Consider the following 57,671-nt stretch of genomic DNA (forward strand, 5'->3'; position numbering starts at 1 on the left):
CAATTTCGCATACATATGCGGAAAATGTGGCCTCTGCGCCTTCTAAATTCTTGGTTTCCTGATGAATGTCCAAGTGAGGTAAATGCTGGCGGATATAATCTTCAAACCGTACACCACGACCGTCTTTAAGCACAGTTTCTAAGTCCAGATGATGCATCTGACACCAAGGTGCAATGGCTTTCGCTATGGCTTTATCAGAATCAACTAACGTTCCATCCATATCAAAGATAATGCCTCGATAGTTAGATAAGTCACAAAACAACTCCATACCTCCTCCTTAAAAAATGCAAAAACATGCAAAGAAAATAAAAAAAACGTAAAAACATGCAACAACAAGCAAATAATACGCTTGCGATCCCAATTAGATCAAGTAAAATTCGGCAAAAAAACGCAGGAACATGCAAAATGCTACTCGCTGAACGGCATCAATTGATCTTAGACCAACTCACCCTGCATGGCAGGATCACTTCGGTAGAACTGGCCAAAACACTGGCCGTAAGTGAAGATACGATCAGGCGCGATCTTAACAAGTTGGGTGAACTCAAGCTGCTGCGCCGTGTTCATGGTGGCGCCTTGGTTTTACAGGAAGACACGCCGGATTATTTCGATAGGTTAAGTACACCAGATCCATCAAAAAAGCGTTTTTTAAAACCCGCACTCGATATGCTTGAAGCGGGCCAAACTATTGTGATTGATTCGGGAGAAACCTGTCGTTATTTGGCGCAAAATTTACCCGCAAACCTACCTTTAACTGTCGTCACAGGCTGCCCTTTAATTGTTCAAGATCTCATGCAACATCCCCAAGTACAAGTAATACAAATTGGTGGAAGAATGTTTAAACCAGCAATGCGTACAGTCGGAAATTCAGCCATCGAGATGATCAAGCAAATTCGTTTTGATTTAGTCTTTATGGGGATCTGCGCGTTTCATGTAAAACACGGTTTCTGTGTGAGTTATTTGGAAGAGGCGGAAGTACTCAGAGCAACGATCGAGCAAGCTGATCGCACCATACTTATGGGCCCCCATGATAAATTAGATAAAACCATGACTTTTCAAATCGTGCCTGCACAGAAGATCCATCATGTTATTACTGATGTCGGTGTGCGCCCAGATGTTCAAGCCAATATCAAAGCACTTGGTATAGAAGTAACCATTGTGCCAAGTAGCTAGTCCCCTTACTTGGCCTTTTGAGCATAGGCAGTTAGAATATGCCCGTTTTGATCTCTTTTGGAATTTTGCTGTGCTTTTAAATTACAATCCGCCTACCGATCCCTACCTTGAAATTTTATATCAAGATGAACATATGTTGGTGATCAATAAACCAAGCGGCTTGTTAACCGTCCCCGGCAAAGATCCAAAGCATGCGGACAGCGTAATTAATCGCGTTAATCGCGTTTTTCCAAACGCAAAAATTGTGCACCGCTTGGATATGGCAACCTCTGGTGTACTGTGTTTAGCAATGCACAAAGAAGCCCATCGTTTTTTAAGTATCCAGTTTCAAGACAGGCTCACTAAAAAGCGTTACGTCGCACGTGTATTTGGTAAATTAGAGACCAAGCATGGCTCTGTCGATTTGCCCTTAACCTGTGACTGGCCCAACCGCCCCAAACAAATGGTTTGCCACGAGTCGGGCAAGCCCTCACTGACGCACTTTGAAGTACTTGAATATGAACCACTGGCGACACGCGTTTCTCTTACACCTATCACGGGGCGCTCCCATCAGCTACGCGTGCATATGCAATCTCTTGGACATGTGATTCTAGGCGATAGACTTTATGCCCGAGGAGATGCGCTGAAAGCGGCAAATAGGCTACAATTACATGCACAAATGCTTGAGATCTGCCATCCTGTCAGCGGCGAAATGATGCAGTTTAATGCACCGGATCCGTTTTAGGATCCGGTCGGCATTTATAGTTATTGATTAAATAGATCTAGCGCACTGGCAGTCATTGCACGCACGCCCGTTTTTAAAGCCAGCGGGTAGTCTGGTGCAAATTTGCTTGAGTGTAGTGACGGCAAAACGGTGCCATTTTTTTGCGCCGCTGCATAATCCTGCGGGTTTACACCGCCTAGCCAAAAGATAGTGATCGGCACATTTTCTGCGGTGCGCCCAAACAAACCAAAGTCTTCACCCGCCATAACAGGATCCGCTTTGACAACATTCTCTTCACCTAACTCGTTTTTGATACTGGCTGTTACAGCATTGGCAAGCGCAGGATCATTGTATGTGGATGGAATGCTTTCAGATTCATGCACATACACTACAGGCGCTTTATCTGCGGGTAATCCAGCACTGATGGCCACCCCTTGTGTTAACCGTTTTAGCGCGGCTATTTGCTGATCTCTCACTTCTCTGTCGTAAGATCGTAAAGTTAATTGCAGCTTTACTTCATTAGAAATAATATTGTGCTTAGATCCGCCATGTATTGATCCTACCGTGATCACTGAAGGTTTCAGCGGCGAGATCTCTCGACTTGTGATGGTCTGGATCCCAAGCACAATACGAGAAGCAAGTACCACAGGATCAATTGTTGTGTGTGGGTAAGCTCCATGACCACCTTGCCCTTTTACAGTAATATCCACTGAGTCGACATTGGCAAGCGCATAACCAGGAGAGATAGCTACTTTACCAGCAGGTAATGATGCACTGACATGCAAGCCTAACACATGATCTGGTTTGGCAAACTTGCTAAATAGCCCTTCTTTTAACATTGCCTTGGCACCTGCGCCAACTTCTTCTGCTGGCTGAGCCACCATCATCAAGGTGCCCTTCCACTGGTGTTTATTCTTTATCAACTGCTCAGCTGCACCAATAAAGCTAGTCATATGGATATCATGACCACACCCATGCATCACGCCTACCGTATTGTTGTTTGCATCCTGCACCCTGATTTTAGAGGCATATGACTTGCCTGTTTGTTCTATGATTGGTAAACCATCGGTGTCTGCACGGATCATCACGGTCGGCCCCTGTCCATTTTTGAACAGACCAACTACACCATATCCGCCAACGCGATCTGTTACATCAAACCCGAGCTGTCTGAGCTCCTGCGCCAAGCGCGCTCCGGTGTTTTTCTCTTGCAACGATAATTCAGGGTTTTGGTGGAGATGGAGATAAAGTTGTTCTAATTTTGGCAGCGATAAACTAACCGCAGATTCTAAATCACTGGCGATAACCTGATTGGCGCAACACAATAACGCCATTGATGTGAGCAATGTTTTCATAAGGTTATTATTATTAAGTTGAAAAAGTCATACCAGCTTGCAAACAAATGCTGGTAAATGCAACTACTTTATAAGCGATCACTTGCCGTTATCATATTAAGATCTGAACACTTTTCTCCCTTTCATTTTTACATCCATTTGCTAAGCTTAAATTCTCTACAGGGGGATTTTTATACTGTGAAAACAATAAATATCAAAGATTTACAACCTGGTATGTTTGTTGTTGGCGTGATCAAACAAGCCGGACATGTTCGTGTAAAAAATCAGGGTTGGGTCAGAAATGAAAAAGGGATCAATAACCTGATCAACTCAGGTGTATTAGAAGTTGAAATAGATCCCGATAAAACACTGGATCAATCTCAACCTGAAACAGAAACGGTCGAAGAGATCACCGAAGCGCCTAAACAGGATCCATGGCATAAATCAGTGCCTGTTGAAGCTGAGCTTGGTCATGCAGTGCAGATGTATGAACAGGCGAAACAGCTCCAAGAGAAAACCTTTTTAGATATCAAAGAAGGGCGCAAAATCGATGTTGCGGACTTTAAAGCAACGGCTTCAGGATTTATTGATTCGGTCTTTAGAAACCAAGATGCTCTAGCCTGTATTGCGCGGATCCGTGAAAAAGATGGCTATTTGTTAGAACACTCCCTGAATGTCTCTATTTTAATGAGCATCTTCGCGAAACACCTAGGCTTTGAGCGTACACTCATTGAAGAGTTGGCCACTGGTGCGCTGTTGCATGATATTGGCAAAATCAAAATACCTGACGAAATACTCCAAAAGCCAGACAAACTCAGTGAAAACGAATTCGCCATTATGCGCGAGCATGCCAAATTCAGCCACGATATTGTTAAAGACAGTGGGCTCGGTGACATCGCCTCAGAAATCGCCGGCTTTCATCATGAACGATTAAATGGCACAGGTTACCCTTATGCAAAACAAGGCGAGGAGTTATCTCAATACGTTCGCATGATCTCAATAGTCGATGTTTACGATGCACTTACCGCTGACAGAGTCTACAAAGTTGGTATGGCGCCGATAAAAGCGTTTAGAAAACTCAAAGATGGCTGTCCACATGAATTTGATGAGAATCTACTCAATCAGTTTATTCACTGTATTGGCATGTACCCTGTCGGCACACTCGTCAAACTTAAAAGCCACCGAGTCGGCATTGTCGCAGCCAGCAACCCGGACTCTCCTTTACAGCCTGTAGTTAAAGTATTTTATAACGCGAAAAACATGTTCCATGTTGAAGTGAGAGATATCGACTTGAGCGATAAACGTGTTGATGATGAGTTAGAAGCCGCAGTTAAGCCTGAAGAGTTTGGACTTGATTTAATTAAGTTTTTCCGTCACTCGATGTTACCTTAGCGACCGACTTGCGGCGCTAAGGTGCCCACACAGTGACTGAGTTATGGGATCCAGTCCTGCATTGCGTTCAAGGTAAACTCAATCCCGTCAAAATCAAAAAGAGCTTGCTCTGGCGTGATCTCAACAATCGTCAATGCCCCAAGATTATCCCCTTCGTATAACTCTCGGTTGTTTAATTTTATCCAGCGCTTCTCTGGCTCGGTCGCATAAATATGAGCTTGATAGCGCAAAGAAGGAATGCTGTTTTGTAATTTTGGTGGTAACAGCTCAACAGGCGTGGCATGTGCAGTATCTCTACTGCTAGATACCACATCTTCCTCGTCACCAGAGTTCACAGTAAATGCTGGTCGTGTTTCTTCTACAGCCGCTGCAAATGCTTGTTTTAGTTCATCTGACACACCAGCCAACTCATCTTCTTGAACGTTTTGCGTCCCATTAAACTGGTTAACTTGTGGGTTATTTGTATACTGCTGAGCCATGTTTGGATTGTACGTTTGGCCGTTATTTGCTGCCACCATCGACTGCTGTGGGTAAGTCATATTAGGCTGCACAAACTGCCCGGCCGTCGCATATTGTTGTACTTGTGGTACTTGACTTTGCACTGGTACGTTTACAATTTGCCCTTGGCTATTAACTGGTACCAATTGCTGTGAGTACACAGCTCTCCCACTGGCGTCAAAGCCAACCTGTACCGACATCCACTGATAATGGATCTGGTTGTTCACCACGCCTTGAACCACAGGTTGCTGCATAAGCACAGGCTGCTGAACTTGGCTGGCCACTGGTATAGCAGGCACAACAGCAGGTGTAACGGCAGAGGCCACTGTAGTATCAGGGGTAGCCTCTGTGTTCTCGACATTGTCCGCAGTTTTCGTTGCTGGTTGCTCTGTGGCGGTGGATTTATCATCTTCAGCCACTTGTGTAACCACGGCTTGCTGCGCTTCTTCAGGTGCTTGTACCGCTTGTCCTAAAAAGTAGCCAGCACTTAATGCGCAAACACTAATAAGCCCACCACCAAGACCGAGACTTAAACGTTTATAAAAAGCCACCTGTGCTGATTGACGTGCTTGTACATAGTCTTGCTCAGATTTTGACTGTTGTTGTGATTGTTTTAATGCATTAACAAGATAAGACATGACACACCATTAAAATAAATATGAAAGACCAAAACCGCATGCAAACATGGCGGCCACCCAACCTGAAATTAATACAGGTACATTGAGCTTTTTGGTTTGTTGTTCTGGGATCAAATTCAGTGGCAAGGCTTCTTTTGCCGCCTGCTGTGCAATTTCTTTGCTGATCTCTTGCTGCTGGGCAGAATACGCACCTAGCAGACAGCGATCAGCCAGTAAGTTAATAAGCCTAGGGATCCCAGCTGTAACTTGGTGGATATAAGCTATCGACTCATTACTAAATAAATGGTTTTGACATCCCGCTTTATTCAGCCTGTGTTTGATATATGAAAATACTTGCGATTCCGTCAATGGTAATAAGTGATACCGTGCGGTGATGCGCTGTGCCAGCTGGCGCAACTCATTGCGCTGCAATAGTTGTTGCAGCTCAGGCTGCCCGACAAGCACTATTTGGAGTAATTTTTTATGATCCGTTTCTAAGTTGGTGAGCAAGCGAAGCTGCTCTAGCACTTCTGCCGCAAGATGCTGTGCTTCATCTATGATCAGCATGGTGTGGCCACCTTGCTCATGATTATCCAGCAACCTTTTTTTAATCACGTCAGTTAACGATTTAAGTGTTGCGTCTTTTGCATCATATTCTATATGTAGCTCGTCACAAATGCTCGCTAACAATTCCATTTCTGATAATGCTGGATTTAAGACAAACGCGACCTGAGTGGATTCGGGTAATTGCGCTAACATGCTGCGGGTCACCGTGGTTTTTCCAGTGCCCACTTCCCCTGTTAGTAATACAAAGCCACCGGCATCGCCAAGTCCATAGGTTAAATGTGCCAACGCTTCTTTGTGGCGATCACTTAAAAATAGAAACTCAGGATTCGGCGCAATTGAAAACGGTTTCTCCGTTAAACCAAAATAGCGTAAATACACGATCTGTCTCTTTATTGTTAGAATGCTGCCTATAATGGCAAAAAATCACTTTAAGTTAAAACATTGTTTGCTTAATCGTCCCTGAATTTTTCACAAATTTAGGAACAAACATTTTAAACTCAAGGTGATAGTGCCATAGTAAAGAATGAATTAATGAAGTATTAGGATGACTATGAAGGTGTATTTGGTCGGTGGTGCCGTCAGAGATAAATTACTCGGCAGGCCTATATTAGAGCGAGACTACGTCGTGGTAGGTGCAACAATCCGGGATATGCTAAAACTTGGCTACCAACAAGTTGGCAAAGATTTCCCGGTATTTTTACACCCAGACAGTAAAGATGAACACGCCTTGGCACGCACCGAGCGCAAACAAGGTCAGGGTTATACCGGTTTTATTTGCGACTTTGCACCGACCATTACATTAGAAGATGATCTGATCCGCCGCGACCTCACAGTGAATGCCATTGCACAAGATGATCAAGGCAACTTGATCGATCCCTACCATGGCAAAGTCGATCTCGACAAAAAGATCCTGCGTCATGTCAGTGATGCCTTTAGTGAAGATCCTCTTAGGATTTTGCGCGTGGCAAGATTTGCTGCACGTTATCACTATTTAGATTTTACCATTGCCGATGAAACCATGACATTGATGAGTAATATGGTTCAAGCGGGTGAGCTTAAAACCCTCACCAAAGAACGCGTATGGATGGAAATTGAAAAGTCACTCAAAGATGGCGCAATCCACATATTCGCCAATGTTCTCAAGGATCTAGGTGCGCTACCGTTTGTCACACCTTGGCAAACTAAATGGGATCAAAATACCGCAAGTATATTGTCGGATCAGCTTAAACGCTTAGATCCAAGTAATGACACCTATTTAAGATCTGCGTTTAGCCTTTGGCAATATCAAGCAGATCTGAGCGAATACAATCTCGAGCAAGTTCATAAGATACCAAAAATCTATGCCGACAGCTTGCGTGACTTGCAAGCGAATTTACCATTGCTGCAATCAAGTGATTGGCAAGCAGATACGGTCATGACCATTCTAAATCAACTAGACGCATGGCGTCGTCCAGAGCGCTTAAGTGTATTTATCAGCACTGCACGCGTCATTGATGATAACTGCGCAGCCAAAACCATTGAACTCAACAAAGCGTATAAAGCGGCCAGCAATGTCAAAGCACAGGAAGTCATCGAATTAGGTGCCAAAGGGCCTGCGATAAAAGCGGAAATGGATAAGTTAAAGTTGAAACAAATTGAAGCTATTTTGACAATATAAATACCTAGCAGCCTAGACTGGTTTCCATGAAACCAGTCCTAATTAACTGCCTTCTCTATAAATCATGGTCCAAGCAACATAAAATATGTCTATTTAGAACTCTTATCAATCTTTATGAAAATAACAACTAGTCCTGAACTTGAAAAATAAATATAGTAGTGAAAATTAAAACTAAAAAAATAAAACACTTTTTTATAAAAACAGTAACCGATTATATCTATCTAGAATATATAGCAGAATTTTCTTGGCTGAGACACTTTATTCAATTATCGATTAAGCTAGTTAAGACAACACTCTCCATTTAAACTGAACAAACCTACACTTAAGATTACTCCCAACCAATCAATAATATTACGCCAGATGCACTTCACTTAAGGTTTTTTAACTGAAAAAGTTAAATAGGAAAGAAAGCACATTACGGTTGAAGGAAAAATACAAAGTGTTCTTAGAGTCATCCTAATAGGCTCTCAACTACCTTCATAATAATCCCATTTATATCAAAAGTCAGTTCGGCTATGAGGCAATGAAAAATATAAAAAAGTCGAGTGATACTACGGCTACATCGGGCCTATTGGAAATAATCGACTTTAGAGTCCACTTAGTGACATTAGATGCTATCGCGTGCCAGACAAATGTAGCCGATAAAAACACTCCTCATCTATCGGTCAAAAAATTGTTATTTCAAAAACAGCCATAACCGAGACTCTGAACATACGTATACGAAGTAACCACATAGAATACAGAATGACGATATATGTGAGACCACTCCAAAGAAACTCTGGGAAAAAGAATAGTTGGTTATTTTCGATCTAGCAGTTAATTATCACATAGAAAATACTAAATAACTGATAGATACACGCTACGACACAAGCTCAGTTTATATATCTGCAAGAGACTAAGTAGAACATGTAAGAAGTCAATGGGCAGTGGAATATCTGTTACATTGAACACTTGATACTACATTTCGTGAAGACAACAGCTCCATAAAAAGAGTTCACAGAAAGCTCCTATATTTTCAGATAGGCATAGGTAAATCCATGAAAGCGGCTTATGGCAGCGATAGGTGCAATTTATATTAATCAAGTAAACACAATAAACAACCACGACTTCATTTTAAATATTTTACCCTTAAAACAGTTATATACCGCACACAAGGGGTTGTTTTTTTACAACCCAAGATTACAACTGATAGCGCAATTATTCTACCACTTTTTATAAACATGAATGGTTCACTTATTACCCTCACCGACTAAAATAAAACCTTAAAACCAGCATAAAATAAAAAAATTCATAACCAAATAAAACCATTGACACAACAAACAAAAAAAACTATCTTCAAAACGACCACAAACTTGGTTTAATTAACATTAAAAGGACAATTAAAATGAAATTAAAATTAACTAAAAATAAAATCAAAGAGCTTTCTAATAATAAGAACTTAAGTAAAGAGCAAACTCATGCAGTTGCAGGTGCCAGTGGCACAATTGGCGAAACCAATCTTGAAACGCCTTGCAGACGCTATTAATAATAAAGATATAATTCTATATTATTAATTATTTAGTGGCTAACAACAAATTAGCCACTAACAATTTAACTTATAAAAGTTCAAAAACAAAAACATCAATAACAATTATAGAAATCGCAATAGATAAATATAAAAATTATATATTCTATTCATAAGAATCCTCAAATATTGATACTTCTTATTCCTATCTTGAACATATCTTTACTATTTATAATTTCTTATTTTTCAAATAATTAATCCCTCTAAGATCGCCTTCTTCACCAACAATAACTGTCGTCCTCAATGAACAGGTCATCGCAAGCACATCAACACAAACAGTTACGTATCTGGCTTAATCGAAACTGTATGTGAACCCGTATAGCAATGGAGGTGTGGGATAAAAATTAAGAGTTCGTGTACGGCCCATACTCAAGTGAAAAACCATGGTGCTAAGATCCCACCGAAAAACTCAACACGATAGTCTAGCTGCCTGAACAACCGTAGATGTCTAATACATTAACTCGCTGAACTGCTGTCGGTTGATGGCTATTTAGACTTCTGAACAACACGTTTAAACTGCTGGATTGTAAACTCCAAAGCTCAGGAAGAAGAGATTATTTATCTACAATAAAAGAGATAAAGGTTTTTATGTCAACCTAATGCCGTAAAGAACAATGCTCGCGGCTGTGCTGGAGTGAGCTGAATAAATGTATAACATCGATACACACATATTAAAAAACCCGGCAATAGCCGGGTTTTTAGTAGCAATACTGCTAAATCAGTGAGAAGCTCAATTACTTCTTCTTAACTGCTTTTTTGTTTGGAAGGTCAGTGATTGAACCTTCGAAGATTTCAGCAGCTAGACCGATTGACTCGTTCAGTGTTGGGTGAGCGTGGATAGTTAGTGCTACGTCTTCTGCATCTGCACCCATCTCTACCGCTAGGCCGATCTCACCAAGCATTTCGCCTGCATTGATACCAACCATTGCACCACCGATAACACGGCCTGACTCTTTATCAAAGATAAGCTTAGTTTGACCTTCAGTACGTGCTGAAGCGATTGCACGACCAGAAGCTGCCCATGGGAATACCGCAGTTTCGATCTTAAGACCTTGCTCTTTCGCTTCTTTCTCAGTAACACCAACCCATGCAATTTCTGGATCTGTGTAAGCGATTGAAGGGATACACTTAGGATCGAAGTAGTGCTTCTTACCAGAGATAACTTCTGCAGCAACGTGTGCTTCGTGTACTGCTTTGTGCGCAAGCATAGGCTGACCAACGATGTCACCAATCGCGAAGATGTGGTCAACGTTTGTTTTCATTTGCTTGTCAGTGTTGATGAAGCCACGCTCGTCAACAGCAACGCCAGCTTTGTCAGCGTCAAGTAGTTTACCGTTTGGTGTACGACCAACAGCAACCAATACTTTGTCGTAACGTACTTGACCTTCAGGTGCTTGCTTACCTTCGAATGAAACGTAGATGCCGTCTTCTTTCGCTTCAACAGCAACCACTTTCGTAGAAAGCATCACGTTGAACTTGTTCTTAACGTATTTCTGGTAAACCTTGATGATGTCTTTGTCAGCTGCTGGTACTAACTGATCAGCAAATTCAACAACATCGATGTCTGAACCTAGTGCACGGTAAACAGTACCCATCTCAAGACCGATGATACCACCACCTAGTACAAGTAGTTTGCCTGGGACGTCTTTAAGTTCAAGTGCACCCGTTGAATCAATGATACGCTCATCTTGTGGGATGAACGGAAGGCTTACTGGCTGTGAACCTGCTGCGATGATTGCATTGTCAAACGTCACAGTCTTAGTGCCGTCAGCACCTTCAACAGCGATGGTGTTAGAGCCTGTGAATTTACCGTAACCGTTAACTACGTTAACTTTACGCATTTTAGACATACCAGCTAGACCGCCAGTAAGTTGACCGATTACAGACTCTTTCCAAGTACGGATTTTGTCTAAATCGATTTGTGGAGCACCGAAAGTTACACCGTGAGAAGCCATTTCAGCTGCATCGTCGATAACCTTAGCGACGTGAAGAAGTGCTTTTGAAGGAATACAACCTACGTTCAAGCAAACACCACCTAGGGTATCGCGAGATTCAATCAATGTAACATCTAAACCTAGGTCTGCTGCACGGAATGCTGCAGAGTAACCACCAGGACCACCGCCTAGTACAACAACTTGAGTTTTGATTTCGTTGCTCATGTTATTACCTTAACTATTATTCGAACGGGACTCTACTCAACTGAGTATCCGCACCCAATTTGCCTGCCGGTCGCCAAATTAGGGCAAATCCAACAGAGAGAGTTTTTTGTGCGCGAAAGTGTATCATTCGCACTCGCTAATGTCCCGTCCAATTATCAGACAGGACACTAAAAATACAACAAAACCGCACAACCTTAGTTGGGCGGTTTTGGTTCACCTTACATTACTAGCTGACGAATATCGCTCAGGTAGTTTGCAAGAGTCACAGTAAAGCGTGCTGCAAGCGCCCCGTCAATTACACGGTGGTCGTATGAACAGCTTAGCGGCACCATTAGGCGCGGCTCAAATTCTTTACCATTCCATTTTGGCTTCATCTCAGACTTAGATACACCTAAGATAGCGACTTCTGGTGCATTCACAATTGGCGTGAATGACGTACCACCGATGCCACCAAGGCTTGAGATTGTGAAACAACCGCCTTGCATGTCAGCCGCGGTGAGCTTGCCTTCACGTGCTTTCTTAGATACTTCCATCAGTTCACGAGACAGCTCGATGATGCCTTTTTTGTTCACGTCTTTGAATACAGGAACAACCAAGCCGTTTGGCGTATCAACCGCTACACCGATGTTCACGTATTTCTTCAGAATTAGGCTCTCACCGTCTTCTGATAGTGAAGAGTTAAACGTTGGGAACTCTTCAAGTGCTTTTGCAGCTGCTTTCATTACGAAGACCAATGGTGTGATCTTCACACCCATTTTCTTCTTCTCAGCTAGCACATTTTGCTCTTTACGGAACGCTTCTAGCGTCGTAATGTCTGCTTCGTCAAACTGTGTAACGTGTGGGATTTGTACCCAGTTACGATGTAGGTTTGCACCAGAGATCTTTTGAATACGAGATAGTTTCTTCTCTTCAACTTCACCAAACTTGCTGAAGTCTACTTTCGGCCAAGGAATTAGACCAAGCTCGCCACCACCTGTGTTGCCACCTTTAGACAGCTGACCAGATTCAACTTGCTTAACTAGCTCTTTCACATAGTTTTGAACGTCTTCTTTAACAACACGGTTCTTACGGCCGGTCGCTTTAACGCGCGCTAGGTTCACACCAAACTCACGTGCTAGACGGCGTACAACAGGTGATGCGTGTGCGTACTGATCGTTCGCAACAAATTCATCTTTTTGCGCTGAGGCAGGTGCGGCTGCCGGAGCAGGTTTTGCAGCAGGAGCTGCTGGTGCCGTCGCTGGCGCAGCTGGTGTTGAAACTGGCGCCGCAGCAGGTGCGCTGCCCGCAGTTTCAAATACGAAGATTAAAGAGCCTGTCGATACTTTATCGCCAGCATTTACTTTGATCTCTTTCACAGTGCCTGCAAACGGTGCCGGTACTTCCATAGAAGCCTTATCGCCTTCTACAGTGATAAGAGATTGCTCTTCTTCGATTGAATCACCTACTGATACCATGATTTCAGTCACTTCAACTTCATCACCGCCGATATCAGGTACGTGTACTTCTTTCGCTTCTGCTACCGCAGCAGGTGCCGCTGCCGGCGCTGGTGCTGCTTCAACAGGCGCTGCTGCTGGCGCGCTGCCTGCAACTTCAAATACGAATACCAAAGAACCTGTTGACACTTTACCGCCAACTTCCACTTTGATTTCTTTCACAGTACCAGCAAATGGTGCCGGTACTTCCATAGAAGCCTTATCGCCTTCTACGTTTAAGATTGATTGGTCAGCTTCAACGGCTTCGCCCACTGCAACCATGATCTCAGTGACTTCAACTTCGTCGCCACCGATATCAGGCACGTGCACTTCTTTAAGCTCTGCAGCCGCAGGTGCCGGCACTGCAGCAGGAGCCGCAGGCGCTTGTGCCGCAGCTGGTGCTTCTGCACCGGCTGCGTCAAAAATCATAATCAAAGAGCCTGTTGAAACTTTATCGCCTTCAACAACTTTGATTTCTTTTACAGTACCAGCAGCAGCTGCCGGTACTTCCATTGAAGCCTTATCGCCTTCAACTGTGATCAATGACTGATCCACTTCAACCGTGTCACCGACGCTTACTAGGAGCTCGGTTACTTCAACCTCATCGGCACCAATATCTGGAACATGAATTTCAATTGACATGTTTTTGCCTCTTATGCGTAAAGTGGGTTAGCTTTTGTTGTGTCGATATCAAATTTCTTGATAGCGTCAGCAACAACTGATTTTTCAACCTTGCCCTGTTGAGCAAGTTCGTTAAGTGCAGCAACAACCACATAACCTGCGTTCACTTCGAAGTGACGACGTAGGTTTTCACGGCTGTCTGAACGACCGTAACCGTCAGTACCTAGTACTTTATATGAACTACTTGGCATGAATGCACGTACTTGATCTGCATAGTTCTTCATGTAGTCAGTCGCGGCAATTGCTGGAGATTCGCCCAGTACAGTTGCAATGTAAGGTACTTTTGCATCGGCTTCTGGGTTAAGCATGTTGAAACGCTCAGCGTCTTGGCCGTCACGAGCAAGCTCATTGAATGACGTTACAGAGAATACATCTGAACCAATGCCGTATTCTTCGCTTAGGATTGCACCCGCTTTACGTACTTCGTTCAAGATTGTGCCTGAACCCATAAGTTGTACGTGTGCTTTCTCACCTGCGTTTGACTCAAGCTTGTAGATACCTTTACGGATACCTTCTTCAGCGCCTTCAGGCATTGCTGGCTGGTGATAGTTTTCGTTCATCAGCGTTAGGTAGTAGAACACGTTTTCTTGCTCTGGACCGTACATACGACGGATACCATCTTGCAAGATAACCGCAACTTCAAATACGAACGTTGGGTCGTAAGAAATACAGTTAGGAATAGTACCCGCTTGAATGTGCGAGTGACCATCTTCGTGCTGTAGACCTTCACCGTTTAGCGTTGTACGACCTGCTGTAGCACCTAATAGGAAACCACGTGCTTGTTGGTCACCCGCCATCCACGCCATGTCGCCAACACGTTGGAAACCGAACATAGAGTAGTAGATGTAGAATGGGATCATCGGTAAGTCATTGGTGCTGTATGAAGTTGCAGCAGCAACCCATGAAGACATTGCACCAAGCTCGTTGATACCTTCTTGCAGTACCTGACCAGACGTTGCTTCTTTATAGTAAGAAACGATGTCGCGATCCTGAGGCGTGTAGTTCTGACCGTGTGGGTTATAAATACCAATTTGACGGAATAGACCTTCCATACCGAAAGTACGCGCTTCATCAGCAATGATAGGTACGATGTTTTTACCAACACCCTTGTCTTTCAACAAGATATTTAGTGCACGTACGTAACCCATTGTGGTTGAGATATCACGCTTTTGTTCTTCAAGTAGCGGTTTGAACTGCTCAAGTTTAGGTAGCTCAAGTGCTTGTGTGAAGTTAGGTAGACGCTGTGGCGTGTAACCGTGTAGCGCTTTACGACGTGAGTGCAGGTATTCGAACTCTGCCGACCCTTCTTTAAGCGTTAGGTACGGTAAGTTTGCAATTTCTTCGTCAGAAACCAGATCTTCTAGACCTAGACGTGAGCGTAGGTGCTCAACACTAGACATATCCATTTTCTTAACTTGGTGTGCAATATTCTTACCTTCAGCCGCTTCACCCATGCCGTAACCTTTAACAGTCTTAGCTAGGATTACCGTTGGACGACCTTTTTCATCTTGCGCCGCTTTAAATGCAGCGAAAAGTTTTGAAGGCTCATGACCACCACGTTTAAGTGCGAAGATCTCTTCGTCAGTCATGTCTGCAACCAATGCTGCAGTCTCAGGGTAGCGACCGAAGAAGTGCTCACGTACATACGCGCCATCTTTGGCTTTATATGTCTGGTAATCACCGTCGATTGTTTCGTTCATCAGCTGAAGAAGCTTGCCCGTTGTGTCTTTGGCAAGTAGCGTATCCCAACCAGAGCCCCAAACCACTTTGATCACGTTCCAACCAGCACCTTTGAATAGGCCTTCAAGTTCTTGAATGATCTTACCGTTACCCATTACTGGGCCGTCAAGACGCTGTAGGTTACAGTTGATCAGGTAACATAGGTTATCTAGCTTCTCACGCGCAGCGAAAGAAATTGCACCGCGTGATTCTGGCTCATCCATCTCACCATCACCTAGGAACGCATAAACGCGCTGATCGTTGGTCTCTTTCAGACCTCGACCTTCTAGGTACTTAAGGAAACGAGCTTGATAGATTGATGCGATTGGACCCAGACCCATAGATACTGTTGGGAACTGCCAGAACTCAGGCATCAATTTAGGGTGTGGGTATGAAGAAATACCTTTACCGTCTACTTCTTGACGGAAGTTGTCTAACTGCTCTTCAGTTAAACGACCTTCTAAGAATGCACGCGCGTAGATGCCAGGTGAAATATGACCTTGGTAATAAACTAAATCACCACCATCCTTCTCGTTTGGTGCACGGAAGAAGTGGTTGAAACACATTTCATAAAATGCTGCTGAAGACTGGTAAGACGCCATGTGGCCGCCTAACTCTAGGTCTTTTTTAGACGCACGAAGTACGATCATGATCGCATTCCAACGTACGATAGAGCGGATACGGCGTTCAATCGTGGTATCACCTGGGTAAGCTGGTTCTTGGTCAGCCGGAATGGTATTCACATAGTTTGTAGTGATACCAGTTGGCATATCCACACCATCTAGGCGGGCTTGCTCTAGCACTTGCTCAAGTAAGAATTGCGCGCGTTCTACGCCTTCTTCTTTTACAACTGACTCAAGCGCTTGTAACCACTCTTGGGTTTCTAACGCGTCAACGTCAAACTTATTGACTTCAGACATATGGAGTGTTCCTTATGTTTTAAATGCAAATTTATTCAATGCGTCAATGACGCAATCGAGCATAATTGCCCGATTTTGCTTAAAAAGACCGAATTTACCTAACTATTGCTGCTTGGTACGGCGCAGACTTCGCTCAATACGAGAGCGCTCTCTGCCCGCTTCTAGTAATGCTTCTTCGATGAAAGCAAGGTGTGCGTTACTCGCAAGCCTTGCCTTTTCTGGATCCCCTTGGATCACAGCGTCCATCAATACCGCACGGTGCTGCGCAAGCTGCTCGCTTACGTCTGACTTTTGCACCAATACAGTTAAGTTTTGCAATACATTTTGCTCAAGTAATGACTGCATCCCACGCACCAAATGCAGTAACACCACATTATGTGACGCTTCTGCTACAGTGAAATGAAATGCATTGATTGCTTTGGCTTTCAGGGCTAAATCATCCCCGACCTCTGCAATGTTGTCATAACTTTGTTTGACTTTATCCATATCATTGTCGGTGCCTCGAAGTGCCGCGTAATACGCTGCAATTCCTTCAAGAGCATGACGGAATTCAAGTAAGTCAAACTGAGACTCAGGGTGTTTACTGATCAAGTCAAAAAGCGGATCAGTTAAGCCTTCTTCTAGCTGATTTTTGACGTACGTGCCACCACCTTGGCGACGTGTCACTAACCCTTTGGCTTCGAGTTTTTGAATCGCCTCTCGTAACGACGGGCGGGATACTTCAAACTGCTTAGCAAGCTCTCGTTCCGGTGGAAGCTTTTCTCCTGGAAGCAATGATCCTTCTAAAATCATGTTTTCCAGTTGCTCTAAAATCACATCCGAGAGTTTCGCAGCTTTAATTTTCAAAGACATTGATAACACGCCAATTTGGGTTTTATATCCACCAGCTAAAAATAAAGCCCCTACGTTAAACCGTAAGTCTTTAAAACTTAGCAATATTTACTTAATTATTTAGTATATTGAGACCAGTCAGGTAAATTGGTCATACCAAATTTGGACATTAAGTTACCAAAATCAAGCTCGGCTGTCAAAAATACACCTTTTCATCACTTTTAATGTCCTTTTTTTGACATCCATTCAGATTAAACTTTATACAATTAAAATTGATTGCAAAGAAAAATAAAAATGGTCAGACCAGAGTGTCATAGTAGCAAAAGGTGAATAAAAGTGAGTTGGAAAAATAAACAAGAGATAAAGTTGTAAGGATGTGATGAGTTAGACCGAATGGTCGCTGGAAGCAAGGTCTATTTCATAACGAAACACACCGCTTCCAGCTTAAGACTAGCTTACTTAATGACGACGTCGCATGCTTCGATACCACTGCAAACAAAGTCACTTACTCCACCACCAACAGCCTTGGTTTTGTGTGATGCAAGCACTTTATCATCGTTAAGTGCTTTGAGGTTTTTTTTGATAAGTTTAATTTTCATCGTTACTATCCTTTTGTTGTTTTGTTGTTTTGTTGTTTTGTTGTTATTTTTTCAACCCAAGTATGTGAGTCGCTACCAATTCTATCGATACAAACCCATATTTGGTGTGTACATTATGATTTAATTCCATCAGGCATAGGCACTGTTAGAAAGTACAGTAACTGCAGTAAAGACCCATCACAAATTGCAGCATCCGCTTGCTCCACAACCTTCGGCTTACCATGTACAGCCACCCCTAAATCGGCCGCCGCCATCATTACTAAATCATTGGCACCATCACCAATGGCTAAGGTTTGCCCCGCACCAATATCGTAACGGCTGCGCAAACTCTCTAGTACTTGCGCCTTTTTATCAGCATCAACTACCTCACCAATAACTCGACCAGTTAACTTTTGATCTTCAATTTCTAGAGTATTGGCAAACACATGATCTAACCCCAATCGAACCTGCAATGCCTCTGCAAACCAAGTAAACCCGCCGGAAGCAATTGCCAATCGCCAATCGTGCGACTTTAGTATTTCACATAAAGGTTTAATCCCCGCCATCAAAGGCAGATCTTCTTTAAGTGGCGAAATCAAGCTCAGCTCAATACCCTTTAATTTCGCTACGCGTTTATACAAACTGTCGCTAAATGCCAATTTGCCTGCCATTGCTTCTGCGGTTACCGAGGCCACTTCGTCATATACATCTGCAAGACGGGCTATTTCATCAATACACTCTATTTCAATCGCTGTTGAGTCCATATCCATCACCAACAGCCCAGGTTTAAGTAGTTGAGGCAAACTAGGTAATATTGCCCCTTGACACCCCACTGTCTGAGCCGCTTGCCGGACAGCCGTTTTGGATAATTCATCAAGGTGTTGCAAGCAAACTTCTATTGCGATGCCAATTGGCAGATCATCGTGGGCTTTAAAAGCACACAGACTGATAAACGTTAAGTGCTCTGATGAAAGCATGTCGATAAATTGCACCAACGAGGTACCCGTGACACTAGCGCCAAATAAAACGATGTATTGCGACTTGGCCTCTGTTAACCCACTCTCTTTAGCAGATTGGGCATTTCCAAATTCGTACCACTTTGATAAGGTAAGTTGATTTTCAACAGGGCGGACATCGAATTGGTCGACATCAATGATATTTTGCATTGGCATTGAGCACTCCTAATAACGGTATAGGCTCTTTTTAACATCTAATGAAAATAATGTCAGCCAACAACCTGTAACTATGAAAAATACACAAGCACATGCTTTTTTAAAATCTTCACAAAGTAAACGTTTACTGAGACTCACGATTGCAGCAGGCTGCTTGCTCGCGCTACTGTGGATAGCAACCAATACCAGTTTTCGCTCTCACCAGTTGCTGCATACCAATGCTAATCACACAGGGCAAAGCTTGGTCCAACAATTTGCACTCAATGCCGCTGAGCCACTGTCGCGTATGGACACACCAAGGCTCAGAGCCATGAGCAACCACTTGGCCAGCGATCAGTACGTGCTCTCTGTTGCTGTGTATAACCAAACTGGTCTATTTCTGATAGGCAACGACGGCATGACCGAGGCACCTGAATTTAAAGGTTTGCCTGACGGGTTAGCTGGCATCAATCCAAGCAAAGATGCCATCGTTGGAAAGATTGTAGACAACCAACAAACTATCGGCTTTGTCAGCATAGAATATCTTACCGACGCAGCCATGAGTGAAAGTCATAAACACTTCCATCAACTGGGCCGAATCGTACTATTAATGTTGCTTATTGTCGGCGTATTTACTTGGCAAATAGGCCGAGCGCTAACTCGCCGTGATGTCAAAAAGCAAATAAAAAAAGGCGCGCAAGAAGCCAGTTTGATGGAAGATGAGGAAGACAACGAATCATGACTTCCTGTCTGTCATTTTGCACTTATCATATCGAGCTTACCGATTAAAACGAATATCAAATTGAAAAAAGCTCACATGACGACGCGTAAAGTGACAACGCAATTTCTTCTTTAGGTTCACTGCGTAATTGGCATACATGCTTAAAAACATCCATCAACCGCGCTGGCGTATTGATCTGCCCCTGATAGCCAAAAACGGGCATTGATGGCGCATCAGTTTCAATTACAAAGCTAGACAATGGCAATGCACTCACCACATCTCGGGTCTTTTTCGCCCGCGGATAGGTGATAGTACCACCCAGACCAAGTTTAAACCCTAAATTGACATAATATTGAGCTTGTTGCCGAGAACCCGAAAAGGCATGGATCACACCACCAAACTTAGGTTTTGTTTGCTTGAATGATTGCGCAATTAGATGATGGCTTTGGCGATGGTGCACAATCAAGGGCAACTCTAACGTATTAGCCAGTTGGATGTGATCAGTAAAAATTGCCTGTTGTAGGGGCAGATCTGCACATTGACTATCAATACCGCACTCGCCAATGGCCACCAACCTCTCTCTATGGCGTGTTGCCAAATCAGCCAACTGCGCCATTTCTTGGCGGCTATCTGGTGTCAAAAAATATGGGTGTAGACCAAACGCAATATGGCAGCACGAATACACTTGTTGAAAATCTATTAAACGTTTGCACTGTGCCAGAGAAACTCCTGGCACAATCAGCTTTTCGATGCCAAAAGACGCAGCGTCTGCAATTTGCAGAGTGATGTTGTCGGCAAACTCTGCAAAATCTAAATGGCAATGGCTATCGATAAATCGCATTTACGGATTTAGACGTTCAATCGACCAGCTGTCATCTGGTTGTTTTACGTACATGAAACGGTCGTGAAGTCGATGCTCTCCACCTTGCCAGAACTCTATTTTATGAGGCACAACACAATACCCGCCCCAAAAGTCCGGTAGTGGAATATCACCCTTAGCAAACTTACTTTTCATATTTTGGAATGTTTGCATCAAAGCTTGTCGAGACGAAACTGGACGGGATTGTTGAGATGCCCACGCCGCCAGCTGACTCTCTTTAGGGCGAGACAAAAAGTATTTCGCCACAGCAGCGGTACTTAACGGCTGAGCTTCTCCGTATACAATCACTTGTCGCTCAATTGCATGCCATGGAAAGTGCAGAGATATCTTGTTATTGATAGCTAAATCTTGTGCCTTTTTTGAACCCGTGTTGGTAAAAAATACAAAGCCATTTTGATCCAGGTTTTTCAACAACACAATACGCTGTGACGGCTGGCCTTGTGCATCCACCGTTGCCACAACCATGGCAGTTGGATCCGCTGTAAACTTTGCATCAACGGCTTGTTGTAGCCAAATTTCAAACTGTTCAATTGGATTATCTTTAAGCGCTTCTCGACGCAACCCATCCTGCACATACTCTCTGCGGATATCATCTAATTTCATCTTGGCGATTCCTTAGCATATTAAAAAGGTGCTTACTCTCATCAGTAAACAAAAAGCCGCCTAAAGTGGCGGCTTTTACAACATTAACCAATCAATGGAGCTTACATTTGCTCCATTACTTCAATGCCTAATAGGTCTAAGCCTGTGTGTAGTGTTTTTGCCACTAAGTTACATAGTAGCAAACGACTCTCTCTCGTTTGCTCTGCCACATCATCTTTCAAAATCGGGCATGCTTCGTAGAACGACATATATAAACTGGCAAGTTCATATAGGTATCCACACAATACGTGTGGCGTCGCTTCATTGATCATTAGATCAAGGACTTCTTCAAGTTGCAATAACTTAAGAGCCAAAGCCTTTTCTTGTGGCTGTGCAATTATGATCTGACCGTTCAATGAATCGCTATTGACCGCAGCTTTACGGAAAATACTTTTAACACGAGTATATGCATACTGAAGATATGGGGCTGTTGCACCTTCAAAGCTCAGCATGGTGTCCCAATTGAAGATGTAGTCGCTTGTACGATGCTTTGACAGATCAGCATATTTAACTGCGCCAATACCTACTTTGCGGGCAATTTCTGCGCGCGCTTCTTCAGAGAGTTCAGAGGCGCGCTCCGCCAGTTTGTCTGATGCACGACTCACGGCTTCATCTAGCAAATCAGCAAGCTTAATCGTACCACCTGTACGTGTCTTGAACGGCTTACCATCGTCACCCATCATAGTACCAAAAAGACTTGGTTCGTAGCTGGTTTTGTCTTTCAAAAACCCGGCTTTACGCGCTGTGATCTCAACTTGATTGAAGTGAAGACCCTGACGTGCATCAACAAAAATCAAGATACGGTCAACGTCAAGCTCATTTGAACGGTAATCGCACGCAGCTAAATCTGTTGTAGAGTATAAGAAGCCACCACCTGATTTTTGTACGATGAATACCGATGGCTCACCATCTTTATTCGCTAATTCATCAAGGAATACTACTTGCGCACCTTGGTCTTCTACCGCAATGTCTTTTTCTTTGAGTAACTCAATAACACCGTTCAAACGATCGTTATAAGCACTTTCCGCTTTGATGTCTTCGCGTCCCAATGTCACATTGAGTTTTTTGTACACTTCTTCAGAGTGCTTCACCGAGGTGTCGATGAATAACTGCCACAATTTTTCACAGTGCGCATTACCACCTTGTAATTTCACAACATAGTCACGGGCTTTATCAGCAAAACCTTCTTCATCATCAAAGCGTTTTTTCGCATCACGATAAAAGCTTTCTAAATCAGCCAGTGCCACCGCCTCAAGATCAATACCTTGCTCAAGTAAATCTTCAAGGTGTGCGATCAACATACCAAACTGAGTACCCCAGTCACCCATGTGATTTTGACGGATAACTTTATCACCACGGAACTCAAGGGCGCGCACAACGGCATCACCAATGATGGTAGAACGCAGGTGACCAACGTGCATTTCTTTAGCCAGATTTGGCGATGAGTAATCCACAACGACTTTATGTGGGGTCGCGTGTTCTGCTACACCAAGCTTTGCATCTTGGTTGGCTGATTCTAAGCTTGATGCTAAGAACTCTGGTTTTAGATGAATATTAATAAAACCAGGGCCTGCAATTTCAGTTTTTGCAGCAACATCGTCGATATCTAAGTTATCAATGATCTTTTGTGCAACTTCACGCGGATTCGTTTTGAGCGCTTTTGCGGCGCCCATTGCACCATTGATTTGGTAATCACCAAATTGCGGGCGAGTAGATTGTGTAACCGCAGGGTTTGTGCCTTCAGGAATGCCCGCAGCTTGCATCGCGGTATTGGCTTTTTCTATTAATAGAGTTTTGATATTCATTTGTTATCCTGTGATCCTTGCCAGCCATCAAGCCAGCAAGGTTAAATTCAATTTAAGCGCTTATTAGTGTTCACGTGTATGATGGAACTTAACATCAGGATAGCGTTCCATTGATAAGTTTAAATTTACACGGCTAGGTGCAATGTAAGTTAAGTTATCACCACCATCAAGGGCCAAATTTGCTTCGCACTTGCGTTTAAACTCAGCCATCTTCTTATCGTCGTCACACGTCACCCAACGGGCTGTTTGTACTGCCACGCTTTCGTAAATTGCATCTACGTTATATTCAGCTTTTAGGCGCGCTACAACCACATCAAACTGAAGCACACCGACCGCACCTACGATTAAACTGTTATTTTGTAGAGGTCTAAATACCTGTACCGCACCTTCTTCTGACAGCTGCACTAAGCCTTTTAATAACTGCTTTTGCTTAAGCGGATCTTTTAAACGAATGCTACGGAATAATTCTGGCGCGAAATTTGGTATACCACTGAATTTCAGCTTCTCACCTTGCGTGAAGGTATCACCGATTTGGATTGTACCGTGGTTATGCAAGCCAATGATGTCACCAGCATATGCCTCTTGAGCACGCTCACGATCACCCGCCATAAAGGTTACCGCGTCGGAGATGCTGACTTTTTTGCCAATACGTACATGGTCCATCTTCATACCTTGAGTATATTTACCCGATACGATACGCATAAAAGCAATACGGTCACGGTGTTTGGGGTCCATATTCGCTTGAATTTTGAATACAAAGCCTGAGAACTTTTCTTCTTCAGCTTTTACTTCACGCTCTTCAGTTTGACGTGGCATTGGCGTTGGCGCCCATTCTGTTAAACCGTCAAGCATATGGTCAACACCAAAGTTACCTAATGCTGTACCAAAGTAAACTGGTGTTAGCTCACCCGATAAAAATAACTCATGATCAAACTCATTTGATGCTCCGATCACCAGCTCTAGCTCTTCACGGAGCTGCTCGGCTAACTCATCACCGATTTCGACATCTAGATCTGGATTGTCTAAGCCCTTAATGATGCGTTTTTCTTGGATAGTATGGCCTTGACCCGTTGCGTATAAAATCGTTTCATCACGATGAATGTGGTACACGCCTTTAAATTCTTTACCGCAGCCGATTGGCCAAGTGATAGGTGCACACATGATATTCAGTTCTGTTTCGACTTCGTCCATCACTTCCATTGGGTCACGGATGTCACGGTCAAGCTTGTTCATGAAAGTCACGATTGGCGTGTCACGTAAGCGAGTAACTTCCATTAATTTACGAGTTCTATCCTCAACACCTTTTGCCGCATCGATTACCATTAGACATGAGTCAACAGCAGTCAGTGTACGGTAAGTATCTTCAGAGAAATCTTCGTGTCCCGGGGTATCTAGTAGGTTTACCAATGCATCATTATACGGGAACTGCATCACCGAGGTTGTTACCGAGATACCACGCTCTTTTTCCATTTCCATCCAGTCAGATTTTGCGTGCTGGTTTGAACCACGACCTTTTACCGTACCGGCTTTTTGTAACGCCTTTCCGAATAAAAGTACTTTCTCTGTTATGGTGGTTTTACCCGCATCCGGGTGAGAAATAATGGCAAAAGTACGGCGAAGCGATACTTCTTGCTGGATACTGTTGTTTGACATTGAAAACTCTACTTTTGGCTTATCTGAGTGTGACTATTAACTGATAACACTCAGCTGTGAACACATATCCGCATATTGTCTCTGATCCTGACTATTTTAACAACTTATCGGCACATAAATTGACGAAAAACTGCGGTATTTCTAACCTTGACCAATCTCATGTTACGTTCCACATATGCCGCCATCAACATTCATTAAGCGATTTTCTGGATATAAAAACTTGGCCTCTTTGATATACCCGCTTGAACGCTGCGGCCCCTATACAATTTTATTTAAATTGTTAGGATAGATATCCATAACCAATAATAAAAAATATTCAATGACTACAAAACTATTTACAACGCCAAAGCCTAACCCTCAGGCAACCACTCGACTTTTCTGCTTTCCTTACGCAGGCGGTGCTCCAAGCATTTTTATACCTTGGTTAGATAAATTACCCGCTCATATTGAAATAGTCCTTGTCCAGTTACCCGGACGCGGTGCCCGGCTCATGGAGCCCCCCCATGACAAAATGCACTTAATTATTGAAGAGCTAATGCAACAAAGCGACTTTATTACTCAAAAGCCATGTGTGTTTTTTGGTCATAGTCTCGGTAGCCGTGTCGCCTATGAACTTGCTTACTCCTTGCAAAAAGCAAACAAAACGCTGCCAGTTAAAATGATAGCCTCAGCTAGTCGAGCACCACATTTAGCCGGCCAGAAACAACCTATTTACCATTTACCTAAGCAAGAGTTCATCAAAAAACTTCGTGAACTCAATGGTACACCACAAGAAATTCTGGCAAATGCCGAACTAATGGATCTGTTTTTACCACTGCTACGCGCTGATTTCGAAATCGCAGATTGTTATCGGGCTGAGCCACACCCTCTCCCACTGCCTATCGATGTCTTTTTTGGTCACGATGACGTTGATATATCACAAGCTCAACTTGATGCGTGGCAGTCGCTGTCAAGCTTGCCAATTCAGCAACACGCTTTTAATGGCGATCACTTTTTTATCAACACACTCAGCGACCAAGTGGTAGCAAAAGTATCTGACATACTAGCCACCATATAGATAAAGCACTTGAATGGGTCATTGCGAGACCCATTCCCCCAGCCAAAACTGTACAATTATCACCCTCCTTTGTAAACTAAAGTTAACCCGCAGTCCTAGACATAGGTACACAATACCAATTACTATAAAACGCTAAATAGTTTGTATTCTCACAATGAAGAAACTCGCTCACTTTGTATTAAAATGATTGCTAGAAGCGTGCGCGAATGACAGCCATGACTTTAAGCCAACTCATTGATATTAAAAGGATGATAATAAAATGAGAAAAATATTCGTGTTGTCAGTGCTGACATTGGCACTGTGTGGTTGTAAAAGCCTTGTTGAAAAAGGACATAACTTATTTGAAGCAGGAATGTATTCACAATCAGCTGAATATTATGAGCAAGCATTGGTTGAAGATCCGCACAATATTGATGCACAAAAAGGACTACTACAGGCCCGTAATAAAATATTAGATAAAGGTTTGATCGACGTTCGAATGTTGCGCTTAGGAGGCAACCCGACTGGCGCAGCAATGAAATTAGAGTCATTATTACGCAATCAAATTGAATGGCAAGTAGAGCCACTTGGGCCCATCGCCAATACTCAGAATGAAGAAATTGAATATGCTACATTGTGGTTGAAGCAACGTGCCGAACAATTGGGCCAATCCCGCTTTCCAGATCAATTCCGCTTTTTTGAACATCGCTATTCATTTTTAATCGGCAACGCGCAGCTGCACAATCAATTTTCGGCATATCGTGTTCCGTTGCAAAATAAGGCACATGCCCTGTGTACTCGTATGTTCACACAGGCAAATAACACGCGTTTTTATTTACGCCAATTTACTGAAAAATACTGCATGGCATGGGATCTACCACAAAACTTCACTCCAATGACCCAAGATCCAAGCCGCTATTCAAGTATCGCACTGACACCGCGATTCAACGTCAATTTGCACCGTACTAGCCGACAGGCGAACTCGTTACAGACAGCGTCTTCTGAATTAAAGCAAATATTCAGAGAAAGCCTATGGTATAGCCCAGTCGGACAACAGACTTTTAGACTCAAATTTGATGCGAGGTTGGAGCATATCAGAGACGCTAAACTGGTCAATCGCCAGAAGCACTTTACCATTGTTGAAGAACGTCACAATCCAAACGATCCATCGGATAAACTCGATGTCGAAGTAAAAAAAGCCTACAACTACCCAGTCACCGAATTTACCGAGCAATTTAGTGTCGATGCAAAATATGAAGGCACCATTGCAGCTCAGCCAATAGAGTTTCGAGTGGACGACAGCCAAACTCACTATACGCAAAGCCACCAAGCGGATTTTCCACAACTCAAAATCAAACCTGTTAAAGCTACCTTTCTAGATGTTGACTCTAAATTAAGTACACAACTGGACGCGCTACAGCAAGATTTTAAGTCACAACTAGATCGTATCTGGGTCGAAACTCATTGCAATGGCTTAATCGGTGCGCACTATGGTGAATACATTCTGCGCTGTGGCAAAATTTCTCCACAGCATGAATTTGTAAACAGCTGGTTCAAAAAACAATTCGGTTTAACCTACTACGAAATGGCATCACTGTATGCGCTTTAGCGTTGTTTTTCATCATCAGCAAGGCAATACGGTTGTGCGATCGGCTTGCCTTGTTGATAAAACTCGCTAGGCTTGCCTTTTCCAAGTAAACGCCAGAGCGCTATTTTAAATGCTAAATGCACAACAACACGCTTGTGAGACCATTGCCCCTTAATTTCAGCTGGAATTTCAGCATTGGCAAACTTGCAGAAAACGCTGCCAATAGGTGGCCCAACTGTCTCGTTTAGATCCTCTTCAATACAACCTTGCAACAGTCCTACTAAAGGCCAACGTGCATTCACGGTATTTCCCAACGGTGTATTGCAACATGCAGCAAACCAGCGGTGAACACCGCCTTTTGTCACCGTAAGGCAAGCTATTTGCTGTTTTCCCTGGTGCACCTCAAGTTGCGATGAGCTAACCTGAAAAACGTCTGAGCCGCCATACTCATTGAGCATTTGATTTTGCCCAAGGTGCCTTACAAATTTCTGGCAATCATCACAATAACAAACCACACGATTATGAAATAGCCGATTTCCATAAGATACGGTGCCACGCACTTTGGAGCAGCGACAACTAAAATTCAAACATTTATCCATACAGTGTCCTTATCGCAACAGTCATAGTCACGATAAGATGAATATCATGACCTTCACTCCTATCCTATCACCCCTTTAAAACACAATAAAATACCTACGGGGCTTGGCGTTGGCAGAGCTTCATGCTAGTTTTCTGCAAAACAAAATAAATTGGGAATTACTATGCCAAAGGCCAGTGAAATAAAAAAACATGCGGCGATTGAATACAATGGTCGAGTTATGATTGTGCGTGATATCGAGCGCTCGGTACCGCAAGGTCGTGCAGGTGGTAGTCTTTACCGCATGCGTATGTACGATGTCGTAAATAACGGCAAAGTAGATGAAACATTCAAAGCTGAAGAAATGCTGAAACTGGCAGATCTAACCCGTCGCCCTGCTATGTTTTCATACGTAGATGGCGAAGAGTATGTATTTATGGATGAAGAGGACTACACGCCTTATCACCTAAATAAAGAAGCTATTTCTGAGCAGGTATTATTCATTAACGAAGATACAAAAGGCCTATCAGTCGTTGTTGTTGAAGGCAGTCCAGTATCAATTGATTTACCGTCAAGTGTAGAACTTGTGATTGAAGAAACATCACCTTCTATCAAGGGGGCTTCAGCCAGTGCTCGCACTAAACCAGCAACACTGACCACGGGGCTAATCGTACAAGTTCCGGAGCACATCTCAACGGGTGATAAAATCAAAATCAATACCACCGAAGTTAAATTCATGGGTCGTGCAGACAGCTAATACCGTTTGAAAGCGATACCTAAAGCCGGATAGCCCGGCTTTTTTATTACCTCCTCAATCTCACCTGTTACTAAGTTCTTAGCTAAAGTTTAGAAGTTAAAATAAAACTTTGAATTGCTGCAATTTTGTGCCAATAATAAATGGAACGTTCCAAATAAAAACAATCAAGATAATGGGAGTTAGTCATGAGAAGATTTGCACTGTGTGCTCTAGCACTTGCTATTCAATCGACATCAATACACGCACATTCAGGACATACACATCAACATACTCAACAAACTGAACTCAATGAGTGGCAAGATAAAATAAGTTACAAAAAAGGCCAGCGAGTTACCTACCAAGGTGCTGTATATAAGGCTAAATGGTGGTCAGAAGGAGATTTACCAGCAACCAACACGTCGGGCGCTTGGCAGTTTGTGCAATTTATTAATGACGAAGGTGAGGTATCTAACCCTTGGCTGCATGCACAAGTTTATACAAAGGGACAAGTGGTAGCGTACAAGGGAGAAGTTTTTAAAGCTAAGTGGTGGACATTAAACGAAGTGCCGGGTGCAAGCCAAGTATGGGAGAAAATAGCACACGATAAAAAGAACGATCCAATTTCACAAATGAGTTTAATTGGCCACAACATTATTCTGAATGAGCAAAAAGCAGAATCACCAGCCGGTGAATCCCTAAACAATGCATTTGATGGCGATCCTCGTACCAAATACGTGACGCTTAAACCACAAGGCTGGATCCAAGTATCGCTAGCGCAGCCACAAAGCCTCACCCAATATCAGTTTACCTCAGCGAATGACGCACCGGGTCGAGATCCTCACAACTGGACACTAAAAGGCTCTAACGACGGTGAAAACTGGCAAACAATAGATCAGCGTAACGAGCAAGTGTTCAGTAAACGCTTCGAGCAAAAAAGCTATCAATTGTCAGAAGAACAGCCATACCAACACTACCGTTTTGAATTAACACATAAAGGCACCGATGACTGGGGTTATGATCTCTTGCAAATAGCCGAACTAGACTTGTTTACCAACACTCAATTGCCAATTGCTGGAATAACAAGTGACTCCAATACCGTATTTGTTGGTGAAACCATTGAATTTAAAGATGCTAGCCTCAACAAACCAAATAGTTTTGAATGGCAGTTTGAACAGGGTATCCCCGCCGCTAGTTTAGCAAAAAACCCGCTAGTCTCATTCAAGACTCCTGGCGTCAAAAATATTGAACTGACGACGTACAATTGGCATGGTCAAAGTGAAACAGTGACTCAAAAGGTGAAGGTCGTCGACCCAGCAAACCCTTGGCAGGGGTTCGCTTATCCGGAAATTAAATTTGCCCACGAAGATACTCAGAGCGAAGGATATAAGCGTATTCATAGACTCTTTCCTGATTTGGAAAAAACCATCAACGATGTAACGCTACAGGTCAATCAGTATTTATATAAACACTATGGTGAGTCACCAGAGTTTGATTCAGTCACATTTAGCCTGAAGTGGATGGATACCTTAGCTTATCGCGCGGGCTCTGGCCGCAATATGGAAATCGCATTCAGTACAAAATACATCACAGAATCACTGGCCAATGCCAGCGATGACGAAGTGATCTATGAGTTGCTCGGCGTTTTCTGGCATGAACTTGTACATGGCTACCAACACTTCCCAACAGGGGCAATGGCTGATGGCAATGAAGCACATGCCATCATTGAGGGCATCGCGGATCTAGTGAGGATCCGAGCAGGCTTCCATGCGACACGCAGCCCTTCACCTTCGAAAAACTGGCTCGGCGGTTATACCAATACAGGCTTCTTTTTATCTTGGATACAAGATAACTACGACGAAGACTTCACCTACAAAATAAACCAAATGGTACTGACTAGCCAAAAAGAAGGCTGGGAATGGACACTTGAAGAGGCGCTCAAACGCATTTTAAATCAAGATATCAATACTTTATGGCAGAAATATCAAGCTACTTTAGGCGCTGCCCCCGAAGCCCCAGCCATTCCTGATGAGCAACTCAGTTTGATAACATTGGGCGGGGAAGCAAGTGCTACCGCGGTGCCTGCTGATCCAATCTATGACGTTACAAATGCCTTTGATGGCGATCGCTATACTAAATATCTCACTTTAAATGCACATTCTGAAATCACCTTTTCTACTTTTGGTGCTGGACAACTGGGTGCGTATCGCTTAACCGTTGGCGACAACCAACCTAGCAGAGACCCTAGCAGTTGGACTTTATATGGATCCTCTGATGGTACTAATTGGCACCAAATAGACACGCAGTCACATCAGGTATTTGAACAGAGATTGGAAACTCGGGAATTTAGCGTTGCACCAACTCAAAGTTTCAAGCATTTTAAATTTAACTTCACTAACAGTGGTAGCCAAAGTAATGGCCAGTCCTTATTTCAAATCGCAGAGATCGATTTGTTAGCCGATAAAACAACCGCCACGTTACCAGTCACACTTGAAAACTTTGTTTTACTCGGTGGGGAAGCCAGTGCTGAACACGAAGGGTTTAGTCAATGGGGAGAGGGCTACCAAAGTGCCTTTGACGGTGATCACAGCAACAAGTATGTCGCGCTGACCAAACAAGGTTGGTTGCAATTCAATACAACACAGCCACGCACTTTAAAGGCATACAGTATCACCAGTGGCAATGACGCTCCGGAACGAGATCCTGCACAGTGGATTGTGTCAGGTTCTAATGACGGCGTTCAATGGCACACACTGGATTCTCGTCAATCACAACAATTTGAATCACGTAATCAAACAAAAACCTTCCGCATTGAAAACGATGTTGCATACTCTCAATTTCGCATTGAGCTAACGCATACCGCCACCGATGCAAATGGTAACGACTTATTACAACTATCTGAAATTGAACTGTTTAACGCTAAATAAATTACATCTCTGGGACAGGGTACTCATGTACCTTGTCCTATCTGTATACAAAGCCCTTCCTTGTTAGCCATCGACAACACTCGCTCCGACGCTACACTTTTTCAGTTTTGGCTATACGCGACACGGCGTAAAAACTTGAGAAATTATGCAAGCCATCATATGATCCTTATTTGCACAATGAATGGATAGTTTGACGGACTGTAACAGGTATATATGGATATCAGGATAGATGAAAACCAGTAAGCTCAGTATCAGGTTGCTTTGGTACATCACACCGCTTGTGATTTTGCCTTTGTTATTTCTCGGTGGCTTTACACTGACCAATGTAACTAGCTCAACGCAAAAGCAAGCAAAGCTCATTGTCAGCCGCTTTGTCGAGCAACAGCAGCAGAAAATGTTCAACTACATGGAAATCTATCAGTCAACGACCAAACTGCTGTCCACCTCACCTGTACTAAGTGACTTTTTACTGACTCCCCCTGACGAAAAGCAAGTAAAAACAAAACGCCTAGGTGCGTTGATGGATGTATTTGCAAGCTACAGTGAAGCCTATCCAGATATTCTCAGCATTAATTTAGTTGATGCAGAAGGCAATAGTCACGCCTTTTATTCCAGCAATCTGAGCTTCGCACCTGACGACTACCCTTTTTTTGACCAAGTGCTCAAAAGTAACTTGCGCCAACAACAATATATGCTGCCTGCAAAAGATGACGGTACTCAGCTCTATTTTGTACAACAAATTTACAGCGTCAACTTTCACCTCAAAAGGCCTCAGCGCCAAGGCTATATCATAGTTCGAGTAGCCCCTTCTATTATCAGCAGTAGCATATTAGAAGCGCCTTATGACAACACATTGAACCTGCTGGTATCTGCACAAGGTGAAGTACTTTTCTCTTCAGATGGGCAGTTTTCTTCTAGTTATTTAAGCGATGAGGAAATGGCGCAAATAAGCTCATTGGCTGATAGAGGTAAGCTTGATTCTATTGTTTTACCTTCTGTGGATGGGCTTAAACGCATGACCTACAGTGCGCAGCTAAGTGGTGGGTATTACTATATATCGACAATACCAAAGAGCATTCTATATCAGTCGGGCAAAGCTATTAGCCTTATCACTGCCCTCATAGTGATCCTCTCTGTGGTAACACTACCTGTGCTCATCTTCATTGTGGTACGTAACCTCTTACTTACCCCTATAGAACTGCTTGGTGAAGCCAGCCACCGTGTTGGAGATGGTGATTTATCTGTCTTTCTACCTGCTCATGATGATGATGAAGTTGGCACTTTATTTGATGATTTCAATCACATGGTTAAACAGATCAGAGACTTCCAAGGTGAGTTAGAAGACTACAAACTCCACCTTGAGGAAAAGGTAGAGAACAGAACACGTGCTTTGGAAGAAATGAACCAGCAGCTTGAAGTTGCAATTAAAGAAGCCGAGCAAGCCAACCAACTAAAAAGCCGATTTTTAGCCAATATGAGTCATGAGATCCGCACGCCTTTAACCGCGATTATGGGATTCACAGAACAGCTATTGCATAACCCAAATGCTAAAAATGCAGATTTGCACTTAGACACCATTTTGAGAAACTCTAAGCACCTATTGGAGCTAATTAATAATATTCTCGATTTATCCAAAATCGAGGCCGAAAAGCTCGCTGTTGAACAAAATGAAATTGAGTTTTTGCCACTGCTAAAAGACATTGAGTCGATTATTCAGCCCCTCGCTGAAGAAAAGCAATTAGAATTAACACTTGATTACGCGTTTCCACTGCCCAAAGTCCTCAACAGTGATGAAACCCGCCTCAAGCAAATCCTGCTCAATATCGCCAGCAATGCCGTCAAGTTTACGGAGCACGGCTTTATCTCTATCGGGATTGATTTTAACACCCAAAATGACCAGTTTGTATTTGTTGTCAAAGATACGGGTATTGGTATGTCTCAAAGTGAGATGGAGCGTGTGTTTAAGCCTTTTGAACAGGCCGACACCACCACCACTAGGCGTTTTGGTGGCACAGGACTAGGACTATGTATTTCCAAAAATCTTGCGCAATTGTTAGGTGGAGACGTTCAAGTAAACAGTGAGCAAGGCAATGGCAGTACTTTTACAATCACCATCTCTGCCAATCACGCAAGCCAAGATATTCAATGGATAGACTGTGACTCGTATATTCACAATCAAACCAGCAACTCGCAAAAGCTCGCTGAAACCCAGTTAGAAGCAACTATTTTGTTAGCCGAAGATAACAAAGATAACCAAGAGCTGATCTCCTTACTGCTAAGTTCTTGGGGTCTGGTCCCAGACATCGCCAATAACGGCGCTCAAGCCGTGGAGATGTCATTGATCAACGATTACGACTTAATCTTAATGGATATGCAAATGCCGGTTATGGGTGGATTGGAAGCCACTGAGATGCTCAGACACGCAGCCTATGACGGCCCTATTGTCGCTTTGACAGCCAACATTATGAAGCATGACATAGACACCTACCTTGCCGCTGGGTGTAACGCAACACTCGGAAAACCAATCGACAGAGAAAAGCTCGGGGCGGTATTACTGGAGTTTCTCGAATTGGCGAACGACAACGCGTCTAAATGGAATAATTTACTCAAAAGCGAAAAGTTCTTACAGATCAGCCAAAATTATTTAGAAAAACTGCCCGAGCAACTAGAGCTGGTTGAATCTCTTTATCAGAATCAAGAGTGGGAATCGCTTCGTGCGCTCGCTCATAGCCTTAAAGGCAGTGCGGGCTGTTTTGGGTTTAGTAATATTCACAGTGCCGCTGGAGAGCTTGAAAGCAGCCTGCAAGAGAATAACAAAGCACAGTGGCAATACACAACGCTACAGCTTACGCAGGCGATCCGATACACATTAGAAAACGAAGACGTTCAGCTACAAGCAGTAAAATAACAAGCCAACAATATTAATTTTTAAACTCTAAGCCCATTAAAACCGCATCTTCTCTGCCTGATTCAGTAGGGTAATAGTTTTTTCGCGTCCCCATAATGCTCAGGCCTACTTTTTTATAAAGTGCAATGGCTGCTTGATTAGATGCTCGCACTTCTAGAAATAGGTTTTCAGCTTGTTCATCACGACATTGCTGAATTAATGCTTGCATAAGCTCTGTCGCTATCCCCTGCCCCTGGCGCTTTGGGTCAACACAAATATTCATCAAGGTATAGTCTGGCCCTGCTCGCTCTGCAATAAAATAACCGACCACCCCCTGTTCAGAATCTCGGCATGCGTTAAAATATCGCCCGCCGATACAAGAGGTCAGAGTTTTTTCACTCCACGGGTGGCTGTGGCACGCATTTTCAATTCGCATGATATCAGCTATTGGAAATTGGGCTAACGCCTCGCTACGTAGATACTGCATGATATATCACTTGCCATAATTGTTGTTTTTGCGTCGCGGTTAAGTGTTCATTCGGTAGAGTGAGTGTTGTACCGTGCAGTGCAATTGATTCTCCCGAGATCACCTCTAAACTCTCACAGTTCAACGCAAGCGCGATATCTTCAGCCAAACGCACAGGCAATGCCAAAGGAACAGAAACACTGTTGGCATCATTTGACGCAGTGTGTGTGTCATATTGCGCTTTAAGTTTGAGTGGTGTTAAACCAAGTAATTGAGCATGTATCGGGTGCATGGTAAAAATACTTTTTTATTGAGTCTAAATGGAAGTATTAAAAGAATCAATTAAGTGGGTAAAGTAAGAAGTGGCAGGGGCGGCAGGACTCGAACCCGCAACCATCGGTTTTGGAGACCGCTGTTCTACCAATTGGAACTACGCCCCTGCAATGTCGACGCATTATAAAGAGCTTTTAGAAAAGGTAAAGAGGAAAAATGCATTTTTTTGTTTGTTTGCATCATTTATAAACAAAAAGGCGAATATTTACCATATTCGCCTTTTTTTCATTCAATTAGCGGATGCTAATTGCAGTTATTCCCACTCGATTGTCGCAGGTGGTTTACCTGAAATATCATAAACAACACGAGAGATACCATCGATTTCATTGATAATGCGGTTTGAAACATGGCCTAAGAAGTCATAAGGTAGCTGTGACCAACGTGCCGTCATAAAGTCGATAGTTTCAACACAACGCAGCGATACAACCCAGTCATACTTACGTGCATCACCCATTACGCCTACAGATTTAACTGGAAGGAATACAGTGAACGCTTGAGATACTTTGTGGTATAGCTCCGCCTTGTGAAGCTCTTCAATAAAGATAGCATCTGCACGACGAAGTAAATCACAGTATTCTTTCTTGATTTCACCTAGTACACGTACACCTAAACCAGGACCCGGGAATGGGTGACGGTAAAGCATATCGTAAGGTAGACCTAACTCAAGGCCAATCTTACGTACTTCATCTTTAAACAGCTCGCGTAGAGGCTCTACTAGACCCATTTCCATATCGTCAGGCAGACCACCTACGTTATGGTGAGACTTGATCACGTGTGCCTTACCTGTTTTAGACGCCGCTGACTCAATTACATCTGGGTAAATTGTACCTTGCGCTAACCATTTAGCATTTTTCAGCTTTTTAGATTCAGCATCGAATACGTCAATGAACGTATGACCAATTGCTTTACGCTTATCTTCAGGATCAGAAAGACCAGCTAGGTCATTTAAGAACTGCTCTTCAGCATCCACTTTGATGATATTCAGGCCAAACTTATCACCAAACATTTCCATTACTTGCTGACCTTCGTTTAAACGGAGTAAACCGTTATCAACAAATACACATGTTAGCTTCTTACCAATCGCACGGTGGATAAGCATCGCCACTACTGATGAGTCAACACCACCAGATAGACCTAAAATAACTTCGTCATCACCTACTTTTTCTTTGATACGCTCTACTGCATCTTCGATGATTTGTGACGGCGTCCATAGCTTTTCACAACCACAGATATCAATCGCAAAACGCTCTAGTAAACGTGTACCTTGCTGTGTGTGTGTTACTTCTGGGTGGAATTGCACGCCATAAAAACGCTTTTCTTCCCAAGACATTGCCGCGTGTGGACACGTATCAGTTTTTGCACTTGTCACAAACGTTTCTGGAATTTCAATAACTTTATCGCCGTGGCTCATCCATACGTCAAGCTGACCAACGCCATCTTCGATATGATCTTCAATCGCTTCAAATAGTGCACAGTTACCGACTTTTTCAACTTTCGCGTAACCAAACTCTTTCTTATCAGAGCTATGTACTTTACCGCCAAGCTGCATTGCCATTGTTTGCATGCCGTAACAAACGCCAAGTACAGGTACACCCGCTTCGAATACATATTCAGGGGCGCGCGGGCTGTTTTCCTCTGTTGTCGACTCTGGACCACCAGACAGGATGATGCCCTGAGGGTTGAATTCACGGATCTGCTCTTCCGTTACATCCCAAGCCCAAAGTTCACAGTAAACGCCAATCTCACGTACACGACGTGCAATTAACTGCGTGTATTGAGAACCGAAGTCTAAGATCAAAATACGGGAATCATGGATGTCTTTGCTCATTGATAATCTCGTTAGTTAGGAAACGATAAAATTAGTAAAGCACAGCTAACCTGCTTTACCAGAATTAAAAAGGGCTAGCTGCTGCTAGCCCTGAAAATTTTGCGGGCTCAACACTCGTTGGCCGGCTTAACCTAGACGATAGTTAGGCGCTTCTTTGGTGATCTGTACGTCATGTACGTGAGACTCACCCATACCTGCTGAAGTAACACGTACAAACTCAGGTTTAACGTTAAGCTCAGCAATCGTCGCGCAACCGGTTAGGCCCATTGCACTGCGGATCCCACCAATTTGTTGGTGAATAATGGCGGCAATTGGCCCTTTGTATGCAACGCGACCTTCAATACCTTCAGGTACTAGCTTGTCTGCTTGATTGCTCTTCTGGAAGTAACGATCTGAAGAACCATCTTTTTGGTTCATCGCACCAAGAGATCCCATGCCACGGTATGACTTATAGTAACGGCCTTGGTAAAGTTCAACTTCACCCGGCGACTCTTCGGTACCAGCAAGCATTGAACCAACCATGACACAAGCAGCACCAGCAACAAGTGCTTTTACAATGTCACCCGAGAAACGAATACCACCGTCGGCAATAACTGGAATATCACGGTCTTTAAGTGCTTCAACAGCATCTGAAATCGCAGTGATTTGTGGTACACCACAGCCAGTAACAATACGTGTTGTACAAATTGAGCCAGGGCCAATACCAACTTTAACTGCGTTAGCGCCTGCGTCAGCAAGTGCCAATGCACCAGCACCAGTTGCTACGTTACCCGCGACAATTTGTAATTCAGGGTAAGCTGCGCGTGTTTCTTTAACGCGGTCAATTACACCTTGAGAGTGACCGTGAGAAGTATCGATAAGCAGAATATCAACCCCAGCTTCTACCAGTGCTTCGATACGCTCATCTGTACCAGCACCAACACCAACAGCTGCGCCTACACGTAAACGACCTTGCGCGTCTTTACATGCATTCGGTTTTTCTTGTGCTTTTTGGTAGTCTTTTACTGTGATCATGCCTTTCAGTGCAAATGCATCATCAACTACTAAGATTTTTTCGATGCGGTGTTCATGCATTAGACCAAGAATTTCTTCACGGCCTGCACCTTCTTTTACAGTGACAAGATCAGCTTTTTTCGTCATGACTGAAGAAACAGGCTTATCTAGTTGCGTTTCAAAACGCATATCACGGCTAGTTACGATGCCTTCAAGTTGGTTATCGGCACCAACTACAGGGAAACCTGAAAAACCTTTTTCGTCAGCAAGTGCGATAGTTTCAGCAATCGTTTTGTCTGCTGTGACTGTCACAGGGAAAGTAACAATACCGGCTTCGTAAGTTTTTACTTTACGGACATTGTCAGCTTGCTCTTCAATGGTCATGTTTTTGTGAATAAAGCCAATGCCGCCTTCTTGCGCGAGGGCAATCGCTAAGCGTGCTTCAGTCACTGTGTCCATTGACGCAGAAACAAGTGGCAGGTTAAGCTCGATATCGCGTGTCAGACGAGTCTTCAAACTCGCTGTGTGCGGTAGAACAGTTGAATGAGCGGGTACTAAAAGTACGTCGTCAAAAGTTAGGGCTTCTTTTGCAATTCTTAGCATGTGTGCGGCTTCTCTCAAGTGAATTCTGAGTATAAGGAATTGCGTGCGCATTTTATCAGCGTTCCTTATGCGAGTAAACAAAATTTAGCAAAAAATATGCTAAAGTGTCTGTGAATTTTTTATGGAGCTAGGTATGTCATTGCCACAAAACAACAAAGTTTATACAGTTTCGCGCCTTAATCGTGAAATACGCAGTTTACTAGAACAAGGCTTTGCTTCTCTTGAATTGACTGGCGAAATTTCAAACTTTGTCGCCCCCGCCTCTGGCCACTGGTATTTTTCCTTAAAAGATGAAAAGGCACAGGTCAAAGCAGCTATGTGGCGTGGCAACAATCGTTATTGTAAGTATCGCCCAGAAAACGGAGCGCAAGTGCAAGTCAAAGCCCGCGTATCTGTTTACGAACCGCGTGGCGACTATCAATTGATTGTCGAGCATATGGCTCCAGCAGGTGAAGGTCTGCTCAAGCAAAAGTTCGAAGCACTGCAAATGCAGCTTGCCGCAGAAGGCTTATTCAATAGTTTTCATAAAAAGCCATTACCACAACAGATCAATCGTATTGGCGTTATCACATCTGCGACAGGTGCTGCTATCAAAGATATCTTATCCGTGTTAAAACGCCGAGCACCACAATTAGAAGTAACCATTTATCCAACTCTGGTACAAGGCCAAGACGCCGCCGCACAAATTGCAGAAAGAATAGCCTTGGCAGACAAACGCAACGAAGTTGATGTACTGATTGTCGGGCGCGGTGGAGGCTCTTTGGAAGATCTATGGTGCTTTAACGAAGAAGTAGTTGCACGTGCCATTTTTACATGCTCATTGCCGATTATCAGCGCCGTTGGACACGAAATTGATACCACCATCAGTGATTACGTTGCAGATTTACGCGCGCCAACCCCATCCGCAGCTGCCGAACTAGTGAGTCCAGATAGCAGTGAACTTCTAAGCTATATCGCGGACAGAAAACAAAGGCTTATCAATGCATTAAAACGGAAAATCGCAGATGAGCAACAGCATATTCAGCGCCTCCAACAACGTCTGAGTTTGCAACATCCACAAAATCAATTGATGCAGCAAGGGCAGCGTGTGGATGAACTTCAGCAACGTTTGACCCGCGCGTTACAATACCAACAACAAAAACATCACCATAAAGTGAATGTGCTGAGCCACACATTGCTAAAATTCCACCCAGAAAAGCGTCTCAACGAAGCCAGAACCAAGCTCGAAAAGCTCGAGTCGAGACTAAATAACACCTTGCACCACCAGCTGCGTGACAAACAAAACCGCCTAGCGTTACTCTCAGCAAGGCTAGACAGTGTTAGTCCACTCGCTGTACTGTCTCGCGGTTATAGCATTACACAAAAAGATGGCAACGTACTAGCGTCGGTAGCTGACGTGCAACCAGGTGATTCACTGGTAACGCAACTGGCTGATGGGCAACTCCACACACAGGTGTCTCGTGTTGTCAAAAAAGAGGACTAACCTAATATTCTCGGCTCAGCTCATCACTGCTTTTTAAACTGAGGTGGATCTGCATCGCTTGAGTATTTTGCACTGCTGCCACCGTTTTAAATTGCTTCATCCACGGCATACGCAGTAAAGCTGTGTGAAGCTGTTGCCATTTAGGCTCGCCTTGCGGCGCGACGAAATTTAATTGGCACACGTGCAGTTTACACTCTGCCGATAGCAAATTGATGGTATCGTGCAGCTGTGCTTCATAGAGGAAATCTTCCGCAAATAACTCAACTTCTGAGGCCCAGTTATCATCACGCCTTTGATGCTCAAAAATGCTTTGCAATTGCTTTGGCACATTGTGACTTGGTTTATTCGCCATAGACTTGGCTGTGAGCATACTCAGTTGCGCCTTAATTCGTTTATTTTCTTGCTGCAGTTGTTGATTGATAAGCCGTAGATCATCCGCCTCTGCGAGTTCTGTCGACACTGGAGAGGTTTCATTTGGTTTTTCGTTGTCTCTAGAGAACTCAGGGGATTGAGCCTCGTTAATGGTAACGCCTCCTATTGAAGCGACATTACCATGAAAGGATTCTGATTGCTTTAAACCATACAATTCATAGTAAACACTCGTTAGCAATCCCCCTGCCAAAAAAGCACATCCCAGAGCAATCGTAGGCCGCATGCGTAATTGAGTTCGCTACAACATTGCGCTGGTGTGGGAATCATTAATACGACTTATCGTGTCGTCCAAAAAGTTTTGGTCCATGCTTTCTGCCGGACATGGACAATTTGGCTTACCAACTACTTTTGCAGGCACGCCAACGACTGTGGTGTGTGGTGCAACAGCTTTTAGAACCACTGAGCCGGCACCGATTCGCGCGCCTTCTCCTACCTCAATGTTGCCCAATACTTTAGCACCTGCGCCAATCAAAACGCCTGCACGGATCTTTGGATGTCGGTCCCCTTGCTCATTACCAGTACCACCGAGCGTAACTGACTGCAAGATCGATACGTTATCTTCAATAACAGCTGTTTCACCGATCACTATACCAGTCGCATGGTCAAGCATAATACCATGGCCGACTTTACAAGCAGGATGGATATCAACGCCAAAAACTTCAGAGGTGCGGCTTTGAATAAAGCGGGCGAGCTCTTTACGCTGTTGTCGCCACAGGCAGTATGCGAGACGGTGTGCTTGTAATGCATGGAAACCCTTCAAGTTTAATATCACGTTAAGATAACTATCGGCAGCCGGGTCTCGATCTTTAACAGCTTTTATATCGTGCGCAACATGCGTTAACATTCGCTCGCAATCAACAAATGCCTGATCAAACAATTCTCGGATAGTAAATGCAGACACCACGGCATCCGAAAGTTTATTTGCAACAATAAAACTGAGCGCGGCCCCCAAACATTCATGATTGAGCACACTTGAATATACGTGACTGGCGAGCAAAGGCTCTCTTTGCACCAACTCTTGTGCTTCCTCTCTCAATTGTTGCCAAATTTCGTGTCTCATAATCACCACATGTCTTTCATTTACCATCATTTGCATATCTTAGCGCGCATCACTCTGCGATAGCACTAGTAAGCAGCAAATTTCTAGTTATTAATTATAACCGAAGGTTCCTATAATGGTGTTTTTTTACCGTCTGTGTAACTTACCTCTGATAAATAAAAACGCCCCGTTTTAGCGGGGCGTTTAAGATTGTCGATCAAGGTCGGTTACTTAAACAGATCTTGAACTTGGATCACTTCAATATTGTTCGCCGGAACCGATAACTTATAGCTTTCGATCACCTTATCTTCATCCAATAGCGACTGAGGTTTTTTGACATTGTATTTTAACGGCGACACTTGCTCACTGGCTAAGCGCTGTTTCATATCTTTACCGTCACCGGTGACAAAAACATAGTGCATGTTGTCGGTCTGCAGATTGTCACGGATCACTCGGTTTACATCTTCCAATGTCAAACTGGCCAAGTTTGAGCGCACTAAACTAACAAATTCATCCGTATTATAAAATTGGCTGTCCAGCGCATAACCAAGCTGCCTGTCCTGACTTGCCACCAACTGAGGTACATAGTTGTTTAGGAAATTTCGAGTTGCCTCAAAATCTTTTTTACTCATCCCTTGCTTAATCATCTTATCTAATTCGTATACCGCTACACGGGTTGCAAAGTGTGCATCGTTATTCGAGCGCAGCGGACGCAACCACACTTGGAATATCTGCTCAGAACGACCTAAGTTTGCATCGGGTAACGTCTGGTACATACCGCGCGGGAAATACTCAATGTAGGCATAATCACCATAGTTCATACCACGGGTTTGACGAATTCGGTCAAATAAGAAAGCGCCTGCATTGCGGTGCTCTCCAAAATATGAACGTACTAACCAAAGCGCTGTCCAGTCTTTACTACTGCGGATGGTGTCGATAGGGAAACCAAAAGACACAGCTGTTGATTTAGCATTTTTTTCAACTACAGTTGCGTGGATCCCTTCTAGCTTAGGCGCATCGGAAACATTCAATCGCGCCTCTTGGCCTTTGGGAAGACTGGTCAAATCAGCAATGAGCTGTGCTTTTAATCCATCACTCAGAGCCCCTGTTAAACCTAGATTTAATTTAGACTGGGTAAATTGCTGACGATAAAAATCTTTCACGTCTTGCAATGTCAAAGCCTCTAAATCAGATAAATCGCCCAAGTTTAAACTTTCATACGCATGTCCTTGATACAGCTTGTGATAGAGCACCTCTTTGCCCAGTTCTTCATCATTAGACGACTTTAAGTCCGAGTTAATGCTATCCATCATTTCTTTTTTCAAACGATTGAAGTCATCTTCTCTAAACCCAGGATTTAGCAATTGCTCGCTCACCAACGCATACCACTGCTGGGCATTGTCTTTGTGAACACGTCCACGCAGTGCAATCATTTCTTTGTCTACCTGATGTGAGAAGCTTCCTGCAAGCGGATACATGGCTTTTTTAATTTCTTTATACGACTTGGTTGCACTGCCTCCTTTAGCTAACATGGCAGCCGTCAAAGCAGCTAAGCCTTTTTTGCCCTCAGGATCAGCTGCTGCACCGGTATAAAATAACCAGTTCACATCAACCAGTGGGGAATTGGATGTTTTATCTAACACCGTAAAATGCTGCGTCGCTGGTTGCGCCATTTGTGTACTAAGCGCATCAAGTGCAACTTCGCTATCAAACCCATCAACTTTTGCTTTCGCCGACATAGTCACGGTGTTGCGACCCGAATCCACGAAGTATTTATTTGCAATGCTGCGAATATCTTCAGGCGTGACCGTATCTGCGGTGGCATAAATTCGATTAATCACTTCAGGATCACGTTCGAAATGGACATAACTTGCCAACATTGAAGCGATTGCTTTGGAAGAATCTAAATCGTTTGCAAAGCTATATCTGAGATTTGATTTTAATGCAGCAAGCTTTTCTTCATCGACTAATTCAGTACGCGCTGTTGCATAGGTCCGATTAACTGCGTCACGCACAGTGACGAGATCTTTTTCATCTTCAACTTTGATAAAAACGTGCAACAAACCCGGATCTTTAGTTTCAGCATTATAAGTGAACAATTGCGTGGCGATTTGTTTGTCTACAACCAACTCTTGATACAGCTTTGAGTTTTTCGAAAAGTAGAGCTCGGATATCAAATCCACTGCAGCACGGTCTTTTTGTGTCGGCTCCCAAGCTGGGCCTTTGTACGATACCAGTAACCAGTGCCCTGGCTGACCTTCATTAACGACGTGCTGATATCTCGCTTCTTGCTGTTTAGGCTCAACTGGAATATCAGCCTGATACTCACCTCGCTGCCATTCGCCCCAATGCTTTTTCACCATTTTTACGGTCGCTTGTGGATCAACATCACCAACTATGATGATGGTTGCGTATTCAGGTTTGTAAAAGCGCTCGAAAAACAGATCTGCATAATTCATTTGATCTGGCATGGCTTCGATGTCTTCAAAAAAGCCCATCGTCGTATGTTTATAGGTGTGTTCATCAAATGCATTGTCGCGCACCGCACCTAATAATTTGCGGATGGGGTTGGCGTTATTTTTAAGATACTCACCTTTTACTGTCAGTGCCTCTGTTCGAAACTGCTCTTCACTAAAGTTTAAGTTTTGGAAGATATCAGCCTGAATCTCAAGCACCTTGTCTAAGTGTTCTTTAGAAAAGCTCAGATAGTAATTGGTGTAATCATTGGTTGTGTAAGCGCGATTATCCACACCTGAATTTTTGATAATATCTTTATACACAGCCTCAGGATATTTTTTTGAGCCTTTAAACATCATATGCTCAAAAAAGTGCGCAAAGCCTGTCTTGCCGTCTTCAATTTCATTGCGCGATCCCACTGATACCGGGATCTGCAAAGACACAACGTCGGGGTAATCCGTTTTAACGACCATAACGCGCAAGCCATTGCTGAGCTCTTTGAGTACATAATCATGAGAGAAAACTTTATTTTCCGTCACTTGTTTCACAGTTTTTGTGTCGCTTTGAAGACGTGACGTATTACTCGCGTTGTTAGAAGCGCAGCCAGTCAATGCCAGTGTCACAGCCAAACTGGTAGCCAAAAGCTTAAATTTCATAAGTGTCCCTAAATACTTTTAATCTTTAATGTCTTAGTACCTACGCTTATAGCGTAGGTCAATGCCCCGATTATGCCTTATAGCAAGCAAAAGTCTTATGCTTCACGATAAACCCCTGAAAAAACCGACTAGCAATGGATTAAATTTGCGCAACTTAAAAGTGAGTAATATCAATAACCATGAAAAAAATTCATCTTTAATGAAATAAATTCAATAAAAAAATCTATCTAGACGTCTAAATGGCTGCTATATTTACCCTACTACGATGAATTAAGTGGGAATGAGACACATGGCTTTATCGCTGCAAGAGAAAATATTAGACCCGAACCAAGGGGTATACTTGATTGGTACTACGCCACCGAAGTTGGGTACCGACAGTGAAAAACTACATACCATAGCGACTAAGTTATTAGATAGATTGCATGAAATCGAATATGACGGTGTGATAATTTACGATATTCAAGATGAAAGCAGTCGTACACAAGTGCCGAGACCATTTCCATTTAAACAAACAGTTGACCCCTGTGAATACAGTAAACTGGTGCGTGATCTATCAAAACTTGATGTCATTACATACAAGAGCGTCGCGCAGCGGGATCGCGAAGAATTCAATCAATGGTTACATAAAACCAAACAAGATTTTGACCTGAACAACTTAGTACTAGTTGGTAGCCCCTCTTCACAAGGTGATATCAAATTAGGCTTGCCAGAAGCTTACCAAACGCTGCAAGCACATCCAGAGAGTTTTTTCTTGGGTGGCGTTACAATCGCCGAGCGCCATTCCAATAAACGCAATGAGCATGAAAGGTTAATAGATAAAACAGCAAAGGGATGTGAGTACTTCATTTCTCAAGCTGTGTATGATGCACAGGCGAGCATTGACTTATTAACTAGCTATGCGCGCACGTGTCGCCAGCAAGGGCTTGAGCCAAAGCGCATTATTTTAACATTTACACCATGTGGTGGAGAAAAAACCCTTGAGTTTATGAAGTGGCTAGGTATCTCTGTGCCTGAGGCGACGAAATGGCGCATGTTAGATGCAGAGAATACCCTTAATGAGTCCATTAAAATTTGTCGAGAAAATCTCGACCTGATTTTGCGCAGCTGCGCACACCTCAATATCCCGCTGGGGCTGAACATTGAGAGCTTAACAAACCGCAAAGAAGAAATTGACGCGTCTATTAACTTATACAGATTATTAAAAGCAACCATGGAACTGCAATTAGCAGAGAAGCAAATAGCTTAACCACAACTTTAATTCTCGTAGTAAAAAGCCCCTTAATTGGGGCTTTTTTATATCTAAATTAATTTCGATTAGATTGGTGAACCCGGTGGCATTGACAGCGGTGCATAGTTTGCTGGCCACTTACCTTCTTTCAAGAAGTGCTGAATATGCTCACCCAAAAAGAGTTCGAATGCTTGCGCTTTGGTGGGGCTAGAAAACAGTGACTGCTCAGTTGCGTCCGCTGCAATTTGTCGCAAATAATAGCGTAGCTGCGCCTGAACTTCTGGAGCAACTTTATCACTGCTACTTAAATTGGCCATTCTATATGCCGTTAAATACTGTACACGGTCATTTAGCTTTTTCGCCATTGGTGATTTAGGGTTTGCTTTAAATACTTGCTTGTGAATTTGAGTGAAAATCTCATCACTGCCTAAAAATCGGTTGTTACGAGCGTGTTGTTGTGCAACTCGGTTTAAGCGCTCAGCATTCAGTAGAAGCTGCAACGTATGTTGGCTCGCCATTTCTGGTAATGCCATTGCATCTAGTGTTAAACCGGTACGGCCGTGAATACTTTCACGATTGCGCGCCTCACCATAGGCCTTAGGTGGGATCAAAGCAAGGATTGCTTCAGGCACAGCCAATGCCTCAGGTGATAGGGTCTCAAGTAATGACTTTAACGCATCGACCTGCTGCTCTTTCGCAACCACTTCAGCACCTTTTACGTCTCCTTCACCCCTTACCTCGTACTCATAATCAACCCCGCCGATCAGCTTGACCACGGACTCCACTTGATACCTGTGGAACAAATATAGCGGGACTAACTTTTCTTCAAGCTGTGAAAGCGCGACACCTGGTTTGATATTTTCAATACCAAAATGCCCAAGGGCTTGTTTACGGATCCCCATTACACGGCGCAGTTCTGTGATTGGGTCTTCGCCATTGTCCCATAGATGGGCAGTAGGATGCGCTCCCCCTTGCGGCCTAGCATCTGCGTCTGAAATATACTCTAATCCAAGCTCTTTTGTTTGTCGTATTACTTGTGCGAGTTCTTCGGCCTCATCAGCGGCTCTGAAGTCACTATATCCATACTTAACAGCTTGAATGTCCCATGCTCCCATACCCGATGCGTACCCTTTACTCACATCTAACTGACCATTATTGGTAAATTGTACGAGTGGGTGCGGATAATCCATAACAGAAGCGCGACCGTCAGCCGATGCAGCAAAGTTGTGAGCTATTCCCAAAGTATGGCCGATTTCATGCGCACTGAGCTGACGAATTCTATCCAATGCCATATCATGTAGTTTTTTCGCCGTTTCATCTCCATTTTTAAATGGCGCAGCCAATGCTTCAGCAATGAGAATATCTTGGCGTACTCGCAATGAGCCTAGTGTTACGTGACCTTTGATTATTTCCCCAGTAAGCGGGTTGATAATAGATGCACCGTAAGACCATCCTCGTGTCGCTCTATGGACCCATTGGATCACGTTATAGCGAATATCCATAGGGTCGGCATGTTCTGGCAACATTTTTACTTCAAATGCGCCCTTATAACCTGCCGCTTCAAAAGCTTGCTCCCACCAGCGAGCACCATCTAATAAAGCCGTTTTTACTGGCTCAGGAACACCGGGATCCAAATAATATACGATTGGCTTTACGGCCTCCGAAACCTTTGCCGTTGGGTCCTTTTTCTCTAGGCGGTGACGCGGTATGTAACGAACATACATCGAGCTACCAAGCGGTGCCGAGTAGTCTTTATGTTCAATGCTCCAAAATCCAGATTGCGGGTGAAAAACACGCGGCTGGTAATTATCGTCAGGCAGCGCAATTAATGAGTGACGTTGATGGACTGTGATTGAATATGGATCAGCCACCGCCTGTCGAACAAACTTCCCAGGCTCACCACCTTTAAACGTCAGTACCGCCTCTAACTCGGTATTTTGTACAAACGCTTTGGATCTCGGTGTATAGACAGCACTGCGGCTGGTATCCAAACTGTAATTGCCTTGCTTGGTTGCTTTTAATCGACGAGAAACACCGTGAACATCCGACATTAAATACGGTGTGTAATCTATCAAAACGCTATCACTATCCTCTGCAACGACTTTGAAACCATGCAAAATACTTGAAGCAAACGCCTCTTTTACACTTTGCTTTTCTGCGTCGTTATTTGCACTTGCACGATAGTAAGTATTGTTTGCACGCAGCATGACTTTGTCACCAAAGCGTTCAAATTGTACTAAATGGCTGCCACCTAACTGCCCGCGATCCAAACCGATATCATTTGAACCCACACCGTAAGGCAAGCTATGTTGCAATAAAAAAGGCTTTGAAAATTTATCGACGTCTAGGTAAATTTTCCCGCTGCTCTGGTCAGCATAAAACGAGTAAAACCCAGGAAAGTGGTTAAACTTATCAGTAAATTCGTCTATGGACTTAATTGCTGCCTGCGCATGCGTTATCATAGGCAGTAACAAAGCAGTGACGAGATAAGGGGTAAAGCGTCTCTTAATCATAATAGTGTCTTTGTTATTTCATGTTTTGTGGTTGTTTTTTAGCTAGTATATAAAATTGTATACAAAAAACAGTAATTCAAGACGAAATTCAGCGCAGTTCGCAGTGCCTCTCTCACATAAAACCACTGCGACCCGACAAACGTTATCAGGATTTAAAATATGCGTAGATTACCACCGGTGTTATTTGAAGATGGGTGCTCTAGAGAATTAGTTTCTCTGATCCGTACAATTTTAGCGGCTTGTAAAGAGATCTCTTTTAGAGTTGGACAGGGTGCACTGTCAGGTGTTTTAGGCTCTACTTTGGATGAAAATATTCAAGGAGAAACCCAGAAAAAACTAGACGTTCTGTCAAACCAACTAATCAAAGACATCTTATTGGAATCTGGATACGTAAAAGCAATTGCTTCTGAAGAGGAAGACTATACAGTTGCTGGTAACCCAAACGCCAAATACATAGTTTCATTTGACCCGCTAGATGGCTCATCTAACACAGATATCAACTCACTTGTGGGCACGATTTTCTCTATTATGGAAGCGCCTGAAGGTTCAGATCCTGCTGATCCCGCCATTTTCATGCAGCCAGGTAAAAACCAAATTGCAGCAGGGTATGTCTTGTATGGACCGTCTACCACCCTTGCCTTATCAACGGGTAAAGGTACGCGCATCTTTACATTAGATAAAACCCATGGCAGCTTCTTATTGACTGAAGATTTCGCAAAAATTCCAGAAGATACTCAAGAATTTGCGGTCAATGCTTCAAACCAGCGTCACTGGCAACCGGCAATGAAAGAGTATATCGCAGACTTGTTGGCAGGTGCTGAAGGGCCTAGAGGGAAAAACTTTAACATGCGTTGGATTGCTGCCATGGTAGGTGATGTACATCGCGTATTATGTCGCGGCGGCTTATTTACTTACCCTGCCGATACTAAAAATCCAGAAAAACCTTATAAACTAAGACTGCTTTATGAAGCAAACCCAATGGCTATGCTAGTTGAGCAAGCAGGTGGGTTAGCGCACACTGGTGAAGAGCGTATTTTAGACATTCAGCCAAATGCGATCCACCAGCGTGTTGCTGTTATTTTGGGTTCGAAAAACGAAGTTGAAGCCTGCTTGAATTACCACAAGTAATTCAACATCCTTTGCATTTTAGGTCAATCTAACAGCGCGACTAAGCGCGTTAGTTTGGCCTTGTCGATGCCTCCCATCAGCTCGGGATCAGATAAGGCGTATAAACAGCCTTCTAACTCTCCCACGTCATACTCTTCTCGCTGTAATAACACCGTCGCCCAGAGTTCTAAATCCGATACATCTATTTCATCGTCAATTGCGCGCAGCAACACTGCTTTGAAGGTTGTCACAGACAATGTGTAAGCCCCCACTTGTACTGTATTGTTGAGCATAACTTGTATGGCATTATCTCTATCTATACCAAACTCAGCAAATGTACATACGGCTTCAAAATAATTCACACTATCCTCTCAAATCTGATTGACTTAACTCGCCTGTGGCACTTCCAGCACAGTCCCATTCATGTATGCAAGTAGCTGTGTTTGACTCACCTCTTTGAGCGCCACATCCGCCACTGAATAACCTTGAAATAACACCACCGCTCGATCACAAAGCGTACTTACTTGATGCAAATTATGGCTGATCAACATAATTGCAATCCCTTGAGAGCTAAGCAAACGGATCAGTGACATTAAAAAACCATACTGCTCAGCCCCTAAAGCTGAAGTGGGCTCATCCATAACAATTATATCGGCTCCTGCATGGACGGCTCGTATAATAGCAACAACTTGCTTTTGACCACCAGACAAGGTTGCTACAGGCGCGTTGAGATCAGGTAAGTATGTGCCTAGTCTTTGTAGAAGTTTTTGTGCCTTTTTAGCCATCGCGTTTTTGTCAAGCCAGCCAAAAAACCTTAAAATTTTATTGGCGTGCAAAATCTCTCGATTTAGAAATAGGTTTTCAATCACGCTTAACTCATTCACCAATGCCAGCTCCTGATGAACAATCGCCAAGCCAGCTTGCTGAGAGGCGCTTGGAGAGTTTAATAACAATGCCTGTTCATTTATTTCTATGGTGCCTTTATTTGGTTGTATCCGACCGGCAAGACAATTGACAAGCGTCGATTTGCCTGCGCCATTGTCACCTAATAACGCGACAACCTCTCCCCGGTTTATACTAAAGCTCACGCCATTTAACACATCAACACCATCGAAGTTTTTCTGTAAACCACTCACTTTTAATACGATTTGGTCCAATGCCGAGCGTTTCATTATTTATTCACCTTTGAGGTAACGATCACTGCCGCAATCAAAATTATGCCTTTCACCATCATTTGTTCATTGCTAGAAAACCCACTGAGAATTAAGCCATTGTTAATACACCCAATAAGCCAAACTCCCAGCAAGACACCAATAATATTGACTCTCCCACCCAATAAACTGCATCCACCTAAAGCCACGGCGGCAATTAGCGCCATTAAATCGGACTCGCCAATGGCATATCTCGCACTTTGCATTCGACCGGCATATAGCAAACCAGCCAATGCTGCAAACCCACCTGACAACGCCATTGCGCAAACTCGTATGCGAGATACCACTAGCCCCATACTATGAGCAGCTGGTTTGCTTGCTCCTACCGCAAATAAATGACGGCCAAATCGCAGTTTGTTTAAAATGGTATGAGCTAAGAAGACCAAACCTGCTAACCACAATATTTGTGAGGGTATACCAATCACTGTACCTTGACCAAAAAGGCTAATAAACTGAGGATCTATAATCGGAATTGATTGCAGCCCAGACAGCTGCCGTGAAAAGCCAGTCAGAAACCCGAGCATTCCCAGTGTGACAATCAAAGATGGTATGCCCAAACGCTCGCATAAATAGCCATTTAACGCACCAATGAGTCCACCAAGTAACAGCGATACAACAACCGCTATAGTGATCCCATAGGATTGAAGTAACATAGCTGCAACCAAGCCGCATATTGCCACAATTGCACCTATTGACAGGTCAATATGTCCAACAGAAAGAGCAAAACTCAGACCAATAGCCATAACCACAATAGGACTCGTTTGCATCAATATATTGAGCAAATTGGCAGTGGTAAAAAATGCGGTATGAGAGAGTAGCACTGTAAAGATCAGCATTGTTATCGCAAAAGCATAGTAAACAAGTGTGTGTGCAGTCAGCTTAACGTGCATCATGATCTTCTCCATGTCCCGTGGCTTCTTGTGACTGTTCCAATACACTTTTTAATATATGCGGCAGAGGTGTCTTAAAGGCAAGACGCCATGATTCGGCGATATTTTCGAATGTCACTGAATTGTAGTTTACCTGCGTGTACAGAGGAGTACTTACGTCCGTTGCTGCACCAGCACCAATCCTTGCCATTAAAGTACCAATTTGGTGGGGGCGATCAGATACAGCGCCATACATATTGCCATGCAGCGCCATATCTAGCAGGTTATTGGTACCAAGATCGTGTGATATCACTTTAACATCTTTGCGATTGGCGATACGAAGCGACTCTATTACGCCTTCAGCTGCGGCATCCCAAGAAACATAAATGGCTTTGAGATCTGGATGCTGAATTAACATCGCAGCTGTTAGTTGTGCGGTTTGGCTTTTTTTCACAAAACCTTTTTTTACCATGAGATGTATATCTTCGTACTGTTCGAGTGCCTCAACAAAGGCTTCATCTCGTTTATTAGTGATATGATAATCTGCCTCATGGTAAATCATCCCCACCTTCCCTTGACTGTCAATTGCTTGTGCAACCAAGTTTGCAGCTGCGCGCCCCATACCTTCTACATTATCGCCAACCAAACCTGCAAAATCCTGACCGTGTATAAACCCGGCGATTGGGTTACTGAGCAAAACCAGCTGCGTTCCCGCTTTGGTCAAGCGTAAATAACTGGGCTTTGCACTGAGACTATCTATGCTCAATGACAGTAAAATATCAGGGGTTAAAGCAGCTAAAGTTTCTAAATCAGATATTTGCTTCGCAGGATCATAATGTGCTTCGGTTACCGCTAGCACTTCAATACCAAGTCGCTTGAACTCCTCTTTCGCCCCCAATGTGACCGAATTAACCCAAGGACTTGAACCATGCCATGCCATAACCGCAGTGAGCTTTGCGTCTTGCACTTTAGCTTCTTGCTGCTGTGTAAGCGTAAAACCGTCACTGCTATTAGCAACAGCGAGATGATTGCAGCTAAGACACACAAAAATACCTAAAAACAACTTGATACACGCTTTTTCACAATGCCTTAGCTTACTTAGCATCATCCAATAGTCCCTTTAATGAAAACCAACATTAGTACATATAATCAGCACACTATGGTTTGTCAATTTATTTTACTAACCCCGGTGTGCTGTGATAGTCGACTGAAAAATTTAAACTATTCGAAAATCACTCTTTGTGTAATAAGATAAGCAGTCTAACGACGTAGTCGATATTCGAGATAAAATTAAAGGAAAAACTGTGAAAGGGTCAAATGCTAAGCAAAATAAAGCCGTTAACTTACGTTTAGTATTGACGCAGATCGTCACCCTAGGACCAATTTCTCGGGCTGAAATCGCACGTAATACGATGTTAACTAAGCAAACCATTACTAACATGGTAGAAGAGCTCTTAGCCTTAGACCTGGTTGAAGAAATTGGCATAAAGCGCACCGAGGGAGCTGGTAAGCCTTCAAAAATGTTGTGTTTAAACAAGTATGCAGCGTTTACTTATGCAGTTCGAATATCTTCCGATACACTGGAATTAGGGGTGTATTACCTCAACGGGGAATGTCACAGCAAAACCACGCAACATTTTGCATCACAGCCGACTGCCGCAGACATAGTTGAGGCGATAAATATCTTTGCAAAAGAGCAAAAGCTAAATCAAAACAAAATATTGGCTGTTGGACTATCAATTCAAATCCATCGCGCTGACGCAATAACCCAGTACCAAAAAAATCAAGCACTGCAGGCGCAATTGAGTGAACTACTCCACTTACCTGTCGCCATAGAAACCACCGCATCGGCTTGTGCAGCCTATCAGATGCTGTTTGGCGAAGCACAAACATTACATAATTTTATATACATTCATATCGGGAGCAAAGTAGAAGCCGCTGTTGTATACGATAGACAAGTACTATTGGGACAAAATGGATTAACCGGCGCCATTGGGGATATTTTTGTGACCCCAGAGCACAATGAAAAAACGGGGGAGCTCGGTACTCTGAATGACTTTGTTTCACTCAACTCTCTGCGCTCATGTCTTGCAAACGGCTCAGAGGCCAACATATCTCTCAGTGAATTAACCCCGTTACAAAACCCTATGTGTGAAAAGTGGATTGCCCGTGCCACTGAGCCACTGCGTATCGCCATTCATACCTTGGAGTCATTACTAAATACCCAGACAATCATTGTTGGCAGCGATATGAGCGAAGCTTGCCTAGATAGTCTAATTGCGCAATTGAGACCATTCATTCCCTCTATCTCTCAAATGGGCGAACGCGAAATAGTTAGATTAATTAAGGTACCTAATATCAGTAGCATCGCATTAACCGGTGTTGCTACTCTCCCACTACATGCAGCATTGAGTAGCAAAAATATGCAAACACTGTACACGCCATCTATCTGGAATGAAAATGCATTGCAACGCAGTATTTTTTCACATGCCTTTTAGTATGCTTAAACTACGCTCCTTAGCTTATTTCAACAGGAAGATCTATAAGCTTTCCCCATTCGCTCCAGGAACCGTCATAAACGTGTAGATCTGAATAACCACATTCAGTTGCTGCCAACGCTAAAATACACGCCGTGATCCCTGAACCACAGCTAAATTGCAGTGCTTTTGTATGCGGCTGAATACCAAATTGAGAAAAGAGCACAGTTAACTCAGACACAGGCTTTAGCAGCCCCTGCTCTGTAAGTAATTTACTATAAGGCAAGTTTACACTGTTGGGGATATGTCCTTGGCGCATACCAGATCTAGGCTCAGCGCCTTCACCAGCAAAACGCTGCGCCCCTCTGGCATCTATGAGCAAAGTTTGTTGGCACTCAATTTTTTCTTTCACCTCTTCTCTATCAATAAAAAAGCCATTTTTGGGCTCAGCTGTAAAATCACCAATATTCGCTGCAAGTGAATAGTCTGCAACGGTAGGATAACCACACGCTTGCCAGTGCTTTAAACCTCCATCGAGTACAAATACCTGTTCAAATCCCATGGCTTTGAACATCCACCAAGCTCTTGCCGCACTAAACAAGCCTTTATCATCATATACGACCACAATATCATCGTTATTGATACCTAATTGGCGTGCTTCAGCTTGAAAGACTTCACGCGAGCACATCATGTTTGGCACTGACGTATTGTGTTCACTAAAAGTGTGACTAATGTCAAATCGCAATGCCCCTGGGATGATAGTATCAGGTTGATAAACGCCAGATTCACCCGGCTTTATTATTCCAGAATCAAGAATAATGACATCTTGTCTATTTTCGTGAAGCCACTGACAACTTTTTAAGTTTTTTATCATTTTCACACACTTATTTGATTAAATTTGGTTAAATTCCTACACAGCTAACGCTATACTAGATAGCTTTAGTGAATATCTCAAATAGTGTATATGGGCAGCAACATCATTGATTCAAGCCAAATGGGGGATACCATTTTAGCTGTATTACCAAAGTTTATTGGTGATGCGATTAACACCCTACCGGCATTAGAGCTATTGAAAAAACTGTACCCAACACAGCGCATTTGTGTGCTGGTGAGACCGTTTATGGTTGGTTTGTTTAGTCGTGCAGAACACTATGGTTGTGAGCTTATACTTGATAAACGCTATTGTGAGAAAACACAATACGGTGTTTTCGATATGATCCGCGAACTCAAGTCATACAACTTTTCGATGGCTATTTTATTTCGAGGGTCTTTCAGAGACGCACTGCAGATAAAATTGTCAGGTATCAAAACTATTGTTGGCTATGCGCAAAATGCCAGAAGCCCACTCTTAAGTCATGCACTAAAACTCAATCAATGTGAGCACTACATTCACCGCTATTGCAAACTTATTAATGATCCCCATGGTCAGCCCTTTAAGCAGTTTAATGCTCCAACCCTTCGGCCAAGAGAACTCGAACCTTTTATTTCCAATAAACGTAATATTGCGCTTTATTTAGGGGGATCAGTCAAAGGAGCTCGTTTTTACCCACAAGACCTGTCGGAAGCGTTATTACAGCGAATAAAATCTCAGCATGACGCTAACCTATACTTACTGGGTGCCCAATCAGAGCAAGCTGACATGAACTCGCTCAAATGTGATCTTGAACGTAAAGGTGTCACCGTGACCAATCTGGCAGGTAGCATGTCTCTTGAAGAACTCGTTGATACAATAGGCATGATGGACGTTATGATCTCTATAGATTCCGGCCCTATGCATATCGCTGCAGCGTGCAATATACCTTGCATTGCTATTATAGGTCAGGGTACATCACCTTGGTCTATCGTTGCCCCTAAAACTGACTCTTTAATTGCACTGCATCACCGTTCCATGTCTTTTAGTGAGTCTCAAATGATCCGAGACGTAAGTCCAGATAAAATTTGTCAGGCGTTGCAAAAAGCGATTAACGCATAAAGCTCAACCTCCTAAACGGCTTTATGATGCTGGCCTAGCCACTGCGTAAAGTCGTCCGCCTTCAATGGGCGACTCAAATAGTACCCTTGCGCGTAATCACATTTCATTTCTTCTAAAATCTTCAATGACTCAACATCTTCAACTCCTTCAGCAACAACAGAAAACCCTAGTTGATGTCCCAAGCTAATTGTTGAGCGCACGATACATTGGTCTTGATGGGAACCTGCTAACTTCAATATAAATACTTTATCTAGTTTTAGTTCGTCAATTGGCAGCATTTTTAGACGCCCCAACGATGTTTGACCAACACCATAGTCATCCAATGATATATGAACACCAATTTCCTTAAGTGCGATCAGAGCTGCGATCCCCTTTTCTTCATTTTCAATCATATCGCGCTCAGTCAATTCAATTGTGATCAGGTTTGCTGGCACCGAATAAGCACTTAACATAGATTGCAAATGCGGAATAAACTCAGCATCGGCAATATCTTGTGCTGACACATTGATGGCTGCTTTCATCGTTAAGCCCTGTGCAGACCACATTGATATCTGGGAGATAACTGTACGCAGTACCCACTGAGTTAAGTCGACAATTAATCCCGATTGCTCCGCCAAATCAATGAATAACTCAGGGGAAACCCAATCGCCATTGTTTCGCTTCCAACGGATCAAGGACTCAACCTTGTCTACAAGGCCTGTGCGCATATTTAGCTTTGGTTGATAGGTCATAAATAATTGCCCATCATCTTCTGCAAGTGCCTGCTTTAACTCATCGACAATTTCTAGCCTTTCGAGATATGCCTCATCTTCGCCAGTTTGGTAAAAATAGACATCTTCAACGTCATTAGATGCATTGTCGGCTGCAATTAATGCCCTTCGAATACTGTCATCTGCATTATCCGCTTGCTCAGGAATGTTAACTACGCCCACACTGAAACGTAAATTAATATCAAAACTGTGCACTGTATAACTGGGGTTCAGCTTATCTAAAAAGTTTTCCACACATTGCGCCATGGTAGAATGTGATTTGGCCTGTAAGACAGTTAAAAACTCATCACCACCAAGCCTAACGTTAAGTCCTTCAAAGCTTGCTGTAACCTGTTCAATTCGCTCCGCCACAGCCTGTATGCAGCTATCCCCTATGCGCGGACCAAGCTTATCATTAATATGACGAAGCCCTTTTATATCCAGCACCAATAAGTAATAAACTTGATCTGAAGAAAATAGAGCATCTAGAATAGGCATCGCAGAGGTACGATTGTAAAACCCGGTCAATGAGTCATGACTTGCTTGGTAACGGATTTTCTTCTCGCGCGCTTGAATGTCATCTCCCATTTCATGAAAGGCATCGACAAGCTGGCAAATTTCTTTCGTCGGCCGAGCCTCATGAATTTGCGCGTGATAGTCGCCCTTGGCAAAGCGCTTTGCCATCACCGTCAGCTGCTGTAAGGGAGTTGCTAAGTTTCTTGCTAAAAAACCGCTGGTAACAAAACCAAACAACATAGTAATACAAGAAAGAAAAACAATAGTTAGCACTAACTGA

General features: G+C 43.4%; 45 protein-coding genes and 1 tRNA gene (2 of these 46 only partly in view). 16 read left to right on the forward strand and 30 right to left on the reverse strand.

Going from position 1 to position 57,671, the window contains the following annotated elements:
- On the reverse strand, positions 1–268 hold the 5' end (the start) of the coding sequence (locus MHN81_RS01820) for an HAD-IA family hydrolase (RefSeq protein WP_023400810.1). 386 nt of this gene lie to the left of the window's left edge; only the first 268 of its 654 coding nucleotides appear in the window; it begins with the start codon at positions 266–268; its stop codon lies off the left edge, out of view.
- A gap of 56 nt (positions 269–324) precedes the next feature.
- On the opposite strand from MHN81_RS01820, the gene MHN81_RS01825 reads away from it, so the two are divergent.
- Together MHN81_RS01825 and rluA are read left to right on the forward strand one after the other, a co-directional pair.
- Entirely contained in the window at positions 325–1,170 is an 846-nt protein-coding gene (locus tag MHN81_RS01825) for a DeoR/GlpR family DNA-binding transcription regulator (RefSeq protein WP_239424890.1), read from the forward strand.
- Positions 1,171–1,240: 70 nt separating this feature from the next.
- The gene (gene rluA, locus MHN81_RS01830; RefSeq protein WP_239424891.1) at positions 1,241–1,894 is read left to right on the forward strand and encodes a bifunctional tRNA pseudouridine(32) synthase/23S rRNA pseudouridine(746) synthase RluA; all 654 of its coding nucleotides are present in this window, start codon (positions 1,241–1,243) and stop codon (positions 1,892–1,894) included.
- Between the two features lie 20 nt (positions 1,895–1,914).
- Here the strand turns inward: rluA and MHN81_RS01835 are convergent, their stop codons facing one another.
- Positions 1,915–3,225 (reverse strand): amidohydrolase, encoded by a 1,311-nt coding sequence (locus tag MHN81_RS01835; RefSeq protein ID WP_239424892.1) that lies wholly within the window; start codon positions 3,223–3,225, stop codon positions 1,915–1,917.
- Positions 3,226–3,402: 177 nt separating this feature from the next.
- Between MHN81_RS01835 and MHN81_RS01840 the strand changes: the two genes are divergently transcribed.
- Positions 3,403–4,596, forward strand: coding sequence for an HD-GYP domain-containing protein (locus MHN81_RS01840; RefSeq protein WP_239424893.1), 1,194 nt, complete (start codon positions 3,403–3,405; stop codon positions 4,594–4,596).
- A gap of 41 nt (positions 4,597–4,637) precedes the next feature.
- On the opposite strand, the gene MHN81_RS01845 is transcribed toward MHN81_RS01840, so the two are convergent.
- Entirely contained in the window at positions 4,638–5,732 is a 1,095-nt protein-coding gene (locus MHN81_RS01845) for a general secretion pathway protein GspB (protein ID WP_239424894.1), read from the reverse strand.
- Positions 5,733–5,741: 9 nt separating this feature from the next.
- Positions 5,742–6,656 carry an AAA family ATPase gene (locus MHN81_RS01850; protein WP_239424895.1) on the reverse strand — a complete coding sequence of 305 codons (915 nt, stop codon included), beginning with the start codon at positions 6,654–6,656 and terminating at the stop codon, positions 5,742–5,744.
- A 172-nt stretch (positions 6,657–6,828) separates the two neighbouring features.
- Between MHN81_RS01850 and MHN81_RS01855 the strand changes: the two genes are divergently transcribed.
- Both MHN81_RS01855 and MHN81_RS01860 read left to right on the forward strand, forming a co-directional pair.
- Positions 6,829–7,935: a tRNA nucleotidyltransferase gene (locus tag MHN81_RS01855; RefSeq protein ID WP_239424896.1), complete on the forward strand. Its 1,107-nt coding sequence runs from the start codon at positions 6,829–6,831 to the stop codon at positions 7,933–7,935.
- Positions 7,936–9,319: 1,384 nt separating this feature from the next.
- Positions 9,320–9,460 carry a hypothetical protein gene (locus MHN81_RS01860; RefSeq protein ID WP_023400802.1) on the forward strand — a complete coding sequence of 47 codons (141 nt, stop codon included), beginning with the start codon at positions 9,320–9,322 and terminating at the stop codon, positions 9,458–9,460.
- Positions 9,461–10,233: 773 nt separating this feature from the next.
- Here the strand turns inward: MHN81_RS01860 and lpdA are convergent.
- From lpdA to serB, 6 genes are all read right to left on the reverse strand, one after another.
- Positions 10,234–11,658 (reverse strand): dihydrolipoyl dehydrogenase, encoded by a 1,425-nt coding sequence (gene lpdA / locus MHN81_RS01865; protein WP_023400801.1) that lies wholly within the window; start codon positions 11,656–11,658, stop codon positions 10,234–10,236.
- Positions 11,659–11,876: 218 nt separating this feature from the next.
- Positions 11,877–13,772: a pyruvate dehydrogenase complex dihydrolipoyllysine-residue acetyltransferase gene (gene aceF, locus MHN81_RS01870; RefSeq protein ID WP_239424897.1), complete on the reverse strand. Its 1,896-nt coding sequence runs from the start codon at positions 13,770–13,772 to the stop codon at positions 11,877–11,879.
- Between the two features lie 11 nt (positions 13,773–13,783).
- A complete protein-coding gene (gene aceE / locus MHN81_RS01875; RefSeq protein WP_239424898.1) occupies positions 13,784–16,450 on the reverse strand; it encodes a pyruvate dehydrogenase (acetyl-transferring), homodimeric type in 2,667 nt (888 codons plus the stop codon).
- Positions 16,451–16,552: 102 nt separating this feature from the next.
- On the reverse strand, positions 16,553–17,302 hold the full coding sequence (gene pdhR, locus MHN81_RS01880; RefSeq protein WP_036976862.1) for a pyruvate dehydrogenase complex transcriptional repressor PdhR: 750 nt from the start codon (positions 17,300–17,302) through the stop codon (positions 16,553–16,555).
- A 434-nt stretch (positions 17,303–17,736) separates the two neighbouring features.
- Positions 17,737–17,880 (reverse strand): hypothetical protein, encoded by a 144-nt coding sequence (locus MHN81_RS01885; protein ID WP_023400797.1) that lies wholly within the window; start codon positions 17,878–17,880, stop codon positions 17,737–17,739.
- A 113-nt stretch (positions 17,881–17,993) separates the two neighbouring features.
- Positions 17,994–19,031 carry a phosphoserine phosphatase SerB gene (serB, locus tag MHN81_RS01890; RefSeq protein ID WP_023400796.1) on the reverse strand — a complete coding sequence of 346 codons (1,038 nt, stop codon included), beginning with the start codon at positions 19,029–19,031 and terminating at the stop codon, positions 17,994–17,996.
- Positions 19,032–19,104: 73 nt separating this feature from the next.
- Between serB and MHN81_RS01895 the strand changes: the two genes are divergently transcribed.
- Complete coding sequence (locus tag MHN81_RS01895) at positions 19,105–19,752, forward strand: AhpA/YtjB family protein (RefSeq protein ID WP_239424899.1); 648 nt, start codon at positions 19,105–19,107, stop codon at positions 19,750–19,752.
- Positions 19,753–19,807: 55 nt separating this feature from the next.
- Here the strand turns inward: MHN81_RS01895 and MHN81_RS01900 are convergent, their stop codons facing one another.
- The 4 genes from MHN81_RS01900 to prfC all read right to left on the reverse strand — a co-directional run bounded on the left by MHN81_RS01900 (position 19,808) and on the right by prfC (position 24,711).
- On the reverse strand, positions 19,808–20,572 hold the full coding sequence (locus tag MHN81_RS01900; RefSeq protein ID WP_023400794.1) for a TatD family hydrolase: 765 nt from the start codon (positions 20,570–20,572) through the stop codon (positions 19,808–19,810).
- Positions 20,573–21,214 carry a pyridoxamine 5'-phosphate oxidase gene (gene pdxH / locus MHN81_RS01905; protein WP_023400793.1) on the reverse strand — a complete coding sequence of 214 codons (642 nt, stop codon included), beginning with the start codon at positions 21,212–21,214 and terminating at the stop codon, positions 20,573–20,575.
- A gap of 101 nt (positions 21,215–21,315) precedes the next feature.
- The gene (gene argS / locus MHN81_RS01910) at positions 21,316–23,058 is read right to left on the reverse strand and encodes an arginine--tRNA ligase (RefSeq protein WP_239424900.1); all 1,743 of its coding nucleotides are present in this window, start codon (positions 23,056–23,058) and stop codon (positions 21,316–21,318) included.
- Between the two features lie 63 nt (positions 23,059–23,121).
- Positions 23,122–24,711 carry a peptide chain release factor 3 gene (gene prfC, locus MHN81_RS01915; protein WP_023400791.1) on the reverse strand — a complete coding sequence of 530 codons (1,590 nt, stop codon included), beginning with the start codon at positions 24,709–24,711 and terminating at the stop codon, positions 23,122–23,124.
- Positions 24,712–25,030: 319 nt separating this feature from the next.
- Here prfC and MHN81_RS01920 point away from each other — a divergent pair, with 319 nt between their 5' ends.
- Both MHN81_RS01920 and MHN81_RS01925 read left to right on the forward strand, forming a co-directional pair.
- On the forward strand, positions 25,031–25,768 hold the full coding sequence (locus tag MHN81_RS01920; protein ID WP_023400790.1) for an alpha/beta fold hydrolase: 738 nt from the start codon (positions 25,031–25,033) through the stop codon (positions 25,766–25,768).
- A 259-nt stretch (positions 25,769–26,027) separates the two neighbouring features.
- Positions 26,028–27,356, forward strand: a complete 1,329-nt coding sequence (locus MHN81_RS01925) for a hypothetical protein (RefSeq protein ID WP_023400789.1) — start codon at positions 26,028–26,030, stop codon at positions 27,354–27,356.
- Here the strand turns inward: MHN81_RS01925 and MHN81_RS01930 are convergent.
- Positions 27,353–27,934, reverse strand: a complete 582-nt coding sequence (locus tag MHN81_RS01930) for a DUF6151 family protein (protein ID WP_239424901.1) — start codon at positions 27,932–27,934, stop codon at positions 27,353–27,355. The two genes, MHN81_RS01925 and MHN81_RS01930, sit on opposite strands and share 4 nt — an antisense overlap.
- Positions 27,935–28,096: 162 nt before the next feature.
- Here MHN81_RS01930 and yeiP point away from each other — a divergent pair, with 162 nt between their 5' ends.
- The 3 genes from yeiP (at position 28,097) to MHN81_RS01945 (ending at position 34,480) form a co-directional block, all read left to right on the forward strand.
- Positions 28,097–28,669 (forward strand): elongation factor P-like protein YeiP, encoded by a 573-nt coding sequence (gene yeiP, locus MHN81_RS01935; protein ID WP_239424902.1) that lies wholly within the window; start codon positions 28,097–28,099, stop codon positions 28,667–28,669.
- 185 nt (positions 28,670–28,854) lie between these two features.
- Positions 28,855–31,572: a basic secretory protein-like protein gene (locus tag MHN81_RS01940; RefSeq protein ID WP_023400786.1), complete on the forward strand. Its 2,718-nt coding sequence runs from the start codon at positions 28,855–28,857 to the stop codon at positions 31,570–31,572.
- A 229-nt stretch (positions 31,573–31,801) separates the two neighbouring features.
- The gene (locus tag MHN81_RS01945) at positions 31,802–34,480 is read left to right on the forward strand and encodes a hybrid sensor histidine kinase/response regulator (protein WP_239424903.1); all 2,679 of its coding nucleotides are present in this window, start codon (positions 31,802–31,804) and stop codon (positions 34,478–34,480) included.
- Positions 34,481–34,493: 13 nt separating this feature from the next.
- Here MHN81_RS01945 and rimI read toward each other — a convergent pair whose 3' ends face one another.
- The 5 genes from rimI to guaB form a co-directional block, all read right to left on the reverse strand.
- Positions 34,494–34,946 carry a ribosomal protein S18-alanine N-acetyltransferase gene (rimI, locus tag MHN81_RS01950; protein ID WP_023400784.1) on the reverse strand — a complete coding sequence of 151 codons (453 nt, stop codon included), beginning with the start codon at positions 34,944–34,946 and terminating at the stop codon, positions 34,494–34,496.
- The gene (locus MHN81_RS01955; RefSeq protein ID WP_023400783.1) at positions 34,930–35,217 is read right to left on the reverse strand and encodes a hypothetical protein; all 288 of its coding nucleotides are present in this window, start codon (positions 35,215–35,217) and stop codon (positions 34,930–34,932) included. Before MHN81_RS01955 ends, rimI begins: the two co-directional genes overlap by 17 nt.
- Positions 35,218–35,288: 71 nt before the next feature.
- A tRNA-Trp gene (locus MHN81_RS01960) sits at positions 35,289–35,365 on the reverse strand.
- 146 nt (positions 35,366–35,511) lie between these two features.
- Entirely contained in the window at positions 35,512–37,086 is a 1,575-nt protein-coding gene (gene guaA / locus MHN81_RS01965) for a glutamine-hydrolyzing GMP synthase (protein ID WP_023400782.1), read from the reverse strand.
- A 126-nt stretch (positions 37,087–37,212) separates the two neighbouring features.
- Positions 37,213–38,682, reverse strand: a complete 1,470-nt coding sequence (guaB, locus tag MHN81_RS01970) for an IMP dehydrogenase (protein ID WP_036976873.1) — start codon at positions 38,680–38,682, stop codon at positions 37,213–37,215.
- Between the two features lie 133 nt (positions 38,683–38,815).
- Here guaB and xseA point away from each other — a divergent pair, with 133 nt between their 5' ends.
- The gene (gene xseA, locus MHN81_RS01975; RefSeq protein ID WP_239424904.1) at positions 38,816–40,165 is read left to right on the forward strand and encodes an exodeoxyribonuclease VII large subunit; all 1,350 of its coding nucleotides are present in this window, start codon (positions 38,816–38,818) and stop codon (positions 40,163–40,165) included.
- A gap of 1 nt (position 40,166) precedes the next feature.
- Here xseA and MHN81_RS01980 read toward each other — a convergent pair whose 3' ends face one another.
- The 3 genes from MHN81_RS01980 to MHN81_RS01990 form a co-directional block, all read right to left on the reverse strand.
- Entirely contained in the window at positions 40,167–40,787 is a 621-nt protein-coding gene (locus tag MHN81_RS01980; protein WP_239424905.1) for a hypothetical protein, read from the reverse strand.
- Between the two features lie 48 nt (positions 40,788–40,835).
- Positions 40,836–41,657 carry a serine O-acetyltransferase gene (gene cysE / locus MHN81_RS01985; RefSeq protein ID WP_036976872.1) on the reverse strand — a complete coding sequence of 274 codons (822 nt, stop codon included), beginning with the start codon at positions 41,655–41,657 and terminating at the stop codon, positions 40,836–40,838.
- A 206-nt stretch (positions 41,658–41,863) separates the two neighbouring features.
- Entirely contained in the window at positions 41,864–44,749 is a 2,886-nt protein-coding gene (locus MHN81_RS01990; protein WP_239424906.1) for a M16 family metallopeptidase, read from the reverse strand.
- A 289-nt stretch (positions 44,750–45,038) separates the two neighbouring features.
- Between MHN81_RS01990 and MHN81_RS01995 the strand changes: the two genes are divergently transcribed.
- A complete protein-coding gene (locus MHN81_RS01995; protein ID WP_023400776.1) occupies positions 45,039–45,995 on the forward strand; it encodes a hypothetical protein in 957 nt (318 codons plus the stop codon).
- A gap of 68 nt (positions 45,996–46,063) precedes the next feature.
- On the opposite strand, the gene MHN81_RS02000 is transcribed toward MHN81_RS01995, so the two are convergent.
- Positions 46,064–48,490 (reverse strand): zinc-dependent metalloprotease, encoded by a 2,427-nt coding sequence (locus MHN81_RS02000; protein WP_239424907.1) that lies wholly within the window; start codon positions 48,488–48,490, stop codon positions 46,064–46,066.
- Between the two features lie 159 nt (positions 48,491–48,649).
- Here MHN81_RS02000 and MHN81_RS02005 point away from each other — a divergent pair, with 159 nt between their 5' ends.
- Positions 48,650–49,618: a class 1 fructose-bisphosphatase gene (locus tag MHN81_RS02005; protein ID WP_239424908.1), complete on the forward strand. Its 969-nt coding sequence runs from the start codon at positions 48,650–48,652 to the stop codon at positions 49,616–49,618.
- A 23-nt stretch (positions 49,619–49,641) separates the two neighbouring features.
- On the opposite strand, the gene MHN81_RS02010 is transcribed toward MHN81_RS02005, so the two are convergent.
- The 4 genes from MHN81_RS02010 to MHN81_RS02025 are packed head-to-tail and all read right to left on the reverse strand — an operon-like array spanning position 49,642 to position 52,785.
- Entirely contained in the window at positions 49,642–49,959 is a 318-nt protein-coding gene (locus MHN81_RS02010; protein ID WP_239424909.1) for a hypothetical protein, read from the reverse strand.
- Positions 49,960–49,983: 24 nt separating this feature from the next.
- Positions 49,984–50,769, reverse strand: a complete 786-nt coding sequence (locus MHN81_RS02015) for an ATP-binding cassette domain-containing protein (RefSeq protein WP_023400772.1) — start codon at positions 50,767–50,769, stop codon at positions 49,984–49,986.
- The gene (locus tag MHN81_RS02020; RefSeq protein ID WP_023400771.1) at positions 50,769–51,701 is read right to left on the reverse strand and encodes an ABC transporter permease; all 933 of its coding nucleotides are present in this window, start codon (positions 51,699–51,701) and stop codon (positions 50,769–50,771) included. The genes MHN81_RS02015 and MHN81_RS02020 overlap by 1 nt, the downstream gene beginning before the upstream one ends.
- Positions 51,688–52,785: a substrate-binding domain-containing protein gene (locus MHN81_RS02025; RefSeq protein WP_239424910.1), complete on the reverse strand. Its 1,098-nt coding sequence runs from the start codon at positions 52,783–52,785 to the stop codon at positions 51,688–51,690. The genes MHN81_RS02020 and MHN81_RS02025 overlap by 14 nt, the downstream gene beginning before the upstream one ends.
- A gap of 196 nt (positions 52,786–52,981) precedes the next feature.
- Between MHN81_RS02025 and MHN81_RS02030 the strand changes: the two genes are divergently transcribed.
- Complete coding sequence (locus MHN81_RS02030; protein WP_239424911.1) at positions 52,982–54,175, forward strand: ROK family transcriptional regulator; 1,194 nt, start codon at positions 52,982–52,984, stop codon at positions 54,173–54,175.
- Between the two features lie 19 nt (positions 54,176–54,194).
- Here MHN81_RS02030 and MHN81_RS02035 read toward each other — a convergent pair whose 3' ends face one another.
- Positions 54,195–55,028 carry a sulfurtransferase gene (locus MHN81_RS02035; protein WP_023400768.1) on the reverse strand — a complete coding sequence of 278 codons (834 nt, stop codon included), beginning with the start codon at positions 55,026–55,028 and terminating at the stop codon, positions 54,195–54,197.
- Between the two features lie 90 nt (positions 55,029–55,118).
- Here MHN81_RS02035 and MHN81_RS02040 point away from each other — a divergent pair, with 90 nt between their 5' ends.
- On the forward strand, positions 55,119–56,126 hold the full coding sequence (locus MHN81_RS02040; RefSeq protein WP_023400767.1) for a glycosyltransferase family 9 protein: 1,008 nt from the start codon (positions 55,119–55,121) through the stop codon (positions 56,124–56,126).
- An 11-nt stretch (positions 56,127–56,137) separates the two neighbouring features.
- Here MHN81_RS02040 and MHN81_RS02045 read toward each other — a convergent pair whose 3' ends face one another.
- Positions 56,138–57,671, reverse strand: the 3' portion of a protein-coding gene (locus MHN81_RS02045; RefSeq protein ID WP_023400766.1) for an EAL domain-containing protein. It continues 779 nt past the right edge of the window; the window shows 1,534 of its 2,313 coding nt (coding positions 780–2,313); the start codon falls outside the window, past its right edge — the gene reads right to left on this strand; the stop codon is at positions 56,138–56,140.

Source organism: Pseudoalteromonas sp. Of7M-16 (assembly GCF_022347805.1).
GTDB classification, from domain to species: Bacteria; Pseudomonadota; Gammaproteobacteria; order Enterobacterales; family Alteromonadaceae; genus Pseudoalteromonas; species Pseudoalteromonas luteoviolacea_F.

Bases quoted from the DNA above. Each gene is read 5' to 3' on its own strand.
- aceE (WP_239424898.1), bottom strand. From the start codon at position 16,450: ATGTCTGAAGTCAATAAGTTTGACGTTGACGCGTTAGAAACCCAAGAG.
- aceF (WP_239424897.1), bottom strand. From the start codon at position 13,772: ATGTCAATTGAAATTCATGTTCCAGATATTGGTGCCGATGAGGTTGAA.
- lpdA (WP_023400801.1), bottom strand. From the start codon at position 11,658: ATGAGCAACGAAATCAAAACTCAAGTTGTTGTACTAGGCGGTGGTCCT.
- MHN81_RS01895 (WP_239424899.1), top strand. From the start codon at position 19,105: ATGAAAAATACACAAGCACATGCTTTTTTAAAATCTTCACAAAGTAAA.
- MHN81_RS02000 (WP_239424907.1), bottom strand. From the start codon at position 48,490: ATGATTAAGAGACGCTTTACCCCTTATCTCGTCACTGCTTTGTTACTG.
- MHN81_RS01855 (WP_239424896.1), top strand. From the start codon at position 6,829: ATGAAGGTGTATTTGGTCGGTGGTGCCGTCAGAGATAAATTACTCGGC.
- yeiP (WP_239424902.1), top strand. From the start codon at position 28,097: ATGCCAAAGGCCAGTGAAATAAAAAAACATGCGGCGATTGAATACAAT.
- argS (WP_239424900.1), bottom strand. From the start codon at position 23,058: ATGAATATCAAAACTCTATTAATAGAAAAAGCCAATACCGCGATGCAA.
- MHN81_RS02035 (WP_023400768.1), bottom strand. From the start codon at position 55,028: ATGATAAAAAACTTAAAAAGTTGTCAGTGGCTTCACGAAAATAGACAA.
- MHN81_RS02005 (WP_239424908.1), top strand. From the start codon at position 48,650: ATGCGTAGATTACCACCGGTGTTATTTGAAGATGGGTGCTCTAGAGAA.
- MHN81_RS01930 (WP_239424901.1), bottom strand. From the start codon at position 27,934: ATGGATAAATGTTTGAATTTTAGTTGTCGCTGCTCCAAAGTGCGTGGC.
- MHN81_RS01900 (WP_023400794.1), bottom strand. From the start codon at position 20,572: ATGCGATTTATCGATAGCCATTGCCATTTAGATTTTGCAGAGTTTGCC.
- cysE (WP_036976872.1), bottom strand. From the start codon at position 41,657: ATGAGACACGAAATTTGGCAACAATTGAGAGAGGAAGCACAAGAGTTG.
- serB (WP_023400796.1), bottom strand. From the start codon at position 19,031: ATGCCAATGCAAAATATCATTGATGTCGACCAATTCGATGTCCGCCCT.
- MHN81_RS01920 (WP_023400790.1), top strand. From the start codon at position 25,031: ATGACTACAAAACTATTTACAACGCCAAAGCCTAACCCTCAGGCAACC.
- MHN81_RS02015 (WP_023400772.1), bottom strand. From the start codon at position 50,769: ATGAAACGCTCGGCATTGGACCAAATCGTATTAAAAGTGAGTGGTTTA.
- MHN81_RS01940 (WP_023400786.1), top strand. From the start codon at position 28,855: ATGAGAAGATTTGCACTGTGTGCTCTAGCACTTGCTATTCAATCGACA.
- MHN81_RS01990 (WP_239424906.1), bottom strand. From the start codon at position 44,749: ATGAAATTTAAGCTTTTGGCTACCAGTTTGGCTGTGACACTGGCATTG.
- pdhR (WP_036976862.1), bottom strand. From the start codon at position 17,302: ATGTCTTTGAAAATTAAAGCTGCGAAACTCTCGGATGTGATTTTAGAG.
- MHN81_RS02025 (WP_239424910.1), bottom strand. From the start codon at position 52,785: ATGATGCTAAGTAAGCTAAGGCATTGTGAAAAAGCGTGTATCAAGTTG.
- prfC (WP_023400791.1), bottom strand. From the start codon at position 24,711: ATGTCAAACAACAGTATCCAGCAAGAAGTATCGCTTCGCCGTACTTTT.
- pdxH (WP_023400793.1), bottom strand. From the start codon at position 21,214: ATGAAATTAGATGATATCCGCAGAGAGTATGTGCAGGATGGGTTGCGT.
- MHN81_RS01825 (WP_239424890.1), top strand. From the start codon at position 325: ATGCAACAACAAGCAAATAATACGCTTGCGATCCCAATTAGATCAAGT.
- MHN81_RS01945 (WP_239424903.1), top strand. From the start codon at position 31,802: ATGAAAACCAGTAAGCTCAGTATCAGGTTGCTTTGGTACATCACACCG.
- MHN81_RS01860 (WP_023400802.1), top strand. From the start codon at position 9,320: ATGAAATTAAAATTAACTAAAAATAAAATCAAAGAGCTTTCTAATAAT.
- MHN81_RS01885 (WP_023400797.1), bottom strand. From the start codon at position 17,880: ATGAAAATTAAACTTATCAAAAAAAACCTCAAAGCACTTAACGATGAT.
- MHN81_RS01925 (WP_023400789.1), top strand. From the start codon at position 26,028: ATGAGAAAAATATTCGTGTTGTCAGTGCTGACATTGGCACTGTGTGGT.
- MHN81_RS02020 (WP_023400771.1), bottom strand. From the start codon at position 51,701: ATGATGCACGTTAAGCTGACTGCACACACACTTGTTTACTATGCTTTT.
- guaB (WP_036976873.1), bottom strand. From the start codon at position 38,682: ATGCTAAGAATTGCAAAAGAAGCCCTAACTTTTGACGACGTACTTTTA.
- guaA (WP_023400782.1), bottom strand. From the start codon at position 37,086: ATGAGCAAAGACATCCATGATTCCCGTATTTTGATCTTAGACTTCGGT.
- MHN81_RS01845 (WP_239424894.1), bottom strand. From the start codon at position 5,732: ATGTCTTATCTTGTTAATGCATTAAAACAATCACAACAACAGTCAAAA.
- MHN81_RS02040 (WP_023400767.1), top strand. From the start codon at position 55,119: ATGGGCAGCAACATCATTGATTCAAGCCAAATGGGGGATACCATTTTA.
- MHN81_RS01955 (WP_023400783.1), bottom strand. From the start codon at position 35,217: ATGCACCCGATACATGCTCAATTACTTGGTTTAACACCACTCAAACTT.
- rimI (WP_023400784.1), bottom strand. From the start codon at position 34,946: ATGCAGTATCTACGTAGCGAGGCGTTAGCCCAATTTCCAATAGCTGAT.
- MHN81_RS01995 (WP_023400776.1), top strand. From the start codon at position 45,039: ATGGCTTTATCGCTGCAAGAGAAAATATTAGACCCGAACCAAGGGGTA.
- MHN81_RS01835 (WP_239424892.1), bottom strand. From the start codon at position 3,225: ATGAAAACATTGCTCACATCAATGGCGTTATTGTGTTGCGCCAATCAG.
- xseA (WP_239424904.1), top strand. From the start codon at position 38,816: ATGTCATTGCCACAAAACAACAAAGTTTATACAGTTTCGCGCCTTAAT.